58 protein-coding genes, 1 tRNA gene and 3 pseudogenes (1 of these 62 running past the window's edge) are annotated in these 55,753 nt (G+C 62.9%); 16 read left to right on the top strand and 46 right to left on the bottom strand.

Annotated elements, in window-relative coordinates:
- The first annotated feature begins 75 nt into the window (after positions 1-75).
- Positions 76-160 (top strand) — tRNA-Leu (locus H2037_RS02695).
- A gap of 245 nt (positions 161-405) precedes the next feature.
- On the opposite strand, the pseudogene H2037_RS17390 reads toward H2037_RS02695, so the two are convergent.
- The 4 genes and pseudogenes from H2037_RS17390 to H2037_RS02680 all read right to left on the bottom strand — a co-directional run.
- A pseudogene (locus H2037_RS17390) lies at positions 406-588 on the bottom strand (transposase); the annotation flags it as partial.
- A 220-nt stretch (positions 589-808) separates the two neighbouring features.
- Positions 809-1,039 (bottom strand): annotated as a pseudogene (locus H2037_RS02690) (DDE-type integrase/transposase/recombinase); the annotation flags it as partial.
- A 179-nt stretch (positions 1,040-1,218) separates the two neighbouring features.
- Entirely contained in the window at positions 1,219-1,713 is a 495-nt protein-coding gene (locus H2037_RS02685) for a MarR family transcriptional regulator (protein ID WP_292117403.1), read from the bottom strand.
- An 83-nt stretch (positions 1,714-1,796) separates the two neighbouring features.
- Positions 1,797-3,016 (bottom strand): IS3 family transposase gene (locus H2037_RS02680; protein ID WP_292117399.1). Its coding sequence is split into 2 segments (ribosomal slippage): positions 1,797-2,677 and positions 2,677-3,016, totalling 1,221 coding nucleotides; the frame shifts between segments, so codons are not numbered across the junction.
- Between the two features lie 101 nt (positions 3,017-3,117).
- On the opposite strand from H2037_RS02680, the gene H2037_RS02675 reads away from it, so the two are divergent.
- From H2037_RS02675 to H2037_RS02625, 11 genes are all read left to right on the top strand, one after another.
- Entirely contained in the window at positions 3,118-3,567 is a 450-nt protein-coding gene (locus tag H2037_RS02675) for an SgcJ/EcaC family oxidoreductase (protein ID WP_292117397.1), read from the top strand.
- A gap of 277 nt (positions 3,568-3,844) precedes the next feature.
- Positions 3,845-4,360 carry a hypothetical protein gene (locus H2037_RS02670; protein ID WP_292117395.1) on the top strand — a complete coding sequence of 172 codons (516 nt, stop codon included), beginning with the start codon at positions 3,845-3,847 and terminating at the stop codon, positions 4,358-4,360.
- A gap of 265 nt (positions 4,361-4,625) precedes the next feature.
- Entirely contained in the window at positions 4,626-4,757 is a 132-nt protein-coding gene (locus H2037_RS02665; RefSeq protein ID WP_292117393.1) for a transposase, read from the top strand.
- A gap of 158 nt (positions 4,758-4,915) precedes the next feature.
- Entirely contained in the window at positions 4,916-5,287 is a 372-nt protein-coding gene (locus H2037_RS02660) for a hypothetical protein (protein WP_292117392.1), read from the top strand.
- A 29-nt stretch (positions 5,288-5,316) separates the two neighbouring features.
- Positions 5,317-5,883, top strand: a complete 567-nt coding sequence (locus tag H2037_RS02655) for a TetR/AcrR family transcriptional regulator (RefSeq protein ID WP_292117391.1) — start codon at positions 5,317-5,319, stop codon at positions 5,881-5,883.
- Positions 5,880-6,734: a hypothetical protein gene (locus H2037_RS02650; protein WP_292117390.1), complete on the top strand. Its 855-nt coding sequence runs from the start codon at positions 5,880-5,882 to the stop codon at positions 6,732-6,734. The genes H2037_RS02655 and H2037_RS02650 overlap by 4 nt, the downstream gene beginning before the upstream one ends.
- Before the next feature lie 52 nt (positions 6,735-6,786).
- Positions 6,787-7,290, top strand: coding sequence for a DUF2867 domain-containing protein (locus H2037_RS02645; RefSeq protein ID WP_292117387.1), 504 nt, complete (start codon positions 6,787-6,789; stop codon positions 7,288-7,290).
- Positions 7,291-7,863, top strand: a complete 573-nt coding sequence (locus tag H2037_RS02640) for a DUF2867 domain-containing protein (protein WP_292117384.1) — start codon at positions 7,291-7,293, stop codon at positions 7,861-7,863.
- Between the two features lie 61 nt (positions 7,864-7,924).
- On the top strand, positions 7,925-8,428 hold the full coding sequence (locus H2037_RS02635) for a hypothetical protein (protein ID WP_292117381.1): 504 nt from the start codon (positions 7,925-7,927) through the stop codon (positions 8,426-8,428).
- A 9-nt stretch (positions 8,429-8,437) separates the two neighbouring features.
- Entirely contained in the window at positions 8,438-8,914 is a 477-nt protein-coding gene (locus tag H2037_RS02630; protein WP_292117378.1) for a carboxymuconolactone decarboxylase family protein, read from the top strand.
- 11 nt (positions 8,915-8,925) lie between these two features.
- Positions 8,926-9,855, top strand: a complete 930-nt coding sequence (locus H2037_RS02625; protein ID WP_292117374.1) for a LysR family transcriptional regulator — start codon at positions 8,926-8,928, stop codon at positions 9,853-9,855.
- Here H2037_RS02625 and H2037_RS02620 read toward each other — a convergent pair.
- The 11 genes from H2037_RS02620 to trbB are packed head-to-tail and all read right to left on the bottom strand — an operon-like array spanning position 9,849 to position 19,566.
- Positions 9,849-10,076 carry a DUF2274 domain-containing protein gene (locus H2037_RS02620; RefSeq protein ID WP_292117372.1) on the bottom strand — a complete coding sequence of 76 codons (228 nt, stop codon included), beginning with the start codon at positions 10,074-10,076 and terminating at the stop codon, positions 9,849-9,851. The two genes, H2037_RS02625 and H2037_RS02620, sit on opposite strands and share 7 nt — an antisense overlap.
- A gap of 1 nt (position 10,077) precedes the next feature.
- The gene (locus tag H2037_RS02615; protein ID WP_292117369.1) at positions 10,078-11,301 is read right to left on the bottom strand and encodes a TrbI/VirB10 family protein; all 1,224 of its coding nucleotides are present in this window, start codon (positions 11,299-11,301) and stop codon (positions 10,078-10,080) included.
- Positions 11,298-12,323, bottom strand: a complete 1,026-nt coding sequence (trbG, locus tag H2037_RS02610) for a P-type conjugative transfer protein TrbG (protein ID WP_292117366.1) — start codon at positions 12,321-12,323, stop codon at positions 11,298-11,300. Before trbG ends, H2037_RS02615 begins: the two co-directional genes overlap by 4 nt.
- Entirely contained in the window at positions 12,320-13,009 is a 690-nt protein-coding gene (gene trbF, locus H2037_RS02605) for a conjugal transfer protein TrbF (RefSeq protein WP_292117363.1), read from the bottom strand. Before trbF ends, trbG begins: the two co-directional genes overlap by 4 nt.
- A gap of 2 nt (positions 13,010-13,011) precedes the next feature.
- On the bottom strand, positions 13,012-14,361 hold the full coding sequence (trbL, locus tag H2037_RS02600; RefSeq protein WP_292117361.1) for a P-type conjugative transfer protein TrbL: 1,350 nt from the start codon (positions 14,359-14,361) through the stop codon (positions 13,012-13,014).
- 1 nt (position 14,362) lies between these two features.
- The gene (trbK-alt, locus tag H2037_RS02595; RefSeq protein ID WP_292117359.1) at positions 14,363-14,752 is read right to left on the bottom strand and encodes a putative entry exclusion protein TrbK-alt; all 390 of its coding nucleotides are present in this window, start codon (positions 14,750-14,752) and stop codon (positions 14,363-14,365) included.
- A 15-nt stretch (positions 14,753-14,767) separates the two neighbouring features.
- Positions 14,768-15,526 (bottom strand): P-type conjugative transfer protein TrbJ, encoded by a 759-nt coding sequence (gene trbJ, locus H2037_RS02590; RefSeq protein ID WP_292117356.1) that lies wholly within the window; start codon positions 15,524-15,526, stop codon positions 14,768-14,770.
- Positions 15,523-17,961 (bottom strand): conjugal transfer protein TrbE, encoded by a 2,439-nt coding sequence (gene trbE, locus H2037_RS02585; protein WP_292117353.1) that lies wholly within the window; start codon positions 17,959-17,961, stop codon positions 15,523-15,525. Before trbE ends, trbJ begins: the two co-directional genes overlap by 4 nt.
- 14 nt (positions 17,962-17,975) lie before the next feature.
- Positions 17,976-18,251: a VirB3 family type IV secretion system protein gene (locus tag H2037_RS02580; RefSeq protein ID WP_110781228.1), complete on the bottom strand. Its 276-nt coding sequence runs from the start codon at positions 18,249-18,251 to the stop codon at positions 17,976-17,978.
- Positions 18,251-18,583 carry a TrbC/VirB2 family protein gene (locus H2037_RS02575; protein WP_223727212.1) on the bottom strand — a complete coding sequence of 111 codons (333 nt, stop codon included), beginning with the start codon at positions 18,581-18,583 and terminating at the stop codon, positions 18,251-18,253. Before H2037_RS02575 ends, H2037_RS02580 begins: the two co-directional genes overlap by 1 nt.
- Positions 18,580-19,566, bottom strand: a complete 987-nt coding sequence (trbB, locus tag H2037_RS02570) for a P-type conjugative transfer ATPase TrbB (RefSeq protein ID WP_292117345.1) — start codon at positions 19,564-19,566, stop codon at positions 18,580-18,582. The genes H2037_RS02575 and trbB overlap by 4 nt, the downstream gene beginning before the upstream one ends.
- A gap of 201 nt (positions 19,567-19,767) precedes the next feature.
- Between trbB and H2037_RS02565 the strand changes: the two genes are divergently transcribed.
- Positions 19,768-21,045, top strand: coding sequence for a DUF6035 family protein (locus tag H2037_RS02565; protein WP_292117342.1), 1,278 nt, complete (start codon positions 19,768-19,770; stop codon positions 21,043-21,045).
- On the opposite strand, the gene H2037_RS02560 is transcribed toward H2037_RS02565, so the two are convergent.
- From H2037_RS02560 to H2037_RS02475, 19 genes and pseudogenes are all read right to left on the bottom strand, one after another.
- Positions 21,027-21,461 (bottom strand): ribbon-helix-helix protein, CopG family, encoded by a 435-nt coding sequence (locus H2037_RS02560; RefSeq protein WP_292117339.1) that lies wholly within the window; start codon positions 21,459-21,461, stop codon positions 21,027-21,029. The genes H2037_RS02565 and H2037_RS02560 overlap by 19 nt on opposite strands.
- 7 nt (positions 21,462-21,468) lie before the next feature.
- Positions 21,469-23,457, bottom strand: coding sequence for a conjugal transfer protein TraG (locus H2037_RS02555; protein ID WP_292117336.1), 1,989 nt, complete (start codon positions 23,455-23,457; stop codon positions 21,469-21,471).
- Positions 23,458-23,481: 24 nt separating this feature from the next.
- A complete protein-coding gene (locus tag H2037_RS02550; RefSeq protein ID WP_292117335.1) occupies positions 23,482-25,221 on the bottom strand; it encodes a VirD2 family relaxase/mobilization nuclease in 1,740 nt (579 codons plus the stop codon).
- Positions 25,222-25,465: 244 nt separating this feature from the next.
- Positions 25,466-26,173 carry a lytic transglycosylase domain-containing protein gene (locus tag H2037_RS02545; RefSeq protein ID WP_292117334.1) on the bottom strand — a complete coding sequence of 236 codons (708 nt, stop codon included), beginning with the start codon at positions 26,171-26,173 and terminating at the stop codon, positions 25,466-25,468.
- A 69-nt stretch (positions 26,174-26,242) separates the two neighbouring features.
- Positions 26,243-26,590 (bottom strand): DUF736 domain-containing protein, encoded by a 348-nt coding sequence (locus tag H2037_RS02540; protein WP_365832952.1) that lies wholly within the window; start codon positions 26,588-26,590, stop codon positions 26,243-26,245.
- 68 nt (positions 26,591-26,658) lie between these two features.
- Entirely contained in the window at positions 26,659-27,189 is a 531-nt protein-coding gene (locus tag H2037_RS02535) for a S26 family signal peptidase (protein ID WP_292117653.1), read from the bottom strand.
- An 11-nt stretch (positions 27,190-27,200) separates the two neighbouring features.
- On the bottom strand, positions 27,201-27,722 hold the full coding sequence (locus H2037_RS02530) for a DUF2840 domain-containing protein (RefSeq protein ID WP_292117328.1): 522 nt from the start codon (positions 27,720-27,722) through the stop codon (positions 27,201-27,203).
- Positions 27,719-27,949, bottom strand: a complete 231-nt coding sequence (locus H2037_RS02525) for a hypothetical protein (protein ID WP_292117325.1) — start codon at positions 27,947-27,949, stop codon at positions 27,719-27,721. The genes H2037_RS02530 and H2037_RS02525 overlap by 4 nt, the downstream gene beginning before the upstream one ends.
- Positions 27,946-28,584, bottom strand: a complete 639-nt coding sequence (gene parA / locus H2037_RS02520) for a ParA family partition ATPase (RefSeq protein ID WP_292117324.1) — start codon at positions 28,582-28,584, stop codon at positions 27,946-27,948. Before parA ends, H2037_RS02525 begins: the two co-directional genes overlap by 4 nt.
- Positions 28,585-28,946: 362 nt before the next feature.
- Positions 28,947-29,723: pseudogene (locus H2037_RS02515) on the bottom strand (replication initiator protein A); the annotation flags it as partial.
- 12 nt (positions 29,724-29,735) lie between these two features.
- Complete coding sequence (locus tag H2037_RS02510) at positions 29,736-30,017, bottom strand: helix-turn-helix domain-containing protein (RefSeq protein WP_292117322.1); 282 nt, start codon at positions 30,015-30,017, stop codon at positions 29,736-29,738.
- A gap of 140 nt (positions 30,018-30,157) precedes the next feature.
- Positions 30,158-30,631 carry a DUF2285 domain-containing protein gene (locus H2037_RS02505; protein ID WP_292117321.1) on the bottom strand — a complete coding sequence of 158 codons (474 nt, stop codon included), beginning with the start codon at positions 30,629-30,631 and terminating at the stop codon, positions 30,158-30,160.
- Entirely contained in the window at positions 30,576-30,920 is a 345-nt protein-coding gene (locus H2037_RS17385; protein ID WP_365832871.1) for a DUF6499 domain-containing protein, read from the bottom strand. Before H2037_RS17385 ends, H2037_RS02505 begins: the two co-directional genes overlap by 56 nt.
- Before the next feature lie 134 nt (positions 30,921-31,054).
- Positions 31,055-31,315 (bottom strand): DUF2285 domain-containing protein, encoded by a 261-nt coding sequence (locus H2037_RS02500; RefSeq protein ID WP_292117319.1) that lies wholly within the window; start codon positions 31,313-31,315, stop codon positions 31,055-31,057.
- Positions 31,316-31,441: 126 nt separating this feature from the next.
- Positions 31,442-31,690 (bottom strand): helix-turn-helix transcriptional regulator, encoded by a 249-nt coding sequence (locus H2037_RS02495; RefSeq protein ID WP_292117315.1) that lies wholly within the window; start codon positions 31,688-31,690, stop codon positions 31,442-31,444.
- A 421-nt stretch (positions 31,691-32,111) separates the two neighbouring features.
- Positions 32,112-32,459, bottom strand: coding sequence for a hypothetical protein (locus H2037_RS02490; RefSeq protein WP_292117312.1), 348 nt, complete (start codon positions 32,457-32,459; stop codon positions 32,112-32,114).
- Positions 32,460-32,593: 134 nt separating this feature from the next.
- The gene (locus tag H2037_RS02485; protein WP_292117309.1) at positions 32,594-32,920 is read right to left on the bottom strand and encodes a DUF736 domain-containing protein; all 327 of its coding nucleotides are present in this window, start codon (positions 32,918-32,920) and stop codon (positions 32,594-32,596) included.
- A gap of 579 nt (positions 32,921-33,499) precedes the next feature.
- Positions 33,500-33,940 carry a hypothetical protein gene (locus H2037_RS02480; protein ID WP_292117307.1) on the bottom strand — a complete coding sequence of 147 codons (441 nt, stop codon included), beginning with the start codon at positions 33,938-33,940 and terminating at the stop codon, positions 33,500-33,502.
- Between the two features lie 142 nt (positions 33,941-34,082).
- Positions 34,083-34,250: a hypothetical protein gene (locus tag H2037_RS02475; protein ID WP_292117304.1), complete on the bottom strand. Its 168-nt coding sequence runs from the start codon at positions 34,248-34,250 to the stop codon at positions 34,083-34,085.
- Between the two features lie 296 nt (positions 34,251-34,546).
- Here H2037_RS02475 and H2037_RS02470 point away from each other — a divergent pair, with 296 nt between their 5' ends.
- Positions 34,547-35,296 carry a hypothetical protein gene (locus H2037_RS02470; protein WP_292117301.1) on the top strand — a complete coding sequence of 250 codons (750 nt, stop codon included), beginning with the start codon at positions 34,547-34,549 and terminating at the stop codon, positions 35,294-35,296.
- Between the two features lie 8 nt (positions 35,297-35,304).
- Here H2037_RS02470 and H2037_RS02465 read toward each other — a convergent pair whose 3' ends face one another.
- From H2037_RS02465 to H2037_RS02435, 7 genes are all read right to left on the bottom strand, one after another.
- Positions 35,305-36,228, bottom strand: a complete 924-nt coding sequence (locus tag H2037_RS02465) for a DUF2493 domain-containing protein (protein ID WP_292117652.1) — start codon at positions 36,226-36,228, stop codon at positions 35,305-35,307.
- A gap of 349 nt (positions 36,229-36,577) precedes the next feature.
- Entirely contained in the window at positions 36,578-37,618 is a 1,041-nt protein-coding gene (locus H2037_RS02460) for a toprim domain-containing protein (RefSeq protein WP_292117298.1), read from the bottom strand.
- A complete protein-coding gene (locus tag H2037_RS02455; RefSeq protein ID WP_292117295.1) occupies positions 37,618-41,925 on the bottom strand; it encodes a strawberry notch family protein in 4,308 nt (1,435 codons plus the stop codon). Before H2037_RS02455 ends, H2037_RS02460 begins: the two co-directional genes overlap by 1 nt.
- A gap of 174 nt (positions 41,926-42,099) precedes the next feature.
- On the bottom strand, positions 42,100-42,357 hold the full coding sequence (locus H2037_RS02450) for a DUF6117 family protein (protein ID WP_292117292.1): 258 nt from the start codon (positions 42,355-42,357) through the stop codon (positions 42,100-42,102).
- The gene (locus tag H2037_RS02445) at positions 42,354-42,770 is read right to left on the bottom strand and encodes a hypothetical protein (protein ID WP_292117290.1); all 417 of its coding nucleotides are present in this window, start codon (positions 42,768-42,770) and stop codon (positions 42,354-42,356) included. Before H2037_RS02445 ends, H2037_RS02450 begins: the two co-directional genes overlap by 4 nt.
- 97 nt (positions 42,771-42,867) lie before the next feature.
- On the bottom strand, positions 42,868-45,018 hold the full coding sequence (locus tag H2037_RS02440) for a ParB/RepB/Spo0J family partition protein (RefSeq protein WP_292117288.1): 2,151 nt from the start codon (positions 45,016-45,018) through the stop codon (positions 42,868-42,870).
- 173 nt (positions 45,019-45,191) lie between these two features.
- Positions 45,192-46,397, bottom strand: coding sequence for a DUF932 domain-containing protein (locus H2037_RS02435; protein ID WP_292117286.1), 1,206 nt, complete (start codon positions 46,395-46,397; stop codon positions 45,192-45,194).
- Between the two features lie 262 nt (positions 46,398-46,659).
- Here H2037_RS02435 and H2037_RS02430 point away from each other — a divergent pair, with 262 nt between their 5' ends.
- Together H2037_RS02430 and H2037_RS02425 are read left to right on the top strand one after the other, a co-directional pair.
- On the top strand, positions 46,660-47,193 hold the full coding sequence (locus H2037_RS02430; RefSeq protein WP_292117284.1) for a hypothetical protein: 534 nt from the start codon (positions 46,660-46,662) through the stop codon (positions 47,191-47,193).
- Positions 47,194-47,197: 4 nt separating this feature from the next.
- Complete coding sequence (locus H2037_RS02425; protein ID WP_292117282.1) at positions 47,198-47,947, top strand: hypothetical protein; 750 nt, start codon at positions 47,198-47,200, stop codon at positions 47,945-47,947.
- 59 nt (positions 47,948-48,006) lie between these two features.
- Here H2037_RS02425 and drmC read toward each other — a convergent pair whose 3' ends face one another.
- The 5 genes in view from drmC to H2037_RS02400 are tightly spaced (at most 21 nt apart) and all read right to left on the bottom strand, a layout consistent with a single transcriptional unit that may run on beyond the window.
- Positions 48,007-48,768, bottom strand: a complete 762-nt coding sequence (gene drmC, locus H2037_RS02420) for a DISARM system phospholipase D-like protein DrmC (RefSeq protein ID WP_292117278.1) — start codon at positions 48,766-48,768, stop codon at positions 48,007-48,009.
- Positions 48,768-50,609, bottom strand: a complete 1,842-nt coding sequence (locus H2037_RS02415; protein WP_292117275.1) for a DUF1998 domain-containing protein — start codon at positions 50,607-50,609, stop codon at positions 48,768-48,770. The genes drmC and H2037_RS02415 overlap by 1 nt, the downstream gene beginning before the upstream one ends.
- The gene (drmA, locus tag H2037_RS02410) at positions 50,606-54,586 is read right to left on the bottom strand and encodes a DISARM system helicase DrmA (protein ID WP_292117272.1); all 3,981 of its coding nucleotides are present in this window, start codon (positions 54,584-54,586) and stop codon (positions 50,606-50,608) included. Before drmA ends, H2037_RS02415 begins: the two co-directional genes overlap by 4 nt.
- 21 nt (positions 54,587-54,607) lie before the next feature.
- A complete protein-coding gene (locus H2037_RS02405) occupies positions 54,608-55,603 on the bottom strand; it encodes an O-methyltransferase (protein ID WP_292117269.1) in 996 nt (331 codons plus the stop codon).
- A 3-nt stretch (positions 55,604-55,606) separates the two neighbouring features.
- A protein-coding gene (locus H2037_RS02400; protein WP_292117267.1) for an ATP-binding protein crosses the window boundary here: on the bottom strand, positions 55,607-55,753 show its 3' portion. 1,269 nt of this gene lie beyond the right edge of the window; the window shows 147 of its 1,416 coding nt (coding positions 1,270-1,416); its start codon lies off the right edge, out of view — the gene reads right to left on this strand; it ends in the stop codon at positions 55,607-55,609.

The following is a 55,753-nucleotide window of genomic DNA, read 5'->3' as shown; positions in this document are numbered from 1 at the left end:
AGTGTAGGAACTGCCGGAACGGTGTTCGGTGCAGCATAGGAGCTGAGAGCCTGGGCTAGAATCGGCGGCAAATATGCGGGTGTGGTGAAACTGGTAGACGTGCCGGATTCAAAATCCGGTTCCGAAAGGAGTGTCGGTTCGATTCCGACCACCCGCACCAACAGTTTGAATGCGTTGAATTTGACACCCCAAGCTATCTCAACTCTCCACGGCTTGGTTCCGGAAGTCGACCGGCCGCGTCGCCATCATCACGCGGACCGGACCGCTCAGACCGATCACGCCGTCGCCTTCAGGGCGCCGATCACCGCTGCGATCGTGGCGGGCGAGGCGCCGTTCTCGATCGTCAGCTTAACGCCGGCGACATCGACCTCAATCGCTGCTGTCCGACGTCGCTGAGGACGCCGCTTAGGACGCGGCGATCGCGAGGGTGCGTCGGGCTCCGCTGGCGTCGCCGCCAACCCGAGCTATCACCGCGGGCACAAAGGCCGGCGGCGCCCCAGCCGCCTTGCGCGCCTCGCGCCGCCAGGTGAACAACTGCTGCGGCGTCAAACCATGCCGGCGCGCAACCACCGACACGACCGCGCCAGAAGCGAGCGTCTCCTAGAGGATCAGCGCCCTTTCGTCCGCCGACCAGCGCCGGCGGCCCATCGCGCCGTTGATGACCTCGAAGCGCCGGACCTCGACCTCCGGTTCACGTCTATGGTCAAGCGTAGACACAAAACGATCCTCCATCGGATCGTCACTTTGAGCGCTCACGCCTCAGGGAAAAAGGTGCCGTCGGGACGACGCTTACGCACTACCCCAGGGCATTGCCGGACGAGCTCATTAAGCAGGTGATACCGTGGACGGCCAAGAGACGCTGGAACTGCTCGCTGGTGTATTGGCCGCCCTGATCCGAATGGTGAAGGAGTGCATCCGGCTTGCGTCTGCGCCAGATCGCCATGATCAGCGCATCCGCGACGAGCTGGGCCATCATGTTGGCATTCATCGATCAGCCAACGACACGGCGCGAGAACAGGTCGATGACGGCAGCCACATAGAAGGCCCTGTCGGAACACCGTGCTCGCTTAGCGAGCGGCTCGGCAAGCTGCTTCTGACGCAGCACGAAGCCGAACGACGCGGGTGCGTTCCGACTCAAGCGTCTTCAGGGCGCCCTCGACCTCTTTAAGCGCCTACAGAATAGGAGTCGTCCATCTTTCCGAACCATGCCGGACAAAGCTAAAATCGATCAGGCACACGGTTCGCCACTGCGGTGAGGGCTGTTCCGACGACGTCAATAAACTCGCTTATCCTTGCCAGTTCCGCATCACTGAACCGCGCCATGACGGTGATCATTGCCTTGACCAACTCACACTGATGGTCCTCGAGTGCCGCGATCACGCTGGCCTTGCGATTGAGCTGCAGAATGACACGGCGACGGTCTTCGGAGTCCCGCTGTCGATTCACTACTCCGGCAGCTTCGAGACGATTGATGATTAATGTCGTCGCCGGCGTTGACGTATTCGCCAGTTCGCCCAAGCGACCCGCAGTGATGGGGCCAGTCTCGGCAAGAATCGCGATGCATTTCAGGTCGACAAGATTGACTCCCATGCGATCGGCAAAAGCGAAGTTGGTGAGCATCAAAGCATCGCCAAGACGCTGCGCAATGCTGATGCAGAGTGCCTTTTCAATGAGGGGCCGGCCCGGCCGACTGGCTTGAGAGAGTTTGGGCAAGTTGACTATCCCTCATAAAATAGATAACAAAATTACCTAACACTATTTCCTTTTTGGAGTTGCCCCTTAAAAACCGGACATGATCAGGTTTCTGTTTGACGGTTTAAGAACTCACGCGGTGAGCGATACCCTAATGCCTTGTGCGGGTGAAGGGTATTGTAGTGTTCGAACCATGATGGCAGTTGCGCGATGACGGTTGCGGCGTCTGGTCGAGGGTTCACAGAGACGTAGTCGCGCTTGAATGTTTTGACGAAAGCCTCTGCCATCCCATTGGATTGGGGGCTGCGAATGGGCGTGGAGCACGGCTCCATGCCGATATCGACAAGCAGTGACCTGGTGTCCTTTGCGATGAAGCAGGAGCCGTTGTCAGTCAGCCATTCGATTGGCTTTGGAAGGGTGTTGATGAGACCGAAGCGGTTCTCCACAGCCGTAATGACCAGGTCCCGGACGTCCTCACTCTTGATGCCCTCTGTTGTCGCGACATGGGCAATGGCTTCGCGATCACAGCAATCGAGCGCGAACGCAACGCGGACCTTCTCCTTGTTGTCGCAGCCGATCTCGAAGCCGTCTGAACACCAGCGCAGATTGGATTGCTCGACAGCAACGCGGCCATCGTGGCGACGGGTGTCGAGAGCACCGGTGTGGCGCTGAAGAAGCATACCATGAACCTTCATCACCCGGTAGACGCGCTTGGCATTTGGCCACGGTCGGCTTTCGCTGCGGGCTTTACGGCAAAGGATCGCGTGCACCCGGCGATATCCGTAGGTGGGCATATCGTCGATGATGGTCTTGATCTCATCCACCAGCTCCCGATCAGCAAGCGGCGGACGCCCTCTGGCTTTGGAGGGACGTCGCTTCACAGATTCCGCGATGTTGGATCGGGCGACACCCAGGGTCTCACACACCGTCGTCATCGCGAAGCGTCCTTCGGCAACGAGAGCGAGCGCAACAGGTGTTTTTTTGACCCTGATGCGATCTCAAGCGCTTCCTTGAGGATTTCGCCTTCCATCGTCTTCTTGCCAAGGAGGCGCTGCAGCTCTTTCACCTGGTTCTGAAGCGCTCTGTATTCGGATGCAGGAACGACCTCTTCCTGCGATGCCGTGGCCGTCAGCGCACCCTGCGCCGCAAGTTTGCGCCAGGCGAATAGCTGGTTCGGTTGAATGCCGTGCCGTCGCGCAACGATGCTGACCGTGACATCAGGCTCGTAAGTCTCCTGGACTATCGCCAGCTTCTCCGCTGTCGACCAGCGACGGCGACGCTCACGGCCGGACAGCACTTCTATCTTGGGGATGTGACTGGTCATAATGGGCACATTACTCCTAACACTTAACAAGTGGGAGATCGTGTCCGGGGATTTAGGGGGCCATTACACTTTTAATGTCATTACCATAGAGGAGACCCCAGGTGAGCATCGCCGAAGATGATGGACCGGAGGCCATCCAAACGCTTTTAGCAAGGTCGATTGATGCTTGGAAGCACGGCGACGCTGATGAATACGCCTCGGTCTTCACCGAAGACTGCCGCTACATCGCGTTCTTCGGCGGCGTCTATCGCGGGCGGCGCGAGGTGGCCGAGTCACATCGGGTCCTGTTTACAGGCCCGCTGAAAAAGACTGAGCTTTTCGTCGAAAGGCTTGAACTCCGCTTCTTGAGAAAAGACGTAGCGCTGCTGATCACCCGGGGCGACGTGGGCCGGAAGCCGCCCCGCAAGTTCGGAAAGGTGCAAAGTTATGTAGCAGTGCGCGACAATGACCGTTGGCTCTTCTCTCATTTTCAGAACACGAAGCGCCTCGGCTTGGCGCGCTTCCTGGCGTATCGGGCGGGTGCCGGTACTGTGCCGTCACTGGACTGGTGAGGAGTCGGCGAGCACGCGGATGTCCACTTACTTTAATATAGAAGCCCTCACGGCGTGCTCGTCCAGAAATCGGCGATATTATTGATAAATTCGAGGGTTATATCAGCCCGTCACCGAATTGAAGGCCCGAACAATTTACCTTCGGACGCACCAGCGAATGGGTGCAGACCATTTAATTCAGACCGCTTCCAAGAAATCCCATGTTGACAAAAGTACCATACTGTATGGTATTGATATCTTACGAACGTCCGTTTCTGACGCGGTTGAGGGGAGCGAAATGCTGAGACAAATTATTGAGTGGCGAATTGATGTCTCGGCAAGAGAGCTTGGGGGGTCAATGGACTACATAAAGGATATACTGCGTTCGTCCTTCCCCGCCTTCCGTCGATTTATTCGGATCTTTTCGATTTCGAATTATCGTGGCAAGTTGCCCGCCGATGCCTACCACATTGCCCGAATTGTTGCGGCACGCGATGAAGATTGCGGTACTTGCGTTCAAGTCGAAGTTAATCTCGCGATTAAGGCGGGCGTTCGAAGCGAGGTGCTCCAAGCCGTAATTCGATCAAGTCCGCATTCTTTGCCGACGCCACTTGGCGCCCTCTACTGCTTTGTCGAGGCAGTGGTCCAATCCACAGGTGAGGACAGAGAATTGCGGCCATTAATCGTCGAGCACTATGGGCATGAAGGCCTCGTAGAAATTGCGCTCGCAGTCGGCGCAAGTCGATTCTTGCCGATTTGCAAACGAACGCTGGGTCATGCAACGAAGTGCTCGATAGTTAAAATAGAACTCTAGAATTCTGGGGAACCACTTTGTCGGACGTAAGGTGTAGGGTAGTACATCGACAACGCCTGCTGGCAAAATAGGTAACTTGTCTTCGGCAGTTCGGTGACCGGCGGCGCTTCACCATCCTGACTTTTTCAATCGACAGCGCATGGCGCACGCGGGAACTTTTTTGGCGGACCGCGCCTGGCAAGAACGCATCCGATGAGTGCCACCTTGTCGCGTTGATGGCTTCTGACGAAGCATATGGCTTTAAGGCTAGCCTTAAGGTCGGTTGATGCGGGTTGAGATTCTCAACGGCATCGAGCGTCGGCGGCGCTGGTCGCGCGACGAGAAGATGCAGATTATCGAGGAGACGCTGGCGCCTGGCGCGGTCGTGACGGAGATCGCGCGACGGCACGTCGTCTAAACCAAGCCCAGATGCCGCCTTCGCCAAAATCCGGCACACTACCTGCACCTGCTTAGTGAGCCGGTGCGCTATCGGTCCCAAAAATATCAACCCTGATGCTTGCTCGCTTTAGTACAATACGGTATGGTACTGTTACATGGATATCTGGAGAAGTGAATTTGAACGCATGGTTCCTTTCTGCTGCGGGTGTAGCGGCGCTTATTTGTGTAATCCACGTTGTCGCCGGAGGTCGTGAAGCAGTGCGGCCACTTCTGGCTTCGACGGAGATTAATCGAAGCGCAAAGTACACCCACTATTACTGCTGGCATCTCGTCACCATTACCATAGCGGCGCTGGCAGCCGCTTTCGCTTATGCCTCGCGATCTGGCGCAAGTTCGGATCTGGCGGTGCTGGCGACGGGCATGTCATTCCTGTTCGCGCTTCTCAACGTCATTCAGATCGCGATCTTTCGCCTGCCGATGAAGGAATTCGGCCAATGGATCCTGTTTCTCGGTCTGGGGCTTCTCGGCATTGCGGGCCTCCTGACATGAGCAAGGCAGGAAGACTTCGAATGTCTGTAATGGATTGGCTCGATTTCGGCCTTGAAACCTTGGCTGAGGGCGGCCCTGATTCCCTGACAATCGACGGACTTTGTCTACGCGCCGGAAAAACGAAGGGCTCCTTCTACGCGCATTTCCAAAGTCACGACGAGTTCATCACCGCATTAGCCGTGCATTGGCGCAAACGTTACACCGAAAACGTGATCGAACGCGTTGAAGCCGAAGCCGAGCCTCAGCAGCGAATGGAGCACCTTAATCGCATCGTCATCCATCTCGATCCTAGGATCGGCCATGGCATGCGACGACTTGCCGAGAAGAACCAGGAAGTCGAGCAGATGGTTGCCGAGATCGACCAGATCCGTATTTCCTATCTTGCCGACCTGCATCTTGCCAGCGGCAACTTCACCCCCGAAGACGCCAGAGATCTGGCCATCATCGAAAACGCCGCCTTTATTGGCCTCACCGCGACCGGACTCGGCAAAAACGCAGTGGAAATGGAGCGTCTATACAGCACTTTCATGCGGTTGCTGGCGCCGAGATCAACGCAAGAAACAACTCCACCTGATCTGGGCACGGAATTACAATGAACGACAAGGGCATCCTCTTTCGAGATCATCCGCTGGATGGCGAAGTAACCATTTCAGGCGAGGCGCTTTCAACCCCCTACCACGTCATGGATGGAACAATGCTTCTGGTAGGCGGGACCGTTGAAGCGAAGGTCGCATCCGAGCTCCTGGCCCCAGCCGACCTTGTGCCAGTTGTCGATTCGCAAGGGCGCGCGCTCGCGGCGATCTGGATCTGCGATTTCTCTAAAGCCAATCTTGGACCGCATCACGAGCTCCAGATCTCGCTCTTTGCCGCACCACGTCCCATCGAGCCAGTTCCCGCCAGCCCCTACGCCGTTCTTCGCACGCTCGTCACCGCCTCGCCCGCACGTATGGTGTGCCATGGATTGTGGAACAGCACAGAGCGTGTCGTGCGCTATAACCGCGAGCATCTGTGCTTGGACGCGAAGATATCTCACAGCGATATCACGATAGGCAAGAAGCGGATCAACTTCCAGTTTCCGTCAGAGGATGGTCACCTGATCGCAGATGGCGAGTTGAGCATTGGCCAGCGCCAGTCAATGCGCACCTTCTGGCAGATTATGCGGCATATCGGTTTCAGCAACATGTTCGCCTCCATGCGCAAGCCCTATCTGACGGTTCCCGTCATCGGAACCGGCGGCCCCTCGTCGGGTCCGGTTGTCATCTGCCAAACCCATTCCTTCAGCGAGAAGCAGTCCATACGGCGCTTCGGCGCGGAGGATCGTCTTACCATCCGCCATCCGGTCTACCAGCGCCTCGGCTTCCAACCGGAATTCGTTCAACATCTTCAAGGTATCGGCTTTGTCTTTGGCCGACCGGCGCCCTGGAGCGATCGAAATGATCCCAAATGAGCATCAAAGGCCTGGCTCCTCGACTACATCCGGACCTGCCCGATTGAGGAGGATGTCATCGGTCGCCGCTCGCGAACTACCGACCACTGCATTGTTGGCCGCCTATCAAAGAGAGGGCGTCTACACGGACTGCTTCGCCGTAACAGTTGCCGGACATGTTGATTTTACGAATTATGTCGAAGCCTTTTACACGACGCCGCTTTTCAAGATCGAGCGCTGGCTTCTCGGTCTGTTTGGCTATGCCACAAGCGACCAGGATGCACGCCGACTGGCGCTCGGAGAGGTGTCACGCTTTTCCGTCTGGCAGGTGGAGGCGCGCCAGCCAGATCAGATCATGTTGAACGACAAGTCGGGCAACACGAGATCCTGGTTTATGATCGAAACCAAGCGCGGGGACACCACGCTCTATTTCGGCTCCGCCGTCGTGCCGGCGGAGGGACGCAGCAGGATCGGCATTGGCTACCGGGCTCTGACTGGGTTTCATTGTTTGTACTCTCGGGCATTGCTGGACGCTGCGGCAAATCGACTGCCTTCTGCACGCGCAGGAGATGACTGAATGGATCGACCGAGCCTTAACGAAGCACTTTCGGCATCACGATGGACGAGTGTCGATTTCCCTTCGCACTCTGAGATCCATGCAGATTTCGTCAGCCGTGCCAGTCTCGTAGAATCTTACAGGTTCGAGCTGCCGGTGGCCGACATGACTGTCACCGATATCTTTCTCGGCATCTTCGGTGGGAAGCCAGGGTGGATGAAAGCCGCCATCATTCTGAGAAACATCGCGGTGAAGCCATTCGGTATTGAAACACCGCTTGTCGCCGACGTTCTTTCGAACGCACGCCGAACAACGTACAGGGTCGGCGAGACCATCTGGGCTTGGCCCATCTTCACGTTAACAGGTGACGAGCTCGTCGCAGGGCGCGACAACAAGCACTTGGATTTTCGGGTTTCCGTGCTGAAGAGCGTTGAGAACGGCGGGCAATTCGCAACCGTCTCTACTGTCTGCGTCACCCACAATCGCGCGGGCGAAATCTACCTCAAAACCATTCTCCCGATCCATAAACATGGCATTCGCTTTCTCATTTCCCGCGCACTCTCGGGCTATGTTCACCCGACAATCCCTAGATGAGAACGATCATGCCATCTACCTGCTCTAAAACGGTAAAATTACTACGCTGGGAGATCCGGCGATGATCGCATTTGTGGGAATAGGCGTCCTAATTGTCGCCGCGTCCTTCCTGGTAAGTCACCTGCTGCATCGACGGTTTCCGCATCTGATGACAGCCGCTCTGCTGATCATCGCGGTCGGGCTCGCTCACTCGATTATGGGCGAGCTTGCTCTCATAAGCCCATTAAAGTTTGTCAAAGACCTGCCGACGCCACGCGGCTCAGTTGAGCAAACATGGCTGGTAATCCGTGTCACTTGGCATGCCCCTACTCTTTTGTGGTTTGGCCTCGCCAGTGTTTTGATCTGGATGGAGATGCATCCAGTATCCGCCAGTCACCCGTTCCTGTGGATGGTGGTCGCGATGTTCTCCATAGCGTCCTTTGTATCCGTCTTAACCTCTCCTTTGGGTCATGTGGCATGGCTCTATTTTCTTGTGATCGCATTACTCTGCCTAGTGCGCATCACATTGCTCAGTCGGCAGCAAGCAAAGGTGGGAACAGGCGTTGTTTCTCACCCTGAAATATGAGGCGTTGTAATGACCATGACTTATGAAGAATTCGGTGTGCAAGCCGCCTCAATTCGTGATGCGCTTCTGGCAATCAGCAAAACTGTCGACAGTTCCGGCCTAGAAAAAACGTTGACGGAATTGATAAAGTTGCGCGCGTCACAATTGAACGGCTGTGATTTTTGTATTGAATTGCATCTGTCAATATCACGCAAGATAGGAATTTCAGAGGAAAAGATCGAGTTTCTCTCCGAGTGGAGGAAAACAGATCTCTTTAATCCGCGGGAGCGCGCTGCACTTGCACTGACGGAGAAGCTAACGTCGTTGAACGACGCAATCACCAACGTCGAGGCCTCACCTGAAACGGTCTTCACTTCCGCAGAGATTGTCTATCTCATTGCGACAATTGGAACGATAAACAGCTGGAATCGAATTGCAGTCGGACTGCAATTTCCATCTAGCCGCTCGGCAAATGGAAATCACATTAATATGCCAAATCCAGAGTGAGAAACTCCAAGATGGCGAGGCGTCGGAATTTCCCAGAGCTGCGCCATCTGAGATATTTCTTGGAATCTGCAAAGAATGGAAGTTTTCGTAAGGCCAGCAATTCTATTGGCATTCAGGAGTCTACAATCAGTCGCTGCATACGCGACCTTGAAGATCAACTTGGTGTATCACTGTTTCAACGCACCAACGGAGGAGTCCGGCTCACTGTTGCTGGAGAGAGGTTTAGGGGGAAAGCGCAAGCCATTCTTAAACAGGTTGACGACGGCCTAAGCGATGTTTCCCTAACTGGATGTGGTGTAGAGGGCCTTTTACGTATCGGGTTGGTGGCTCCGATTGCCAGCAGCTTTCTGAAGGATCTTCTTGGAGAATTCAGTACAAACCATGAAGGCGTACAGATCGAACTTGTCGAAGGCGATCCGACAACACATATCAAAGCCATCCGAGACTTTGATCTTGACATAGCCTTCATCACTGACACATTTCCTTGTTGCGAGTGCGACTCCATGCCGCTTTGGTCAGAGCGGATCTATACGATTTTGCCTCAAGATCACCCTTTATCTAATCGAGCGGAACTGTCTTGGCCGGATCTGACAAGAGAGATCTTCTTCATAGCCGAAACTGGCCTGCGCCAAGAATTACACGGTCTCCTGACGAAGCGCTTGGCCGAAGTCGGATACAGGCCAACCGTTCTGGCTCAAAATGTTGGCTGCGATAACCTATTGACCTTAGTGGCGATTGGCCGCGGTATACTCTTGGCTACCGAGTCCATGGCCGAGAGATGTAGCCTTGGGATTGTGCAGAGGCTGATTTCGGATGAAGTGATCCCGTTTGCGGCGGTTTGGTCACCCCGTAACGATAATCCTGCTTTCCGGCGCTTCTTGAGCATTGCGAAGGCGCGCCGGAGCCGCAAGACCGAGTTAAATGCCTCGCAGGATCAGTGAGCTGGATTTGATCGCCGCGCTTTCGCGAACCCACGATCAGTCGCCATGAAGCGTTCCAGCATCGGCACGATCAGGCGGATCGGGTCGGCTGCAGACCGCCCGGTCTCGCTGGCGAGGATGCTGGCATAGGCGGCGAGATCTCGATGCAAGTTAGCGGGCAGTTCAAGCGTTACTTTCACCGGCTTTTCGTCGGCGATCGGTCCCAATTTCAGCTTGGCCATCTCAGCCTCCGTACGGTTCGAGCACGAGATCGCGCGTGACGATGACGCGGACGGGGAAGCCCGGTCGGACCGTCAGTGTCGGCGCTATGTTGAGCTGGCGGTTGACGATCTGTTGCCCTGCCTGGCTGATGCTCTCGCCCGCGCCCTGGCGCAGAGCTCGAACGATATCGCTCTCATCACCCGATGATCCCGTCTGCGCGCCGATGCTCAGCAGCGTCGATAGAGCAGCCGCCTTGAACAGCTCGCCCCAGTGATAATCGACGCCATCCTCGAGGCCGGCATACCCTTCTGCGTCCGCGCCGGGCTGGCGCTCAAGCACGATCGAGCGGCCGTTCGGGAAGATCAGCCGGTTCCAGACAAGCAGGACGCGGCGCTGCCCGAAGCCGACGCCGTTGTCGTACTGGCCGATGATGCGCGTGCCCTGCGGAACGAGCAGAATCTTGCCGGTCGGGCTGTCGTAAATGTTCTCCGTCACCTGGGCGGTGATCTGGCCGGGAAGATCAGAGCGAATGCCGGTGATGAGGGCCGCCGCAATGAAGGCGCCGGCCTGCAGCACATTCGCCGACGCCGGCGCGGCCACACGGTCGGGCGAGACCGTGCGCTTGTCCGGCGCCTGGTTGAGAAATGCGTGCTGGCGGTCCTGTGCGGTCGGCGTCGCCGGTTGCGGCGCCAGGCCAAGGTTTGTGAGATCGGGCGTGGGTGCGATGGTCGGCGTTGCGGTCGCCGCGGGCTGCGTCGAGACGCTGCGCGTCTCGGTCGAAGCGAACAGTCGGGCCGTCCGGGCCGATTCCAGCTCCTGAAGCCGCCGTTGCTCCTCGGCGCTGATGCCGGGATTGGGCGTCGCGATCGATGGCGGCGGCACGGCATTCTGTGCGTTGAGGATCGGCCGACCCAGATCGCCGGGTAACGGCGGGCCGAGCACCGGCCCGGTATAGTCACGCGGCAGGCTGTTGAGGCCGTCCGGGGTCGCACGATTGTCGGTCGCATAAAGCTCTTCGTTGCCCTTGCGCCCGCCCTGAATTTGCAGGGCGTAGATCAGCGCACCGCCGATCCCGACGCTGGCGACCAGGCCGAGACCGGCCAGAACCTTGCGCGATAGCCGCGTCACGCGCGGCGGTTCCGGGCGCAGACGCATCGGCGCGGCCGGCCCGCCGGTAAGCGGCAGGGCGCCGTCTTCGCTGGACGGCTCCGGACCTTTCTCCTTTCCGGGTTCGATCTCGCTCATGACGCCGGCCTTCCGTCGGTGCGCGAGATCCGCACACGCTTTTGGTTGCGGTCGGCGCCGAAGCGCAGCTCGGCGGCGGCGAACAGCCGGTCGACGACCATGTAGTTGCCGCGCACGCGATAGTTCACGAGTTCGGATGTCGCGCCCTCGGGACCGACGACGAACAGCGGCGGCATCTCGCCTTGGCCGATGCCGCGCGGGAATTCGATGAACACCTGCCGGCCGTCGTCGAAGGCACGAAGCGGCCGCCACGGCGCGCGGTCGCCCGTCACCTCATAGCGGAAGTTGACGCGGGAGAGATCGACGCTGGTCGACACGGGCTGCGCGGCCTCCGCCTGCGCATTCTGGCGGCGCAAAGCGATGAGCTGATCCTGCGGGTATTGCCAGGAGACCGACGCCATATAGGTCGAGGACGTGGACCGCAGCTCCATATAATAGGTGCGCAGGTTGGTGTTGATGACGAGGTTCGTCATCAGATCAGGCCGCGTCGGCTTGACCAGGATGTGAACCTGTTTCGCCGCGCCGGTGCCGCTCTCGGTGTCGCCGATGATCCAGCGCACGGTGTCGCCGGCGGCGACGGGGCCGGCGCCAACGAGCTGCTCACCGGGCTGGAGCGCGATGTCCGTGATCTGCCCGACCGCCGTGTAGACCTGATAGAGCGCCCCTTGCGTGAAGGGATAGACCTGCATCGAGTTGATGAAGCCGTTGCGCACCGGCTGCACGCGCGCCTGTGCATTGGCCTGATTGACGCGAGCGGCGGGATCGGCGGCCTCGGCCGGCTGGCGCGCTCCGTCCACCGGCTTCATCTGGCCGGGAAGCGGCAAGGGCCTTGGCAGCTCGACGATGCGTACCGGCGACGGCGGGTCGACCGTCTGCATGGCGGGCGCGGCGTTATCATAGCTGATCTCGGGCGGCGGCGTGTTGGTCGCGCAGCCGGCGAGAGTCGAGGTGCAGGCCAGCAGAAGCGCAAGCGAGGATTTACTGAGAGCCGGCTTTCCGGCTGTGCGGAAGGCAGGCGTCATTGTCCAAGCTCCTTCGACCAGTTGATGGCGTTGACGTAGATTCCGAGCGGATTGGCTCGAAGCTTTTCGGCGTCGCGCGGCGTTTGCACGACAATGGTGAGGATGGCGGACCAGCGCTCGGTCGCGGCGAGCGATCCGTCCTGATAGCGGCGCTCGATCCAGGCCACACGGAATGAGTCAGGGGAGGCCCTGATGACGCTCGACACCTCAATGGCGACCTGTTGCTTGCCGACCTTGGTGAAGGGGTCGTTGGCGCGGGCATAGTCATTGAGGGCGAGCGCGCCGCCCTGTGTGGTGAACTCGTAGGCGCGCAGCCAATTCTGCCGCACGATGATCGCGTCGGCCGGGATCGAGCGAACCTGCTCGATGAAGCGGGCAAGATGGAACGCGATCTGCGGATCGGACGGCCGATAGTCGGCGATGGCGGGGGCGATCGCCTGCGCCTGGCCGAGCTTGTCGACCTGCACAACCCAGGGAACGATGGTGCCGCTGGCCGACTGCCAGACGAGGCCGCCCGACAGGCCGGCCGAAAGGGCCAGGCAGCCGAAGGCCATATAACGCCAGTTGCGAGCCTGCACGCGGGCGGAACCGATCCGGTCGTCCCAGACCTGTGCGGCGCGTTGATAGGGCGTTTCGGGTTGTGGTGCCTTCCCGTAGTGGGTCGATGGTCGTTTGAAGAAGTTCATAGTCAGTCGCTTTCGGAGAGGTTGACGGAAGAGCCGCCGCCATGGCTGTCGCCGGATTTGACGGCATGGGCGGCTGCCTGGACGCCGTGGGCGAGTTGCTGCGAGCGTTTCATGCGCTTGGCCCAGGCAGGCGGACCGTCGCGGGTGGCAGCCGCGGTTGCAGCGGGCGCGGCTTCCGTCGCGCCGCCGTCACTGGATGCGCCGCCGGAGATCTCGGTCGCGGCACGGGAGCCGGCGTCGAAGCTGGACTTGAGGCTGTCGGACGCACGGGACACGGCGCGCTTCAGCGGCGAGGCAGCGGCCTTCGCGCCGGTGCTCGCCACATTGCCGAGGCCGGATGCAATGCCCGACGCGCCCGACTGACCGGCTGCGCCGAGGCTGTAGGCGGTGGAAGCGCCACCAGCGACGGCAGCGCCGCCGCGCGCAGCGGCGGCCGCGCCACTGGCGAGGGCCGCGCCGCCAGAGGCGACGGTGCCGACTGACGCAGCGCCTGCCGCGACCATGCCGCCGGCTGCGACGCCAACACCAGCCGCGGCGCCAGCGCCGAGCTGCGGCCCGCCCGAGACGAGGCCGTTGGCGATGCCGGGTCCGAAGATGCCGAGACCGAGAAGCGAGAGCGCGGCGAGCACGATCGCCATAGCGTCGTCGATCGTCGGGGTCTGGCCGCCGAAGCCTTGCGTGAACTGCGAGAACAAGGTGGAGCCGATGCCGATGATGACGGCGAGCACCAGCACCTTGATGCCGGAGGAAATGACGTTGCCCAGCACGCGCTCGGCCATGAAGGCGGATTTGCCGAAGAGGCCGAACGGGATCAGCACGAAGCCGGCGAGCGTCGTCAGCTTGAACTCGATCAAGGTGACGAAGAGCTGGACCGCGAGGATGAAGAAGGCGAGCAGGATCAGCGCCCAGGCGAACAGCAGGCAGGCGATCTGGATGAAGTTCTCGAAGAAGGCGACCCAGCCCATCAGGTTCGAGATGGATTCGAGCAGCGGCCGACCGGCATCGAGGCCGGTCTGTGCGACCTTGCCGGGACGCAGGAGATCGGTGACGGAGAAGCCGGTCCCCGAAGCTTTCAGACCGAGACCGGCGAAGCTCTCGAAGACGATGCGGGCGAGATTGTTCCAGTTGGAGATCAGATAGGCGAAGACGCCGACGAACAGCGTCTTCTTCACGAGGCGGGCGACGATGTCGTCATCGGCGCCCCAGCTCCAGAACAGGGCGGCCAGCGTCACATCGATGACGATGAGCGTCGTGGCGATGAAGGCGACTTCCCCGCCGAGCAGGCCAAAGCCTGAATCGATGTAGCGGGTGAAGACGCCCAGGAAGTTGTCGATAACGCCGGTGCCGCCCATGTCAGTGCGTCCCCGGACGCGCGGGCTCCGGCTGAATGACCGGCGCGGTTTCCTTGAGTGCCGGGTCGGGCGCCGGCGCTGGCGCGATCGTCGCGGTCGGGGTCGGCGCATCCGGCGAGGCCGTCCGCTGCGCTTTCGGGTTCTGGCCCAGGAAGCGGTCGCGATTGGCGGCCCAGAGCTTGAGACAGGCCGGATCACGGATCGCGGCCTCGCCTATATCCCGGCATCCGCGAAGCTGACGCTGGAGGGCCTCGACATCGACGCTAGGTCGGAGGGCCAGCGAGCGGACCTCCGGCTCCTCCTCTTTCCGGGTCAGCTCGATGACGGTTGCGGTGATGGCGAGCCCGACGAAGACGACGGCGCCGAGCCGGGCGAACATTTTGCCGTCCATGGCGATCGCCCCCGCTCAGTTCCGGTTGTTGAACATCTGGGCATTGCCGGGCTGGTAGCCCGCGCCCGGTGTCAGGAAGCGGCGACGCTGTTCGCGGCCCTGTTCGGCAGCGGCCGCGCGCTCGGCTTCGGTCAGCATCTGCGCGCGCCCATTCGCCGCGACGACGGCGGTGAGATCGGCGAGCTGCTGAGCCTGAAGCGCGAGGAGCTGGTTGCCGGCCTGCGTCGCCTGCAGCGCGCCGGTCGCGCCCTGGCTCTGGCCGACCAGCGCCGACATCTGCGCGCGGTTGGTGTCGATGTTGCCTACGACACCAGCTTGCACGCGCATTGCGTCCTGCAAGCCGCCGACGGTGTTCTGCCAGCGCGAGCGCGCATCGGAGACGAGTTGCTGATCGCTCGCCGACATCGAGACGTTCCCGTATTTCTGCTGGAACATCTGGTCGATCTTCTGGACGTCGTAGGCGATGTTCTGCGCCTGGCTGAGGAGCGCTTGAGTCTTCTGGACCGACTGCTGTAACTGCTGGAGCGCGGAGAACGGCAGGCTGGTCAGATTGCGCGCCTGATTGATCAGCATCTGCGCCTCGTTCTGAAGCGACGTGATCTGGTTGGTGATCTGCTCCAGCGCGCGGGCCGCCTGAAGGACGTTCTGCGCATAGTTGGTCGGGTCGTAGACGATGATGGCGTGCGCGGGCGTCGCCATCATTGGCGCGAGCGCGATCGGAGCGGTCAGCAGCGCGGCGGCAAAGCGCGCTGCGCGGGAATGGCGCAGTTTCATATCAATTCTCCTTGGGTGTTGAGGGTGGGAACGAGATCCGCCGCCCAGCCGACATCGCGGTGGTGCAGCCAGGCGGTGAGGAAGCCGTCGCGGCCGTGCTCGGCGACGATGCGAGCGATGGCCGTCTGATCCGTCTTGGCGGACGCGGCGCAGAGCGCGAGCGCGACATCGGACAGGCCGAGTTCGAAGAGGCGATTGCCGCGCCGTGACTGGCAGTAGTAGTCGCGCTTCGGCATTGCACGCGCGATGATCTCGATCTGGCGATCGTTGAGACCGAAACGCCGGTAGATCGCGGTGATCTGCGGCTCTATCGCCCGCTCGTTCGGGAGCAGCAGACGGGTCTGGCAGCTTTCGATGATCGCGGGCGCGATCGCCGAGCCGTCAATGTCCGACAGTGATTGCGTGGCGAAGATGACGCTGGCGTTCTTTTTCCTGAGCGTCTTCAGCCACTCTCTGAGCTGGCCGGCGAATCCCTCGTCGTCGAGCGCAAGCCAGCCCTCGTCGATGATGATCAGCGTCGGCGAGCCATCGAGCCGATCATCGATGCGATGGAAGAGATACGCGAGGACGGCCGGCGCCGCGCCGGTGCCGATCAGCCCCTCGGTCTCGAACGCCTGGACCGATGCCGTGCCGAGATATTCGTGCTCGGCATCGAGCAGACGGCCATAGGGACCGCCAACGCAATACGGCCGGAGCGCCTGCTTCAGATCGTTCGACTGGAGCAGCACGACGAGGCCCGTCAGGGTCCGCTCTTCGACCGGCGCGCTGGCGAGAGAGGTCAGCGCCGTCCAGAGATGTTCCTTCACTTCCGGCGTGATGGTCACGCCTTCGCGAACGAGGATCGCTACCAGCCAGTCAGCGGCCCAGGCACGCTCCGGCACATCATGGATGCGCGAGAGCGGCTGAAGGCTGACGCTGTCGGAAGCGCCGTCGCTGAGATCGCCGCCGAGATCGTGCCAGTCGCCGCCCATCGCGAGGGCTGCGGCACGGATGGAGCCCCCGAAGTCGAAGGCTACGACCTGTGAGCGCGCATAGCGGCGGAACTGAAGCGCCATCAGCGCGAGCAGCACGGACTTGCCCGCGCCGGTCGGGCCGACGATCAGCGTGTGGCCGACATCGCCGACATGGATGCAAAGCCGGAACGGGGTCGAGCCTTCGGTCTTGCCGAAGAGCAGTGGGGGCGCTGCAAAATGCTCGTCCCGTTCCGGTCCCGCCCATACCGCCGAAAGCGGGATCATGTGTGCGAGATTGAGCGTGGAGATCGGCGGCTGCCGAACATTGGCGTAGACATGGCCCGGCAGCGAGCCGAGCCACGCATCGACCGCGTTGACGGTCTCGACCATGGCGGTGAAGTCGCGGCCCTGGATGACCTTCTCGACCAGTCGCAGCTTCTCGTCGGCCGCGCGCGGATCGGCGTCCCAGACCGTCACCGTCGCGGTGACATAGGCCATGCCGGCATAGTCGGCGCCGAGTTCCTGCAACGCCATATCGGCGTCGGCGGCCTTGTTCGCGGCGTCGGTGTCAACGAGGACGGACGCCTCGTTGGTCATCAACTCCTTGAGGATCGCCGCGATCGACTTGCGCTTGGCGAACCATTGCCGCCGGATCTTGGTCAGCAACTCGGTCGCGTCGGTCTTGTCGAGCAGGATGGCGCGGGTCGACCAGCGATAAGGAAAGGCGAGCCGGTTCAGCTCGTCGAGCAGACCGGGTGTCGTTGCCGTCGGAAACCCGGTGATCGTGAGGACGCGGACGTGATGATCGCCAAGCCGGGGTTCGAGCCCGCCCGCGAGCGGCTGATCGGCCAGCAGCGCATCGAGATAGATGGGCGTCTCGGGAACGCGGACGCGATGGCGCTTGGTCGAAACGCAACCGTGCAGATAGGTCAGGGTCTCCGCGTCGTCGAGCCAGCGGCACTCCGGCATGAAGGCTTCGACCAGGCGCAGGATGCGGTCGGTGCGATCGGCAAAGCCGGTCAGCGCCTCACGCGGGTCGATCCCCGACGTCTCACGGCCCTCGTAGAGCCAGGTTTCGGCACGCGCGGCGCCCTCGGCCGGCGGCAACCAGGCGAAGGTCATGAAGTAGCTGGATTCGAAATGCGCGCCGGCTTCCTCGAAATCCGCCTTGCGCTCGGCATCGACCAGCGCCGAGGCCGCATCGGCAAATCTGCTGTCGGGATAGCGATTGGAGGGGTGGCGCTGCGCCTCGACGAAGATCGCCCAGCCGGAGCCGAGACGACGAAAGGCGTTGTTTAGGCGCCCGGCGACGGCAACCAGCTCAGCGGGGACAGCCGAGTCCAGATCGGGGCCGCGGAATTGGGCGGTGCGCTGGAAGCTGCCGTCCTTGTTGAGGACGACGCCGGAGCCGACCAGCGCCACCCAGGGCAGGAAATCGGCGAGCCGGCTGTTGCGGTTGCGGTATTCGGCGAGGTTCATCATGGCGACGCCCTCCCTCAAACCGCGAGATGTGCCGGGATGCGCAGATGCCGGCGCACGACATCGACGAAGAGCGGGTCGCGCTTGGCGGCCCAGACGGCAGCGACGTGCCCGATCGCCCAGATCGCGATACCGACGAGCCAGAGGCGCAGGCCGAGCCCGACAGCGCCCGCGAGCGTCCCGTTCATGATGGCGATGGCGCGCGGGGCGCCGCCGAGCAGGATCGGCTCGGTCAGTGCGCGGTGGACCGTGACCGTGAAGCCCGGAACGTCCTGATCGGCGACGCCCACCATCAGACCAGCGCTCCGCCGCCGAAGCTGAAGAAGCTGAGGAAGAACGAGCTGGCCGCGAACGCGATCGACAGGCCGAACACGATCTGGATGAGCCGGCGGAAACCGCCAGACGTGTCGCCGAAGGCGAGCGTCAGGCCCGTGACGATGATGATGATCACCGCGATGATCTTCGCGACTGGACCTTCGATCGACTGGAGGATCTGCTGGAGCGGCTGTTCCCACGGCATGGACGAGCCGGAGGCGTGGGCGGCGGGCGCCATCGCGACGCTCATGACGATGGCCGATGCCGTCATCATCAGACGGCGAGGCAAGCTGCGGGCATGCGAGATCATGCGGATTTTCCTTCTTGGGGCTTCGGGGTGATGGGGCTGACGCGGTAGTCGCCGTCGGGACCGAGCCCTTCGACGCGGGCGAGTTCGGCGAGCCGGCGCTGCGAGCCGCGGCCGGACAAGACCGCGACGAGATCGATCGTCTCGGCGATCAGGGCGCGCGGGACGGTGACGACCGCTTCCTGAATGAGCTGTTCGAGGCGGCGCAGCGCGCCGATGCCGCTGCCGGCGTGGATCGTCCCGACGCCGCCGGGGTGGCCAGTGCCCCAGGCCTTGAGCAGGTCGAGCGCCTCCGCGCCGCGAACCTCGCCGACCGGAATACGGTCGGGGCGGAGACGCAGCGACGAGCGCACGAGGTCGGAGAGCGAGGCGACGCCATCCTTCGTGCGCAAGGCGACAAGGTTCGGCGCGCCGCATTGCAGCTCGCGCGTGTCCTCAATGATGACGACGCGGTCGGCGGTCTTGGCGACCTCGGCGAGCAGCGCGTTGGTGAGGGTCGTCTTGCCGGTCGACGTGCCGCCGGCGACGAGGATGTTGGCGCGCGAGGCGACTCCTTGCCGGAGTGCTTCCGCCTGCTCGGCCGACATGATGCCGGCCGCGACATAGTCATCGAGGGTGAAAACGGCGACGGCAGGTTTGCGGATCGCGAAGGCCGGCGCGGCGACGACGGGGGGCAGAAGCCCCTCGAACCGCTCTCCCGTTTCCGGCAGCTCGGCCGAGACACGAGGCGCGCCGGCATGGACCTCGGCGCCGACATGGTGGGCGACCAGGCGGACGATGCGCTCGCCATCCGCTGCCGACAGCCGCTCGCCCGTGTCCGACAGGCCCTCGGAAAGACGGTCGATCCAGAGCCGCCCGTCAGGGTTCAGCATCACCTCGACGATGCTGGCGTCGTCGAGATAGCGTGCGATGGCGGGACCGAGCGCGGTGCGCAGCATCCGCGCACCGCGTGCAAAACCTTCTGAATTTTGGTGAGACGCCGCCATACAACCCCGATTCCAACGGGGCTGAGACAGACCTTCCCCGGACGGGGATGATTAAAAGGGCCTGATTTTAGGCCGATTCAACAAGGATTCATCGGCGTAGTAGTGTAGCGTGCAAATACAGGAGATAGCGTAGATCGCGACATTGCTATGAATTGAACGCGCCCGAGGAGACATACTGATTCGAGGCTACTGGAGAGCTGAATGACGTCACGATTGCAACGAACATTGAAGCGTGCCGTTCGCCTCCAGGACATGACCGTGATTTCGAGCGATGATCTGCTTCGGATCGGTGCAGATGGCTACCAAGAGATCAGGCGTGCCGCCACACGGGCTCGAAACGAAGGGCAGCCAGCCTTCGTCTGCGACCACTGCGGCTTCGCAGTTTATGCTCCGAGGGAGCCCAAGACACGTTTGCCATTTTGGCGACATCATAAGGGCGCGCCTCGCAGTTGTCCGTGGTGGACAGGCGAGCCCGACTCAACTGATGAAGTAAGTGCCTCGCAGTTCCAGGGTGCGCAAGAAAGTCCGTTGCATCTGCGCGTCAAACATCTGGTTGCTGAGCTGCTAGTTGCAGATCCGCGTACAGAACCAGAATCTGTCGTGATCGACGAATATGTTGTGTGCGGGGAAAGTCGACGCCGCCCTGATGTGCGTGCGGTCTACGATGGAAAGCCGATCGCCTTCGAAATTCAACTCGCAACAACCCAGATACCAATCATCGTCGCGCGCGAGGATTTCTATCAGCGCGAAGGGCGGCATCTCATTTGGTTGACTTGGAACTTTGTACCCGTTGAGCGGGCGCATTTGCTCACAGCATTTGAGGATATCTTCTACTCTCACAACAAGAATCTGTTCTCGCTTGACGATGCGGTGGTCTCAGAAAGTCGGGAAAAAGGAACCTTCCTCGTTCGCGCCTTTTGGGAGCACGGCTCTGGTTGGAACTCGAAGATCACGGCACTTCCTGATCTTGAATGGCCTTCGTCTGGCTTGCCATATGCGGTCGCTCCACCTCCGCCTTGGCATCGCGACTTTCGGACACGATGGTTGGCAGCGACGAAACCGCAAGGGACACCGTGGCCAGCTCGAAGCACACTGCTTTCCGAACTGGCAGAGAAATTCGTCGACGACTCGATTGATGCTTCAACGCTGGAGGAGACCGACATCGGAGCACTTATCAATGCGATATTGTCGTTCGTTGAAGGCAAGCCGGTCGGATCGGCGCAAAAGAATCTGACCGAGGTGATCAACACCTTCCTGGCAAGTGAACGACGCTTCAGGTTTGCCCGCATCATGCGAAAAGTCATCGCAGTGACGGGAGCATCCGAAATTCTCGATAAACCGAGCGTCTTAGCGAAGTTCTCTCGGGCGACGGAAGATGACCAAGATGGGCCAGAAAGCCTCACCGGCAGAGTGGTTGTGCTGCTCTTTTCGGAATTGTTCGATAAACGACGACCAACTCGCTACCCTTCATCCCCTTGAGGGCTAACATCCTCGGAAATTTCCTGTCGGAGCTTCGGCCCCTTGGCGAGTCGCCGGCCAAGCGCCGTCACGAACTGGTCATAACGCTCTCCGGTCTTGGCGCGCGCGGCCTGCGCGGCTGGTTCGGGAAGCGCCGGCGTCGTGGATAGCCAGAAGCGGATGAACACCGCGAGCGTCTCAACCGAGATACCGACATCCCGCTCCAACCGCGTCATGCGACGATCGAGCTGGTCCAGACGTTTAGTGACGACGGCCTCCTGCCGTTCCGCTGAATCTGGTGACAGGAAGGACTCGATGGCCGCCTCGGCAATCAGGGACCGCGAATGATCGCGGCGCGCAGCATGTTCCGCCAGTCGTCCCATTACGGCAGGGTCGAGGTAGACTGAGAGGCGCTGCTTTCTCGGTGGTTTCGACATCTGCGGCTCACAGCTCCATGCCGTCGTTGGGATCGAGCGAAACCTGCCGCGCCACGCCCTGCATCATCCGCGTCATGCGCCGGTTGCGTGCGGCCGCGTCGTCGTCCTCATCATGCTCGACGTCGATCTCGAATTCGTTCTCGACAGGTGGCTTCTTCTCCGCCGGCTGCACCCGGTTTAGCTCGGGCTGATGCCGACGCTCCGACTCGGTCGGGTCTTCGTCGGATGCGTCGCCCGCAGAGTGGGAATCGAGCAGGTCCGGGCGCGTCGGACGCGGCAATGTCGTCCAATCGTCGGGCCGTCCTTTGGTCGGCACGACAAGCGACGGCGGAGACAGCAGGCGCTCCTTGAAGCGAGCATCCTCGTAGTAGCGCGCCTTTTTCGCACGGATCGGCGGGGTGCCGGCGACCATGACGATCTCGTCGACCGGTGGGAGCTGCATGATCTCGCCCGGCGTGAGCAGCGGCCGCGCGGTTTCCGAACGCGACACCATCAGATGTCCAAGCCAAGGCGACAGCCGGTGGCCGGCATAGTTCTTCATGGCCTTCATCTCGGTGGCGGTGCCGAGCGCGTCCGACACCCTCTTCGCCGTGCGCTCGTCGTTGGTGGCGAAGCTGACGCGCACATGACAATTGTCGAGGATCGAGTTGTTCGCGCCGTAGGCCTTTTCAATCTGGTTGAGCGACTGGGCGATGAGAAAGCTTTTCAGCCCATAGCCGGCCATGAACGCCAGCGCCGACTCGAAGAAGTCGAGGCGGCCAAGCGCCGGAAACTCATCAAGCATCAACAGAAGCCGGTGACGCCCGGCCTTCGCCTGCAGGTCCTCGGTCAAGCGACGGCCGACCTGATTGAGGATCAGGCGGATCAGCGGCTTGGTGCGGTTGATGTCGGAGGGCGGCACGACGAGGTATAGCGTCGTCGGCCGCCTATCGCCCACGATGTCGGTGATCCGCCAATCGCAACGCCGCGTCACCTCGGCGACGACGGGATCGCGATAGAGGCCAAGGAACGACATGGCGGTGGAGAGCACGCCCGAGCGCTCGTTGTCGGATTTGTTGAGCAGCTCGCGGGCGGCGCTGGCGATGACAGGGTGCGGGCCGGCCTCGCCGAGATGCGCGGTCTTCATCATCGCTGCCAGCGTCGACTCGATCGGGCGCTTCGGATCGGAGAGGAACGCCGCGACACCGGCGAGCGTCTTGTCATCCTCGGCATAGAGGACATGGAGGATCGCGCCGACGAGCAGCGCATGGCTGGTTTTTTCCCAGTGGTTCCGCTTCTCAAGCGAACCTTCGGGATCGACCAGGATGTCGGCGATGTTCTGGACGTCGCGGACCTCCCACTCGCCACGGCGCACCTCGAGCAGCGGATTGTACGCTGCGGATTTGGTGTTGGTCGGATCGAAAAGCAGGACGCGGCCGTGTTTGGCGCGGAAGCCGGCGGTGAGCTGCCAGTTCTCGCCCTTGATGTCGTGGACGATTGCCGAGCCCGGCCAGGTCAGGAGCGAGGGCACGACCAGGCCGACACCCTTACCGGATCGGGTCGGCGCGAAGCACAGGACATGCTCCGGCCCGTCATGGCGCAGATAGGCGTGATCGTAGCGCCCCAGCACAACGCCATCAGGTCCGAGAAGGCCGGCCGCCTCCACCTCCTTCTTCTCGGCCCAGCGCGCCGAGCCATAAGTCTCGACCTTCTTGGCCTCGCGTGCGCGCCAAACCGACATGCCGATGGCGACGGCAATCGAAATAAAGCCGCCGGATGCGGCGATGAAGGCGCCCTCGACGAAGATCGACGGCGCATAGGCGTCGTAGAAATACCACCACCAGTAAAAGGCGGTCGGATAGTAGAAGGGCCAGCTCAGCACCGAGAACCAGGCCGGGCCGAGCTGCGCCTGAAACCCGAGCTTCCAGGCGACATATTCGGTGGCGCCCCAGGTGGTGGCGAGCACGATTAGGAAGACCGTGAGGATCTGGCCCCAGAGGATTTTCGTTGCGGACATAACGGCGATCCTTTTGCAGAGAAGTTAGAGGCCGAGCCCCCGCTTGCGGCCGAAGCTCCAGTCGATCCCGCCGTCGTCGCGGGCGACGCCGGAGACGTGCTTGCCGAGCTGCTTTTCGAGGGAGGGCGACCAGGGCACGAGCTGGAAGCCAAGGCCGTCGTCCAACATGGCGAAGCGGCCGGAGGCGAGCGCGATACGCTGCCTATAGGTGCCGGCGACATTCTCGCCGCCGCCCGCCCGATTGAATGGCTGGCCGGTGTCGGCGGCGAGTTTTTCGCCGACGGCGTCCAACTCGCGACGACGCAACGTGTCGATCAGCCCGCGATTGAAGGTGACGCGCTGGCCCTGCCGCTCGCCGAGGCCCTGCGCGACCAGATGATCCGCGCGCCGATCCAGCGCCTGTCGAACCTCGGCGCCGAAGCCGCCCTCGGACAGGGCGGCCGGTTCACGGGCGATGTTCTGCCGGTCGAGCCAGGTTGCGCCGGTCGCCGTGACCTGACGATCGATGTCGATATCGGAGCGGACGGCGATGGCGACGCGACGCTGCCCCTGCGCGTCGTCGAACTTGCGCAGCTCGACGATCGAGCCTGGCGCGCTGTCGCCAGCGGCATCGAGGTCGGACAGCTTGATGTGATGAGTGCGGCCGTCGACACCATCGACCACGGCGTAGGCCGTGCCCTTGAGCTCGTCATCAAGACCGCGATCGACCAGCCGGCCGATGACGGGCGCATCAAGGCTCTCGGCGGCGAGCACATAGCCCGCCGAGCCCCGCTCGATGCCGCGATCCTTCAAAGCCCGGTGCACGCGCTTGATGATGTCGCCGCGCTCTCCGAGTTCACGCAGGGTCGCCTCGGCCTTCGGGTCGATGGCCCATTGACCTGGGCCAAGCTGTTCGGCGAGGCCGAGTGTTTCCAGCTTACGGAGCCTTCCGACCTTCAGCGCGTGAAAATCGTCGGGCCGGGCGGTCGGATCGATCGCCGTGTCGACGACGCCCGTGGCATGGCCATCGCGAATTAGCTGACGGTCAAGCTGCGTGAAGCGCTCGGCACCGACTTGGCGTTCCAGGCGGTGCTGGATGTCGAGATCGGTGCGCGGTCCCAACTCTTGCGTGATGAGGTCGCGCGCCCGATCGCGCATCCCTTCCTTGATGTAGTCGCGCGAGATGACGAGATCCTGCCCGTCGTCACGAACCCCGCGGACGATCAGATGGACATGGGGATGCTCGGTGTTCCAGTGGTCGACCGCGACCCAATCGAGGCGGGTGTCGAGATCCTTTTCCATCTGCGTGACGAGATCACGGGCGAAGGACCGGAGATCGACCATGTCGACGGCATCGTCGGGCGAGACGATGAATCGGAAATGGTGGCGGTCGTCCTGACACCGCTCCGCGAAGGCCTTCGGATCGGCGTCGTCACCGCCCGGTCCGAAGAGACGGGCTTTCTCTCCATCACGGGTCACGCCCTCGCGGCGCAGATAGTTGAGGTGGGTGGCAAGAGGCGCGGCGCAAGCCGAGTGACGCACGACGCGCGCCTTGATGACGGCGCCACGCGAGCGGGCCGTGAGCAGCCGGTTCGCCTGGATGCTTGCACGTTGTCCGCGGCCGAAGCGCGAGCGGTTTCCCGATGTGATCCGGCCAGAGCGCGAGACACCGGCTCCGGCCTTTTTCGCCGCGGCGAGAACCTGCGCGATGAAGGGACGGGCCTGCTGCGCACGAGATGAACGGATGCGGCCAGGTCGGATGCGGAAATTGCTGTCGCCGGTCATGGCCGATGCCCCGCACATCGCGCGAAGCGCAGGAAATCGCAGGAAAATCGGCGTAGCCGCGAGGTGCGGAGAAATCCCGCACCTCGCGAAATCGCCTCATAACCTATTGAAAAACCACAACCGACCGACGCCGCACCTCGCGGCCTTTTATCCTGCCATCGTCCGGTTGTGGTGCCTGTCTCCCACCTCCGCGCCACCTTGTATGCGCTTGGGTGCGAAATGCTGCGATTGCCGACGTCTGCAATCATCGCGGCTCCTCCGAAGAGGCCCGCGCGACGAACAGCCCGTTCGACTGCGGCACGATGGCCGAAACATCGCGCGCCGTGGTCGCAGCCGCATTGTCATCGGCAGGACGCGCGGCCGACACGGAAGCGGTGGCTGAAACGCGATTGGACTGCGCGATGAACAGCGGCGCGCGTGTCCACGCCGATCGGTCGATCGCGGCCATCGCCGTCGGATTCGTGGCGCCCGAACCGTCGATGATCGGCGCGAGCAAGGCGACGTAGGCGCGGGTTTCCGCCGGCAGCGGCCGGCCGGCGAGCGACGCTTCATAGCGCCCCGGTCCCGCATTGTAGGCCGCAAGAAATCCCGGCGAGCCGTAGCGATCGTGCAACTCGCGAAGGTAGGCCGCGCCCGCGAGTATGTTGTCGCGCGGGTCATAGGGATCGCGTCCGAGGCCGTGCCGCGCGCGCAACTCGGCCCAGGTCGCGGGCATGATCTGCATCAGGCCCATCGCACCGGCGGAGGAAACCGCGCGCGGTTCTCCGGCGCTTTCGGCGCGCATCACCGCCCTGATCCATGCAATCGGAACGCCAAAGCGCCGCGAGGCCTCGGCGATGTAATCGGCGTAGGCATCGCGCGGTGACGGTCGAACGACGGGCGTGTCCTGCGCCATCGCGACCGCCGGCATGACGCTCGCGAGCGTAAGGCCGGAAAGGAGAAGGAGAGCCATGCGCCGGGCAGCGCAGCGCGGCCCGGACGCAAGCGAACGGCTCGTCGGCTGACGAGAGCCACGCATCGTTCAATCCTTCTCAGAGCGATCGCGCGGACGCGACCAGTGCAGCGACCAGGCCTTTCCGGCATCGTCGTCACGGAACAGGTTGGCGCGGATCGGATGCGGGAATGCCGGATCGTCGATCAGCAGCGCGACGTATTCGCCAGCCTTCTCGCCGGTGCGTTTCCAGGCCGCGCCGATCTCCGGGCCTGGTTCGTTGCTCATGCCGTCGAAGAGGTGAACGCGATAATCTGGCACGTTCTCCGCGTCGGACGGCTCCGCTGCGACGATGATGATGTCCTGATTCAGCGAGAGCGTTGCGAGGTGCCCGATGAAACCGGCCTCATCGCGCGTAAATTCGCCAATCTGGGGCATGACAGTCTCCTTGGCGGTGAGGTTTAAGAAGCCGTCGGCGAGCACCGCTCCCGCCGATGGCGAAGCGGTCAGCGTGTCGGCGCACGCCATTCGAAGCGGCCGTTTCCGTCTTCGTCGGTCCACAGCGGGACGGCGCGGCCGATGATCTGGTCGGTCGCGATCAAACCGAAGTAGCGGCCGTCGAGGCTGTCGCGGACCTGCCAGTTCATGAGGAAGACTTCGCCAGTCTGGACGCGGCGACAGCCTTGCCAGCCGGGGAGATCGCGGCCGGCGCGATCACGCTCAAGCGCCGTTCCGACCTCGACGCCATCAACGGTGATGGTGAGGTTCGAGCGGCAGACAGTCTGCCCGGAGACGGCGAGGATGCGCTTCATCAGCGGCACGCCCTTGGGCAGATAGCCGCGCTCGGCGAGGAACGTGGCGAGCGGCTCCGGCGCATCGATCGCGACGAGATCGGTGACGTCGAATGGCCCGTGGAAGTCGATCGAATAGAAGCCGATCGGCGCGCTCGCCGATGCGTTCCACACCAGCTTGATCGGGATCGGCGTGAGGCCGGGATAGCCGACGCCGAGTGCGGCGAGCGCTGTCGCGAGCAACAGTCCGGCGCGGCTCACGGCTCGGCCCTACGGCGCAACAGGAACGCGCGATGATGTTCGAGCGTGTAGGCGCGCGGCTCATGGCCGGCAGCGAGCCGGTTGTGAACATGCCGCCAGTGATCGGACGAGACCGCTTCCGGATCGATGCCGATGCGCTCGATGGCGTCGATCGCCTGCAGCACGCGCTCGACCTTGGGCCAGCTCTCGATCTTGAGCAGGATGTCGCCGCCTGGCCGCACGAAGGGCAGCGTCTGGTGGGCCTCGCCGCGCGACACGGCGCGCACGATGTCGACGCGAGAAATGATCGTGCCGAAGTCGTTCGACGCCCAGCGCACGAAGGCGAAGATTGTGCCGGGGCGGAAGGAGAGGACTCGCCGTCGACGATCGAGGATCTGTTCGTGGGCGTGCGTCCCGAAGCGAATCCAGTTCTCGATCTTCTTCGCGACCCAGGTCAGCTCGACATGGGTAAGCGTGTCGTGGGGGAGCGCGGCCGGCGACGAGCCGCCGCGCATGCGGGAGGCCGCGATGCCGGTCATGGTGTGTCTCCTGATGTTGAAGGGAACTCGCGCGCGAGCAGCTCGCGCAGCATGTCGGCGACGGTGACGCCGCGCTTGAAGGCGATGATCTTGATACGACCACGCAGCTCCGGCGTGATGTCGATGGTCAGGCGGGCGGTGAAGCGCGCGGCATCGGCGGCTTTGATCCAAGCATCGGCATTGGTCGGGCGCGCTGCGAAGCCGCGCCGCTCGGATCGCTCGCTCATGGTGCGATCCTTTCGATCTCAGTGACGAGCGCCGCGACCTCGCGCGCGGCGGGGCCGCTATGGTCGATCTCGAATGCGAGGCGACCAGATTGCGCCGCGTCGGCGTAGATGACGCGCTGGCCGATCGTGTTGCGCAGCACGGGCGGATCGTGATCGGCTAAAGTTTCGGCGGTCTCGCGGGCGATGACGGTGCGCGCGCCGCAGCGATTGAGGACGAAGCGCGCGCGAAGGTCCGGCCTGTAGATGCGCGCCTCCGATAGGAGCGCCAGCATCTCGGCCGAGGCCCAGCCGTCGAGCGGTGATGGTTGTACCGGGATCAACACAAGGTCGGCGGCGAGCAGCGCGGAGCGCATCAGCCCGGCGACGCGCGGCGGTCCGTCGATGACGACGTGATCGACGTCGCGCGCCAGCTCCGGCGCCTCGCGATGCAGCGTGTCGCGCGCCAGGCCGACGACGCCGAACAGGCGAGGAAGGCCACTGCGGCTGCGCTGTTGCGACCAGTCGAGCGCGGAGCCCTGTGGGTCGGCGTCGAGCAGCGTGATGCGCTTACCGCGTCCGGCCCATTCGCCGGCGAGGTGCAGCGCCAGCGTCGTCTTGCCGACGCCGCCCTTCTGATTGAGGAGCGCAATGATCATCGCGCACCTCCCGGCTGAGGTCGAAGCGGAAGCTCGGGCGCGGAGGAATCTCGTGCCGACTCAGGGGCAGGTCCGCCGCTCTTTCTGGCGACCGTGCTGAGGCTTCGGGCGGTGTCGCGGATGAGCTTTTGCACATCGCGCGCGCGCTCTGCAAAGTTAGATTCTTGGTTAGACTCTAAGTTAAGGGCGCGATTTCGGCTTTGATTTCCGTGCGTTAAGCCCTGTTTCGGTTCCTGATAGCACGAGCCTCGGGTTCCCGATGGCACGATAGTTCGGGTTCCTGATAGCACGAGGCGATCCACAGCCTGTCCACAGGCCGGAGACGGCTCGAAAGCCAGTAGGACGCGGCCACCGATCTCCGTTTCGAGGAACAGGGTGTAGCCGGGCAACGGCTGTCGTTGGATGATGTCACGAAGCTCGAACGCGAAGCGTTTGAACGGCGACAAGCTGCCGGACTTCTGGTGCAGATGACGGAAGTCGAACCGCCAGCCGTCGCGCTGGCGACCGCCATGTTTGCGAACCAGCCGATAGAGCCAGCGGTCGAGCCCGCCAGTGAGATCGAAATAGGCGCGGTCGATCGTCAGCACGAGCGCGTCGTCGAGGACCGCGCGATAGAACCAGTCCGGCACGATCAGTTCGATCCCGGCCGGCTTACCGTTGCGATCCGTCCGCTCCTGCCATTCGTTGATCCAGGAGAAGCGATGGCGCCGGCCTTCGGCGGGCTGACGGATCGAAGTGGAGACGGTGGTGGATTGCAGACGGTCGAGCGCGGCCTTCAGGCGCTGATAGTCGCGCAGGCCGGTGCCGCGCCCGACGAACATGAGGATTTCGTAGGGCGTGGCCGCCATCAGCCGGGAGGTGCGAAGGCCGGCATCACGGGCCTCGACGATCTGGCTGGCGGCCCAGATGAGGATGTCGGCGTCCCAAATGGTCGCCATGCCGTGGTCGGGCACGGCCTCGACCCGGATCGAAACATTCCCCGCGGCGAAGTCGATTGGGGCGACGCGGTGGGACTTGGAGAGGGAGAAAAACGGGTAAGCCATGAGATCCTGCGCGTCTCGTGGCGCGAAGTCGCCGGGGAGCGCTCGAAACAGGTCGAGCTGTCCGCGCTCCGAAAGTTGCCGGGGTCGCGCCGCCATTCTGGAATCCGGTCAGCGTGCGTAGCGGCCGGCATGGGCCGGCGGCGCAGACGTCTGGCGCTTGGCCGGGAGGACGCTGCCGCGCGGATCGGAGGTGGAGGTAACGGCGCCGCGCTCGGCCCAAGCCTGAAGGTCGTCGACCGCATAGACGACACGGCCGCCGAGCTTTCGATAGGCCGGGCCGGTGCCGTAGGTGCGGTGCTTTTCGAGGGTTCGGGCGGAGAGGCTGAGAAATTCAGCCGCTTCCTTGGTGCGCAGAAAGCGCGGCGGCAAAACGGCGAGTTCGGGTCGCATGGATCGGGCCTCCGTGGGTTTTCGGCGACCGCTGGGGTTCAGCGGCGGATGGCGACCACGGTGGCGTAGGGACGGCTTCGCGAAGGATGGGGAAGAAAGGGGGGTGCTAAAATCCCACCCCACTATGCGGCTGGGCGCGACTAGGATCGCCGACGATGACGCAGAAGCTGGAGATACCCGCCACCAATCATGGTGATCGCGCTCTCGACCAGGCCGATAACTGTGTCGCGCAGAGGGGACGTCTTCCACGGGTCCGTAGCGACGCGCGCACTGCCGAATATGGCGTCGGCGATTTCACGATAGCTGGCGCCGTGCTCGCGGCCGTCCGCAGCCTGCAACATGAGCCGAATGCGTCGCCGCTGCTGTTTTGTGACGCGCGTGTCCTTGACGGCGGGCCGACCGTGCCAGGATCGCCAGAAGCGTGTGGCCGCCTCGATGTGTCCCAGCGCATCGTCACCCATCGGGATGAGTGCGGCGAGCGGGGATTGAGGCGTGCTGCCCGGAAGAAAGAGGAGTTCAACCCCGCTGGGGCGGTGGAGTGCGTAGACGCCTTCCGGGCTATGGCGTTGATCTCCAAGGCCGGCGGGCGGCGGATGCGTCAGCGGCGCGTACAAAATGTTCGGATGCGTGAGCGCGAGAACCGCGGAACTGGCACTCGTCGACCAGAGGACGTCTTGGGATAGGGCTGATAGGCTCGGTCTCGCGGCGAAATCGTAACCCCCAACGCCGCTCTGCATCGAGCGACAAAGGAGCGGTTTCAAGTCTTTCGATAACCAGGTTAGCGTAGTGCTGCTGATACGGGACGCATCTGCGCAAACACTCCCATGCAAGACCTTCGGTCTCCAATGCATCGAAATAGTCGTAACTCTTGCGATCACGCCATTGCGAAGTATCTGGCTTCATTCATCAGCTCCTCGCCGATAAAGCGAACTACGAGCGATCAACGATTCCGAGTTGCAATCTTTGGTGGAAGTCGTGGGGCGTGCATCGCGCGATGCACGCGATGCATCGCGACGGGAAAGGAGCGCTGATGGGCGTTAGTTTTTCGGTCCGCGTAGCAGGTGTCGAAATCCCGTGTGGGTCATCCATTGAGCCCGCGCGAGGTGACTATCGTGGACGTGCCTCGCCCGCTCCGGCTCGCGCACGGGGTCGATGTTGAAAAGCACTTGGACGGCTTCACGCCAATCCGCCCCATCCGCTGCCGCATCGAGCAGCCGCGCGTAAAGCTTCACATGCGCGCGATCATAAGCGGTCAACTCCGCACCGGACGGCGCGGCATCTTCGAATGGGTCAATCATCGCGAATCCCTGGCTCCCCAGCACAGGAGGACCTCGGCCACGTATTCTAGCGAAGGATTTTGCGAGATGGATGACGCCCGCGAAGCATCAGTCGATGCGGCTGGGGCATCGCGCGCGCGAATTCGGTCAGCGTTGTTTATCCTCACGGCCATTGACGAGCAGCACACCTTGTCCCCGATCGGTGGACAGGAGGACTACGCCGGCAGCTTCCAACGCCCGTCGAACTTGATCTCGCGTGGTTTCATACACCTCCAATCCGCTTTCGGATTCGAGGCGCTTCAGCGCGGTCAAAGATACTCGGGCGCGGTCAGCGAGCGTCTCCTGTGTCCAGCCAAGCAGCGCGCGTGCGGCCCGTGATTGTCGGGCGGTGATCATGCATGATCACCTCCCACTTCCACGACTACGCACGCCAGAACTACGACTATTATAGTCGTTCTGTGTTCTCGCTGCGAGCCAAAATGACCTTGGCGAGCGGCGGATTCTGAAAAACCCCCAACGGACCGATTCTGTCGTCGGCGGAACCTATTATTCGACGATTTGGCTCAAGGGGGGATCGGGCGCGGCCGTGATCGCAGCCTACGCTCCCGGCGGCAGCAACTCGCTCGCTACGATGCCCATCAATTCTGGGCATTTGAGGCGCGACGCCGTGGCGCCAGCTCAACGGCCGCGCCGTCCGGGTCCGTGAGATAGAGCGGCTTTGCTCCCGGCGGCGGTGCCAGCGGCTGGTCGACGACGAAGCACAGCATCCGCGGGTCGAGCGACCTCCGAGGATTTGATGAAGGCGCATGGACGAGCATCACACCGACATCGGATCGGCCCATCTTGAGCTTGGTAGCGCCGAGATGGGCATCGAACTGTCGTTCACCAGCCCTGCATTCGCTCGATACCAGCGCGCCGATTCTTCAAGATCAGAAACAAAGTGATGCACGCTAATCGTCGTCGGCGCCGCCAGTGTGCACAGGGAGCGATGTCGGCTGCGGCTGCCGTCGCAGCTAACACCGCCATAGTCATGGCCGACATCATTGTCGCCCAGGCGGGAATTCGACTTTGCGGGTGCGAATTCGAGCAGGACTGGACGAGTAGCGGCATCGCGCGGTGTTCCAATGTAGGAGAAAATAACTGGTGCGCGAGGCTGATCAGCCACTGGAGACGATGCACTCCGATTCTTCTCTTCAAACCCGCAATTCTGGATTTTCAGCGTTCGTTGCGGTTCGCACGCTACTCTGCCGCACGCAGGGCAAAGGCCCCGGCCGGTCCGGCCGGGGCCTTGATTGGGGCTCAGTCGCCCCGCCGACCGTTCGGGCGAGACCAGATGAGGGAGAAGGTGTCGCCTTCCTCGTCATCGAAGAGGTTCGCGTAGATCGGCGCGTTGAAGCTCGGATCGTCGAGCTTGAGGCCCAGATAGGCGCGGCCCTCGTTGGAGCGCTTGGACCAGGCGGCGCCGATCTCGGCGCGGCCGACCAGAACCCGGTGGCTGGGGGCATTTTCGCCGGTGGCGCGGGTGTCGGGGACGATGCGCACGCCCTTGGCCTGGACGCTGAGGGTGACGATTTCGCCGGTGAACTCGTTCGAGCCGGTCTTCTTGAAGGTGCCGATGGTCGCCATGGTATTTCTCCGTTTTCCGTTCCCGAGACCGCACCATGCGGCCTCGATGGCGATCGGTGGGCCGGAGGCGACCGACGACGCATCGCTTGCGACCGTAGCAGCGCGGAGGACGGTGCAGGATCGAGTTTCTTGTCTCGCGAGGAATGACGGCCTTGGCCGGCAGGGGAAGAAAGTCGAGACGCGCCGTTGCGGCATAGGCGGTCGAGGCGTTAGCCGTCCTTCGGCCAGATCAGCCCATTGGAGAGGCCGTTTGGAGCGCTCGCTGAACGGATGGCAGACGGAGAAGGTGGCGACCATTCTCGCCTGAAACCAGCCGCAACGATGTTCCAGCCGATCATCACTTTTGTCCTGGCGCAGGCGCCCGACTTCGTCCGTTACGCCTCCAAGGAGAACGCCAGCCCCCGACATTGTCTGCCCGCGCCGTGCCTAACGGCTTGCCGCTGCCACCAAGTGCCTGGGGTGGCCGCTGGATGGGCCTCGACCGCGAAACAGTGCATCATCGTACCGGGGGTCCGGGCCACCTATGACGGGACGATGCCGCTATCCCTGTCTGATCCGGCTACGTTGAGGGGCGCGATCTCAAGCCTGAACAAGATCCCGGCCGGATTGGCCGTCGCCTGCCATTCCAGCGATCCGAAGGAAGGCCGCGATGCCGACGGCAACCGCGCCGATGATGGAAAATGCAATTTGCCATCCCTCTGAAGGCATGAGGTGCTTCGCGATGCCGTGGGTGGCATGATAGCTCGCGACAACGGCCGGCGCGACGAAGACGAGCGCGATCGCCAGCTTAGCCCAGAGCGGGCGCACGGTTCCGAGCAAGAGCTGACCTGCTCCGAAGGTGAATCCAGCGGCCAGCGCTCCGAGAAGAATGGCACCAAGCCACCCCGCGCCGGAATTCATGGCCCACATGCCTGCGTTCACGCCGACAAAGAATGGAAGCGCGAAAACGGCGAGCGTGAAAAGCAACCAGCAAAGGAAGCCGATTGCGACCATGCAGACGAGAATGCCGAGAATGATCATGGTGGTGTCTCCGATAGGAAAGCTCAAGCGGCTGCGCCTTCCACCACCACCGCGGCACAACGCCGACCATAGCAAAAGATGTGCGCCGGCGGGAGCGAAAACCGCTCGGGTTTTCGCCGCGGCGGACATGACCTTCGCCTCGTCATGAGGCGAAGGGGTCGATTTCGCCGACGATCGCGGCGTCATCGCCATCGTATTCGGTGGCGGGCACGACCGAGAGCGTGCCGTCACCGGCGCGGAAGATCACGATGGCAACCATCAGGGTGGCGGCGAGGCTGAAGGCGAAGGCGTGTGCGTCGGGGAAGGACATCGAACCGGCTCCTGTTGGGCGGAGGACCATCCCCCGCTGACAGGCGCCCGATGTGTCCGGCCGGTGGCCGCAATCACCGCGCAGGCGAAGCCGGCGCGGCGGCACGCTATGCGTAGTCCGACCCTTTATGGGTTGATGGCGTCAGGCCATCGGCTGGACCAAGGATCAGCGCAGATAAGCGGGGGGTGTGTCGGCCGATCAAGAGTGGTAGTCGTTGACCTTCAACAGCTCAGCCGTCCGGACTTCACCCGAATGTCTCGCGTCGTCGAGGCAAGAATATTAGCGGGGGATGTCAGGTGAGCGGTTTTCATGTACCCGACGGAAACGAAGCGTTGCGGGCGGACCTGCCAGCAATTGTCGAACTGATCGAACGAACCGCGCGATGGGTTCATCCCGATACTTTCCGCGCGCTGCCGGTGTGGGCGCCGCAAACCGCGCGAGGTCGGCCGCTCTATGATGCAGCCTGGACGCGGCGTTATACGAATACCCGCAAGGCGACCGGGATCACTGCGGAAAAGTTCGAGGGCAACGTCGCAGCACTCAACGCCCTAGTGGCAACGTTAGGCGTGGCATCGCCAAAGCCGAAGAATTGGACCGTCTGCCACATCTGGGGTTACGACGATCCGTCGTTCGCCGAGCGCAGCAATGTCGTGCAAGATCCACGCTATTTTTCGTGTGTCGCGAACATGGTGTGGTTGCCGACGTCGCTGAAAGGATTCACCGACACGATTCCCGAGATTAAGGCGATGCTGCGTGTCTGTTCATTCCATCTCTACGGATGGGCGTGCGAACACGACGATGTGCGGGTTCAGGCGGAGCAAGTTCGATCGGGCTGGGTGCCGTCCGACTATCCCAAATCCTGGCCGTGTCCCGAGCGACCGGGAATCTTGCCTCCAGGCACGGCGCCATTCACGGATCGGATCAAGCGTGAGATTGCAAAGCGGAAAGCCAAATTTCGTGCTGATCTCGATAACGCCGACTATCTGCACTATCCAAAAACTGAAGTCGGCGATGTGTTGAAATTCTGGAAGATTGATCTGAGCTAAGGCGGCGCTCACGCGCCGCCGAACTTCCAGACCGGGATGCCGAGCTTCTTGGCTTTGTCGGCGAGGTTGTCATTGATGCCCGTGCCGGGGAAGTGCATCACGCCCTTCGGCACGATGTCGAGCATCTCGTCATTGCGTTTGAACGGCGCTGCGCGACCGTGCTTCGTCCAGTCGGGTGCGAAGCCGATCTGCGGGACGTTGCGGTTCTTGGCCCAGAGCGAGGCGATCTTTTCGGCGCCCTTCGGGGATTTGCCGTGGATCAGCACCATGTCGGAGTGCTTCTCGTGGACCTGATCGAGCTTGGCCCAGATCAGCCGGTGGTCGTTGAAGTCCAGTCCGCCGGTGACGACGATCTTCGGACCGGGAGGGAGAAGGACTTCCTGTTCGGCGCGTTTCTTGGCCATGAGGAAGTCGCGACTGTCGATCATCGCGGAGGTCAGATGGCGATGGTTGACCTTTGAGCCTGTGCGAGGGAGCCACGGCTTGCCGATCTGGCGTTCGTAGTGTTCGGCGGCCTGGTCGCGCATCAGCTCGAAGGCGTTCTGCCGTTCGATGAGCGTCTTGCCCTCGGCGATCTGGCGCTCGAGTTCGACCGACTTCACCTCGCTGCCGTCCTGTTGCCGCTGCGAGCGCCTCTGCGCCTGCTCGTTGTCGTCGAGTTCGCGAGCGATTCGTTCGGTGGCGCGGTGGAAGACGTTGACGGTCGACCAGAGGAGATCGTCGAGGTCGGGCTCGAGGCGGGTGTCCTCCAGGGTCGAGATCAGGGCGTCGAAGATGTCGGCGATCGCGCCCGCGACCTGATTGCCGTCTGGCAAGAGACGCTGGTCGGGCTCGTCGGCGAAGGGGCGGTAGCCGTGGAGCTGGAGTTCGGTGAGGACGTGATCGGTGGGTGATGATTCGTGGTGGGGTTCGTAGTCGTCGTGCTCGCGCATGGTTTGCTCCTTTGGCTGGACCGCGACCGTCGCGGCCTTCATGGCGACGGAGCCCACGGGCGGAGCGGACCTGCACCCGGCGCGCGCGCCGGGCCGGAGCAACGCGGAGGATGCCGGAGGCCGGCTATTTTGTTTCGCGATGGAAAGGCGGCTGATCCGGGGTCCCCACGCGACCTGTCGCGTGGGGTGGTCGGTCGCCGCCGGAAAATAGTCGGCCGCAGGCATTGCCTGTCCGTACCGCTCGTGGGCCGATCGCCCTCTCGAAGGCCGAGGCGCGGTCCTCTCCAAAGGATCGAGCATCCAGGCGAGCGTGATGGCGGCCGCACGCCGCCGCCGTTCGACCGCCGGCCTATGCCGCCATGAGTATGAAGCGGGCGACATCCTGCGGAGCGAGCTGCACCCGGATATGCGCCATCAGCGCGTCACGCCCAAATGCACGGAGATCCTCGTTGAAGTCCCCGAGCACGGGGGACAGGGCAATCGCCTCGATTCCGACCGCGTTCGCCCGTTCGATCAGCGTGTTCCGCGCGCCGTCCCCGGCGCGGTCATTGTCACGGACGACATAGAGCCGCCGTAGTGCATCGTGGAACTGGATGGCGGCGAGGTGAGCCGCCGAGAGTGCGGCCGCCGCCGACATGCCGGGCATGGCCTCGCGGGCGGAGAGCACGCTTTCGATGCCTTCGCCCGCCGCCAATACCTCGCCGGAGAGCCCGAAGCGGACCGCGTGCCCGAGAAGGTCGCCCATCGCTTTTCGCTGGATGTCGATCGGCGCCTTGCCGGAGCCGTCCGGGGCGAGCCAGGTCCGATGCGCGCCGGTGATCCTGTCGGAGAGATCGGTGACGACGCCGATCATTGCCGGCCATGTCTCGGTCGGGCTGTGCTCGTCGGGCCGATAATAGCAGCGGGGGTGGAAACGCAGGTTTCCGCATCCGTGCAAAGCCGTCATTCCGCGACCGCGCAAATACGCTTCTACGAGTGTCCCGCTGATCGGCTGACACATGGCAACGAGCCGGCGTGCTGCCTCGGCCGACCCGGATGGTGCTGGCGTGCGTGCGTGCTGTTTCGGCTGCGGCTCGGGATCAGGATGCGGCAGGCTGAGGAACTGACGCGCCTCTTCGGCGACGTCAGCGAAATCGATCAGCCCCAGCGATTCACGGATCACGTCGAGCAGATCACCATGTTCGCCCGTCGCGGCATCGGTCCATTTGCCGGCAGGGCCTTTGGCGCTGTCCTTCAGGCGGACGAACATTGATCGGCCGGGCGTGTTGCGCACGTCGCCAACTTGCCAATAATTGCCCTGTCGGCGGCCGGCGCCGAGGTAGTGTTTGCACACCGCCTCGGCCTGTTGGCTGAGACGAGATGCGAGATCGGAAGCGTCGCGGCGGGCCATCACGCAGCCTCCCGCTCGCCGATGCGGGCCACCGGATAGGTGTCGAGCAGCTTGCCGAGCACCGCCGGTCCCGTGCTGTCGATCGGCACGAAGAACCGTAGCGACCAGGAGATGATCTCGGTGAACAGGCCGTAGGCGCGAAGGCGGTCGCGCATGGCCTCGGTGAAGCCGGTCAGCTCGATCCGGTTCGCGCCCATGACGCGCACGCGGCGAAGCTGAAGTCCCTCGGCCAGGTCGAGGATCGTGCGCCCGTCGATCAGCGCGGCATAGGCATCGTCGGCGTCGAGACTGGCCGCGTCGGTCGATGCAGCGTTCGCCGCCCAGGCCGGCGAGACACGACGGCCGATGATGCGTTCGCCATCGTCGGTCTGGAGCCGATAGACGCGCGTCGACTCGTTCGGCAGCCGCTTCCACACCGGCAGCAGGAGACCAGCGACGATATGGATCGTGCTTTCGCTGAAGGCGGGCACGTCGCCGAGTTCGCGGGACCAGGCGGCCGCAAAGGTATTCCGGTCGGCCTCCTGCCAATGGCTTTCCGCCATCGCCCTCAACGAGGCATGGTGATGCTCCATCGGCCGGATCAACCGGACGCGGCGTTCGATCTCGCCATCGTCGAGCATGAGCGACGGCGCTGGAACCTGCACGGCGGCTCGCCCGGAGCGCTCGTTCACCAACAGCTTCGCGCCGCGATCATCGAGCCAGCCGAGGGCGTCGTCGAGCGACAGCGGTCGATTGCGCTCGCGCTGGGTGATGGTCAGCAGCCGGGTTTCCGCGCCCGAGGCCGGGTGAGTGTAGATCGTCGTGCGATCGGTGACGACGAAACTCTCCGCCGTCAGGGTTTCGAGGCCGACGTCATAGACGCCGCTGGCGATTGCGCCGGCCACCTTGGCATCAAGAAGCTGTTCGAAGGCGGTGAACAGGATGCCCTGCAGCTCGATGGTGAGCGCCAGCAGCCGATTGAGGAACGTCGCGATCGGCGGCAGCTCGTCCTTGATGCCGTTGTCGTCCATCAGCTTGAGGCCGGTGGCGGTCTCGAAGCGATGGAGCGAGCAGCCGTCGATCTTGCCACGCACGATCAGGAGATAGAGCTGTCGTAGCGCATCGCGGGCGTAGGAAGATTCCAGATTATCCTCGGGTCGGAACAGGCCCTGGCCGCCGGTCTGGCGCTGCCCGCGGGTGATTGCGCCGAGCGTATCGAGACGCCGGGCGATCGTACTGAGGAAGCGCTTCTCTGCCTTCACGTCGGTCGCGATCGGACGGAAGAGCGGCGGCTGCGCCTGGTTCGTCCGGTTGGTGCGGCCAAGCCCCTGGATCGCCGCGTCTGCCCGCCAGCCCGGCTCGAGCAGGTAATGCACGCGCAGCCGCTGGTTCTTCGCCGACAGCTCCGCATGGTAGCTGCGGCCGGTGCCGCCCGCATCGCTGAACACGAGCACGCGCTTCAAATCGTCCATGAAGGCGGCGGTCTCGGCGAGGTTGGCCGATGGCGCGCGGTTCTCGACAGCAAGGCGATCGCCTTTGCGGACGATCCGGCGCGAGCGGCCCGTCACCTCGGCCACCGTGTCGGTGCCGAAGCGCTGGACGATCTGGTCGAGAGCGCCGGGCACCGGCGGGAGCGACGCGAGGCGCTCGATCAGCTCATCGCGTCGAGCGACGGCCTCACGGCTCTCGACCGGCTGGCCATCGCGATAGACCGGGCGTGACGACAGATTGCCTTCGCCATCGGTGTAGGGTTCATAAAGCTGCACCGGGAAGGAATGGGCGAGATAGTCGAGGACGTATTCGCGCGGCGTAATGTCGACGCACACGTCGTTCCATTCCTCGGTCGGGATTTCGGCCAGGCGTCGTTCCATCAGCGCTTCGCCGGTGGACACGATCTGCACGACGGCGGCGTGTCCGGCCTCCAGATCGTGCTCAATCGAGCCGAGCAAGGTCGGCGTTTTCATCGACGTGAGGAGGTGCCCGAAGAAGCGCTGCTTCGCGGATTCGAATGCCGAGCGCGCGGCGGACTTGGCCTGGCGGTTCAACGTCCCGGTCGAACCGGTGATGTTGGCGGCCTCCATCGCAGCGTCGAGGTGATTGTGGATGATGGTGAAGGCGCCGGCATAGGCGTCGTAAATGCGGCGCTGTTCGTCGGTGAGTTGGTGTTCGACCAGCTCGTATTCCACGCCATCGTAGGAGAGCGAGCGGGCGGTATAGAGTCCGAGCGATCGCAGATCGCGGGCCAGCACCTCCATCGCCGCGACGCCGCCGTCCTCGATGGCCTCGACGAATTCCGCGCGCGTGGCGAAGGGGAAATCCTCGCCGCCCCAGAGGCCGAGGCGCTGCGCATAGGCGAGATTGTGGACGGTGGTCGCGCCGGTGGCGGAGACATAGACGACGCGGGCATTGGGAACGGCGTGCTGAAGCCGAAGGCCGGCGCGGCCTTGCTGCGAGGGGGCAACGTCGCCCCGTTCTCCCTTGCCGCCGCCGGCATTCTGCATCGCGTGGCTCTCGTCGAAAATGATCACTCCGTCAAAGTCGGAGCCCAACCATTCAACGATCTGCCGGACGCGCGAAACCTTCTCGCCACGGTCGTCGGAGCGCAGCGTGGCGTAGGTTGCAAATAGGACGCCTTCCGACAGCGCGATGGGCTTGCCCTGCGGGAACCGCGACAGCGGTGTGACCAGCAGGCGCTCCATGCCGAGCGCGGACCAGTCGCGCTGCGCGTCCTCGATCAGCTTGTCGGACTTGCTGATCCAGACCGCCTTGCGGCGCCCCTGGAGCCAGTTGTCGAGGATGATACCGGCCGATTGGCGGCCTTTCCCGGCGCCGGTGCCGTCGCCGAGCATGAAGCCGCGACGGAAGCGAACGGTGCCGGCCGCGTAGGCGGGCGCAGCTTTTACGAGGTCGAACGTCTCGTCGACCGTCCACGCGCCGGCGAGATAATCGCTGTGCGCCTCACCGGCATAGATCACCGTTTCGAGCTGGGCGTCCGACAGCAGGCTACGGATGTTCGTCGGCAAGGTCGGCCGGTAGCTCGGCTTCGGCGGCGCGACGCTCGCCATGGCGGCGGATTGCACGAGCTTGGTCGGGTGCGCCTGCGCGCCGGGAATGCGGATCGACTGCAATCCATATTCCTCATAGATCGCCTCGGTCAGGTGCGCGCCCTCGGCCGGCGACCAGTCCACGGTCTCATAGGCGAGTAGGATGCCTTCCGGATCGTTGTCGAGCGGGGCCGCCGGACGAGCGGACGCCGCGCGGGCGAGATAGCCGCGCACGGATTTCGGGGGCGTGACCGCGACGGGCGTGGAGATCGCCGGCAGGGTGACGGGCGCACGGGCAGGCATGTCGCGCTCGATCCATCCGAGCAGCGTGACCACATCGGGCGCCGTGCCGGGCGACGTTGGAAAGGCTATGGGGTCGTCGGCCGGCAGCTTGTCGATGACGGTCAGCCTGGTGGGGAACGTCGTGCCATGCTTGGCATAGACAGAGCCAGCGATCGCGGCCGAGAAGACGACGGTGCCGCGTTCCTGCAGGCGCACGAACGCATCGCGCCAGTCGGGCATATCGGGACCGACATTGGCGCCGGTGATTGCGACGAGGCGGCCACCGGGCGCGAGCCGGTTCAACGCCGATGCGATGTGGCGAAACCCGGCATCGGCAACCCGGCCGGAGACGTTGGCCATGGCCGAGAACGGCGGGTTCATCAGCACGACGGAGGGAACGGCCGCCCGATCGAGATGGTCGTCGATCTGCGCGGCGTCGAAGCGTGTGACCGAAATGGCCGGGAACAGGGAGGCGAGGAGATCGGCGCGACGATCAGCCAGCTCGTTGAGGATCAGCGAACCGCCGGCCGTCGATGCGAGAACAGCGAGCAGGCCGGTGCCGGCTGAGGGTTCCAGGACAATATCGGTTGGTGCGATACTCGCGGCCGTCGTCACCGCGAGGCCAAGAGGGATCGGTGCCGAGAATTGCTGAAGAGCCTGGCTCTCCTCCGAGCGGCAGGTATGGGTCGGCAGGAGCGCGGCGATCTTTGATAAGGTGGAAAGCCGTTCAACCGGAGACGCGGATTTACGGAAAAGCGCGCGTCCGTATTTCCGTAGAAACAGGACGGTTGCCACCTCGCAGGCTTCGTAGGAAGCCTTCCAGTCCCATGCACCGCCCGAATCGGAAACGAGGAATGCGGTTTCCATGGCGCCGCGCAGCATCGGGGTTTCGATGCGTTCGCCGCGTTCGAGATGCGCGAGCAGGCCCTGGGCGGCCGACAGGATAGAGGGGGCATAGGCGACGGGCGCGGCCGGAGCGGCCTCGGGCGACAAAACAGTCATCGGGAGATCCTCGGGAGAGCTGGAACGGACGAGCCCGGCCGGCGCTCTCTCTTGAACCGCCCAGACTCATCCCGTCCCGGCGGACCTCTCCCTCTCATCGGCTGGCATAAAAAAGCGCCCGGCCGTGAGGCGAGGCGCTGTGGTGATCGATGTGACGGCCAGCAGCGATGCCGGCTATGATTGCACCTCGGGACGCAGGAAACCGTTCGGGTCGTCAGGGTCCGGCGGCAGATAGGACTCGTAGGGATTGCCATCCGCGAGATGGCCGAACGGTGTGAAGACGACATCTCCGCCATCGCGCCCGACGGCGCAGATGACATAGCGCTGGGCGCCGGTCTCTGCGTCGAGACATTCCATGAGCGCGAGGTTTCCGTCCGCGGCAGCACGCAGCAGCGTTTGGAAATTGCTCCGGGCGTGGTCGGGGATGCTCATGACCGGGCTCCCTCGTCGGCGAGGGTTTCGGCGAGCCAGCCATCGGTATATGTCCAGCCGACTGTCTCGCCGGTGGCGAGGTCGAGGACATGAGCGCCCCCGCCAAAGCCATCGAGACGGGGACGCGAGCAGGTTTTTGCGTATTGGAATCCCCAGCGCCCCTTCAGGCCGAAGGCCTCAGCGCAGCGCTTCACGAACTGGATCAGCCGTTCGGGATGGCCGGTGACTTCATCGCGCATCCAGAGATTCGTGCCGCCGTGCTCGGGCTGGATGAAGAGCTGGAAGCCCTTAGAGGGCGGCTCTTCGGACGCGCCTTCTGCGGACAGCGCGTTGTAGAGGTCGAGCGCTCGCGCGGCATTTTCTGGGGTGCCCACATCGAGCAGGCACGAGAAATGGGTGAAATAGTCGGCCATGACAGGCTCCTGAAACAAAAAATGCCCCAGCGTGAGGCCGGGCGGAGGGGTGGATGGAAGATGATGCGAGGCGGCGGAACCGCCCCGCATCGGCGCGTTATTCGGCGGCGATCAGTGCGACGTGCTCTTCGTCTTCGGGCTCGGACAGCTCGTCATCCTCGCCGTCGTCGGCCAGGAACGCCGGGAGGTCGGCGTCGGCGTCGTCTTGCGAGACAGGCTGCGCATCTTCGCCGGCCGCGCCGTTGGACATGCGCAACGGCTCCGGCAACCAGCCGGTATCGGCCAGCAGGCGCTCGGCCTCCTTGGCCATGTCGCCCTTCTTCAGGTGGCCGATAAGCTGCGCGGCCCGCTCACCGGCGCCCTCGCGCACGGCTTCGAGAATGCGGCCCTTCGTCACCCGTCCGAGGTAGTTGCCGACAGTCGGCTTCCAGCCTGCAGCGACCATGTCGAGCCCGGTGGCAACGGCCAGTCGGTCGGCCTGCGCCAAACGCACATCCAGGCCGTGGCGGCTGATGCCGGATGCGGCGTGCGGATTCGGGCGCTCGAAGAGGGCATTGATCCCGAAGCTCACGCAATGGGCCAGCAGGTCGAGGCGGGTGCCGTCATCGAGCTGTTCCAGCCAATCCCAGAGGGCCTGGTCGTCGGCGGGAACATGATCGCCCCAGCGCTCATGCCGCTCATTCTCCGACTGAGCCGAGGGGCTGGCCTTCATCTCCTCGGACTGGCCGGAGAGATAGAGGTGCCGCACGCTTGCTTCGAGGCAGCCGGTCGGAGCCGTGTGCCGGAACGTGTCGCTGGCGAGCTTGTGCAGCAGCATGGTCAGCGCGACCCGCGGATTGGTCGCCACCGCGTCGCGCAGCGCGAGCGTGCGATGGGCCGTCAGCTCGATGATCAGGCGTTCGGGCAGCGGCTTCACGCCGTCATCCTCGTCCTCCTCCTCGGTCTGTACGGGCTGGCCGCCGGTGGTGATGACCGCGCGCTGGATGGCGGGCGTGCGGATCTCGCCGGTTTCGGGATCGACTTCCTCGTCCGTCGGCATGTCGCCAACGGTCTCCACCGGACGCTCGTCCTCGGGGCGGACATAGCCGCGATCGACGCAGAGCGAGCCGTCGGCGTCGATGCTGACGAAGACGCCGGCGATGGCGATCTCGTCCGGGTCATAGCGGACGGGACGCTGGTCGAGTGCATCCAGGGCGACCTCGATCTCGCCGAGACGCTGATCGATCTCGTCGGGCAGCTCGTCGGCGTCCTCGTATTCGGCTATCAGCCGGTCGAGTTCCTCCTGCAGAGCGTCGCGCGTGGCCTGTTCTTCCTCGGTGATGTCGAGCGGAACGCCCTTGATCGCGCGAAGACCATGGGTGACGCCGTAGGGAATGCTGACCGCGGCCTCGACCCATTTCCAGCCATGGGTCGCAATCTCGTCGGCGATCGTGGTCAGCTTTTCGGACACGAGGCGGTCGAGAAGGGCCACATCCTGAAGCCAGCCGCCGTCGTCGGACTCGAAGAGATCGCGCATGACGATGCCACCGGCGGCCTCGTAGGCGTCGACGCCGACGAATACGGCGCGCTTGTCGGAGGCGCGCACCGTCGTCTCGGTCAGCATGCGGCGGATGTGATAAGGCTCCTTCTGCCAGCTATTGCGGATCGCTTCCCAGACCTGCTCCTGCCGGGCGTGGTCGTGCGACACGGTGAAGGCCATGAGATGCTTCAGCTCCATGCCGTCCTCGGCATAAATGTCGAGCAGTGCGGGCGAGACCGATGCGAGGCGCAGCCGCTGTTTCACGATGTTGACGTCGACGAAGAAGGCGGCGGCGATGTCCTCTTCGGTCATGCCCTTTTCGCGCATCGCCTGGAAGGCGCGATATTGGTCGAGAGGATGGGCCGGCACACGCTCGTCATTCTCCGCCAGCGAGATTTCCTCCATCAGGATGCCGCTGTCGTTCGCGCCGACGACGCAGGGAACCGCCGCGGTCTTGTTCAGGCGCTTCTGCTTAACCAGCATCTCCAGCGCTCGATAACGGCGGCCGCCGGCGGGCACCTCGAACATGCCGGTTTCCTGGCCCTCACCATCGAGAACAGGGCGGACATGGAGGCTCTGGATCAGGCCGCGACGGGCGATCGACGCGGCCAGGTCCTCGATCGAGACACCGGCCTTCACCCGCCGGATGTTGGACTGGCTGAGCACCAGCTTGTTGAAGGGAATGTCGCGCGAGGACGACAGGGTGATCTTCTGAACGGCAGTTGCCATGTTCCTTACTCCGCGACGAGCGCCGAGAGCCTCTCTCTCGAACCCGAACTCGTCACGAAGCGAAGCGCCGCCCTCTCACTCTTGGAGGGCAGCGCCACGGATAAGGAGAAGCGGAAGGGCACGAACGCGCAAAGCCGGAGACACGGAAAACCGTGCTTCCGGCTCCACGGGGATCAGGCTGCGCGGTCGAGCAGCTTCTTGGCCTTGCCCTCCAGTTCGAGCCGAGCATCCTGGTTGGTCTTTTCGCGGGCGACCGCGGTGATGCCCGCCACAAAGTCGAAAATGGACTCGGGCGGCCGACCTTCCTCCGCCAGGACGGTCTCGATGATCTTGCCGGTCTCGGCCTTCGAGAAACCACGCTTGCGCAGGAATTCCGTGCGATCCTCGTCCGTCCTGGCGACGATGCGCTCCCGCGCGGCCCTTATGCCGTTGATGAAGGGCATCGGCGACGAATTGGCGAAATTCAGCAGCGCCGGGGCGGCTTCGTGGGCGAACCGGGACGCGGCGTATTTGCTGTGGCGGATAGTGATTTCTTCGAAATCTTCCACGCCCCACAAATTCCGATTCTGGCAGACCGCGCGCAGATAGAAGCTCGCCATGCCGAGCGTCTTCGCGCCGACTTCGGAGTTCCAGCAATAAAAGCCGCGGAAATAGAGATCGGGCGAGCCGTCCGGGAGCCGGCCGGCCTCGATGGGGTTGAGATCGTCGACCAAGAAGAGGAACACGTCGCGGTCGGACGCATAGAGCGTGGTCGTGTCCTTGGTGATGTCGACGCGCGGATTGTAGACGCCGGCCGACCAGTCCAGCACGCCGGGCACTTTCCAGCGCGTATCGCCCGTGCCATTGCCGGCGATCCGCTGCACCGCCTCGACCAGTTCGTGATCGTAGATGCGCCCGTAGTCCGGGCCGGTCACGGCGCGCAGATCGACACGGCCCCCCGATCGAGCATCATCGGTTTCCAGGGTCTTGATCTGCTCGGCCCGGTGCGAGGTCAGGCCGTATTGCAAGTTGATGCCCGCCAACGCGGCGGGAAGCTGGCGCAGATAGGCGGCTGGCGCGCCGACCTGGCTGGCGAGCTGGCCGAAGCTCCAATGCGTAGGCGCGACCGGCGTGTCCGATCCCGGCAGGATCAGCGACAAGCGCTCAGGATCAGCGCGGCTCGCCTCGACATGGATCAGCGCGGTCTCGACCACGCGGGTCCGGCTGCGCTCCGTCCGGGCGCGAACAGAATGGGCCAGCTCGGAGAGGGACAGGTAACGCTCGTCGGCCGGGCGAGAAAACCATTCGGACGACACGCGCCCGACACGCTCGCCGCGGCTGACATCGACCTTGTAGCCGCCACTCATGTCGCGGCGGGCATCGAGAACCTGCATGTTCATGGGATCAAACTCCATGACGGGCGCCGAGAGCCTCTCTCTCGACACTCAACCCGTCACGGATCTCCGATCCCCACTCTCACTCTAAGGGGGCGTTGCGGGGTCTCCCCGCAGAAGGGGGAGGCCGAGACTTTGGCTCGGTCGTAGGGGAAGACTTTCCCCGCCTACGCTTTCAGATGAGGAGTTCGCATGCTTCCAATCAGCGGATCGTTGACTTTCAATTGGCCGATACGGATGCTTCCGATGGTCCGAGCTTAGGAAAATCATGACACGAACGGCGCGCCAAGTACTTGCCGACTGTGAAATCGCTTTGGAAATGCTCGAAGCGGAGCAAGACTTGGTGCGGTGGCGTGTGCACTGGGCCGGGGCGCTCGCGTTGCTTCGTGCCGTCGGTCACGTGCTGCACAAGGTGGATGGCGCGGATCCCAAGGTACGTCGCCAGGTCGATGTCGCCTATGATCGATGGAAGTCGCAGAAGACGGAGAATGCGGTCTTCTGGGAATTCATAGAGCAGGAACGAAACAATATTCTGAAGGAGTATCGATTCAATCTGCATCCGCTCGATCATGTCGACGTCGCCGTGATGATGACGGCCCAGCATCCCGACACGGGCGAAATCTTGAAGATTCCGCAGATCGTTCCGATTGGAGAAAACATCTATCGGCCAATCCTCGACGGATATAGCGAAGGAGACGACGCGCGAGATGTCTATCGTGAGGCCCTGAATTGGTGGAGCACAGAACTCACCGCGATCGAATACGAACTTTCAAAATCATCTGATTCAAATACGAGAGCTTGATCGTATGAATTTCCGCTTCCACAGCCTTCTTCTCGTAAAGGAAAAACTTCTGGAGGCCGAATACTTCATGCGGCGGTTGTCGCGTAATCGCGGGCATGCGCTCGGTTTTGAACTGAATGCCTTCCTGTCCGCCGCCCGCTCGGTGACTTTCCTGATTCAGAAAGAGATGTCGAAAGTACCTAGCTTCGCTGATTGGTGGGACACCCGTCGAGCGGAGATGCGCGAGGATCGGGCTATGAGGTTTTTCCTCGACCTGCGCAACTTCTCTCAAAAGGAGGGGCGTGTCGCGATTCTCGGTCAAGGATCGACGGCTCGGCGCTGGACGCATTGGTTCGCCAGCGGCACCATCATCGTCCCGGAATGCTTACGCGAAGTAGAGGTCAGCGATGCGTGTCGGATGCACCTAGCAAAGTTGGCTGGCCTGACGCTTCAAGTCGCGGATGCTTTTCCTGCCTGGTCCTGTCCACACCGCGCGCTGACTCCCGAGGGCGTCAGAACGCTATCGCTTGATCTGGATGAGCTCGATTGTGCGCTGGGATACCCACGCGGCTTTTCGAACATCGAGGGGTACGCGCCAGAAAACAGATTGCGAAAGCTCCGGCGGCACTTCGACGGCGTTGATTTCGATGAAATTCGACGTCTCGCGAGATTGCGTCCGCGGCGCCGCTCGAATGGAGAGCCCGACGGCTTCTTCCGAGCTTTTCACGACAATCTTCGGGCAAGAATGCATCCGCCTGGCAGCGATGATGTTTGACTTCCAGCAGACGCAGTCGAAAGGCAAGAGGGCCTTCGGATACACTGATCGTGTTCACATCAGACCTGACGAATGACCTTTGTCTCGATGAGCGCACGGAGATGCGCCTGCAAGCGGGACGGGATATGGCCGCCAGTGACCAAGATTCCGGCCTCCATGTTCTTTTCGAGGGCGTGGCCGGTGAGGTTTGCGCTCGTCAGAAATGCAGTGCGGTCATCAGCTACCGCCACTTTGGCGTGAACACGACCATCGGTGAATGGAAGCGGCCGGTCCGTCCAAGCATATAGAAGAGCAGAAGGAACGCAGCTTCTCATCGTCGCCACCGGATCGACGAGCAAGCTGCCGCCGTGGGCCGATGACGCCTCGACGAGAATTCGAGTTTCGACACCACGGTCGATCGCTGCATTGATCGCCGTAATGACCGATGGCACATCATAAGCGACGAAACTGACGATGAAGAGTTCGGACTTCGCGTGCTGGATCAAATCCAGGAGCACCTGTTCGGTGCGCCGCGTGGCCACAAAAGGCGTCGTAGGTCCGGTCCAAACCAGTTCGACGTTACTATCGCGTTGTGCTTGCAAGCGGGTGTGAGTAGCGCCGACCAAGATACCCGCAACTACATCGCCTGGCAGTTCGGATTGCTCCCAAGCCGTGATGAACGAATCCAACGCGGCGCGGGCAGTCGGCGTGCCAACTATCAGATGAAGGCTCCTATCTCGTTCTTTCGGCCCAGTTCCCCGGAGACGAGCGGCGATTGCTTCGACCTTCGAAGGCGACAACAGCGTCACGAGTTCCGAAACCGCACTCAATAGCGGCCCCATCAGGAACTCCGAAAAAACGCTGCGAGGGGATTCTCTAATGTCGGAATCACCAACGCACGGTCCAAATGCCGATTTCCCCGTTCGCAAGATGTTTCCGACACGAAGGAGCAAGCGTGGCAAGCCGCTCCATGCAGCGATTGATCCTTACTGGGGTCATGTTCGGAGCATAGGGGATCGGAGGCGCAGACGTGTGCTCGATCCAGCGCTTGGCGAAGCAGGCGCCCAAGATTCTCGGGTTTGCCCAATTCGACAAGCCCACCGAGCGTTCCATCGGAATCGGCGGCGGCTGTATAGATAAGGAAGCCAGCCTGATCCTTCGCTCCGTCGACTTCCGCATATATCCGTTCCCGGATACTGGCAGCGTTGTACCCACATTCGAGGGCCAACTCTCTGATCAGCAAATGCGCTAGGGTATGGAGCATGACATAGCGCGCTCCGGGATAGCCGTCCCGCGGGTCGAGATTCCGCTTTTGACGCCATCCGCGATGACCCACACGCAAGCGCGCATCGACCTCTTTGACCGCATCCTTGTCGGCCCACGCTTTCAGAGCGTCGGCATCGAACCGGATGAAGATACCTTCACCGTGGACCTGTGTTGCCGGCACCCAATCGGGAGCCGACCTGCCCAATGGAGCGCGAGGCGCCGCGTCGTCACCTGATCCTTCGTCCGGGGATTCGACGCGGGTGAAGCCGAGCAAGGCATTTACCTCGCGCAGCCGCTCCAGGAGGAGAACGCGCGTAATCGCCGCTTCGAAACCTTTGGGAATCCCGACCTTTTTACTCATGAAATGCGGGTAGTCGGTTGGCGGATCATCGGCCGTCAGAACTTGCCATTCCGGTTCCTTGAGGTCGCTCTGGCCGATGTCCGCGCCTCCGTTCCGGTGGGCTTCGATGGCGGCCCAAATCTGCTCGCTGGTGAACTGCTCGATGCCTGGAAGCTGCGCCGCTTTCTTCAGCGTCTTAACCACGAACCCGACCTCGTCGGCCGAGGAAACGTCCTCGAAGAAGGTCCAGCCATCGCCGATGAGTTGCGCCAAAGGACTGCCCGTTTGAGGAATGGCGAGGACCGACAATGTGACCGGGAACCAGCCATTGGTCGCGCCAAGCAGAATCGCCCGCGGATCTTCGGGGCAGTCATCATCGAAACGATCGATGTGGGGATGCCTTCCGCGACATGCGGGCAGGTTATCTCTGCCGGCCTGGCCGAAGGCTTGGGCCATGTTCTTCGACGCACCGCACGCATCGCATTTGACCCAGAGATTCTCGGTTTGCAGCGATGCGCCGCTTTCGAAGAACCGCAGCGTTCCGCGGCAATCGGATGGGCCACCGTGAACGAACCAATGCCACGAGAAATCGTCTAGGTGTCCTGCACGGCAGGCCATCAGAAAACGAGCCGGCACGGCATCGGCGTCTCGGGCTTTTTGATCGTTGCTCGATCCGCGACATCCCTCATGGACGAAGCGCGTCAATTCCGGCCGGTAGCGGTTTTCTTTCAGCTTGAACAAGCCGGCGTCGAACGGTGACAGCAGGCCGCATTTCACACAGCGCAGCCATCGGGGGAATGGCTTCACCGGAACCCCGATCAGCGCCGCGGGCGAGAACGGATCGACGACATCGCGGTCGCCGAGTGGCGGCATACGCAGCGATTCCACTTGGGGGCCGAGAACGCTTCGGACGTTCGCCAGCAGCCGGGCCTCCTGAATGGGCTGGCATCGGTCCCTTTCCCAACGGTCGATCCCCATGGTGACGACCGAGAGATTGGGCAGGTCGATCAGAGCGCCGGGGCCGTAAGTCCACAAAAGTTGACTCGGACGGATTTCACCTACGGGCGTCTTGCTCATGCGTCACCCCCATCGGCTGGAGCGACACGGGCTCGCCAAGTCGGATCATTCGTCGAGCGCATGTCTTCCATCACCAGCCTCACGCCGGGTTCGACCTCTCGCATCGACATCGGAACGGTCCAATCCGTCCAGGACTTCACGCCCGGAGTTTCCAGCAGGGGATAGGCCGTCGGGCCTGCCCCATATTTCTGATAGACGAGCGTGCGGCCACCGACGCCAGCCTCTTTGGCCCAATCATCGGCGCGATGCTTCAGTTCTTGTTCGGTTAGCGCCTTCTTCGCCGAATCCTCCGTGACCTCCCACGTTCGCTCGGACACGACGCCGATCGTCGTCGTCATTTCCGGCCGGCTCGGGCTGTTCATCGCGCCGGCGCCCGTATTCGGCGCGAAGGGATCGTAGCCATTCCGCATGATCGACAGCATCGTGCCCGTGAGACCGCGATCCAACGCCCGTGGAGAGAATGGCGTCACGGATTGAGCTTCGACGTGCTGATAGAAGGTCGCGTGGTAGTGCTCGAACGTCTCGTAATGGGAGAGGTCGCGCGGGCGTGCCCAGGTGAGCACAGTGGCGACCAGACCCGGCGGTGAGCGCCCGACGCGGCTGGTCGCCTGGATATACTCCGCCGTTCCTTTCGGCTGGCCATTGACGACCATCACGCCGAGGCGGTTCACGTCCACGCCGACCGATAGCATGTTGGTGGCCAGAACGACGTCGATCGGACGTGGGTCGCCCGGAGCCCGGTTCTCGACCCATTCACCCGTCTTGGGATCGAGCGTCCCATTGAACGGTATTTCGAGCTGATCGAGATAGCGCGGGATGTCGTGGCTGGAGACGCGGGAGGTGAGTTCCCGGACGTCATCGACGCGACGTTGCGACAAGCCCGGACGATCGACCAAGCTCATATTCACACGGAAGGAGCGCGTCTGCACGTCGTCCTCGGCGAGACGCTTCATCCCGCCCAACTCGCGCAGCGAATTAAAATAGCCGACGAGCGTCATGTAGGGATCGGCAACCGGGCCGAAGCGATCGAAGAGGGCTTGTGCGGCGGTGAGGAAGGCCGTGTAGGTTCGGATCAGAACGGCGGGCCTAGAACTGCCAGGCGCGCAGATGCCCATGTAGCGGCGTCCGGGCTTCTCACCGATGGGGCGCTGAACAGAAAAGAAATTGTCCTCGACGTCGAGGCCGGTGGGCGGAAAGACCGAGATGCGCCGCATGAATACATTGCGGACCTGATCTTCGGCACGCCGAACGGTAGCAGTCGAAGCCACGACCTTCGGCCGGACCTTCGTGCCGCCGAGAAGCCAGGAACTCAGCTCGTCGACGGCGCTCTCATAGAGGCCGACCATGGTGCCGAGCGGCCCGCTGATGAGGTGAAACTCGTCCTGGATGATGAGATCGGGAGGTCGGACGGCGGCGCGCACCGGCTTCACCCTCGCGGCGGGATGAGCACCGCGCGCGCGATGCCCGGTGCCGCAGTCGTGCCCCGGCCAGAGCAAGCCGTGACGCTCGCATTCTTCATCGACCCGGCCGAAAAGGGTTCGCACCTCCGGCCGCCAGGCCATCATGGCGAACTTGTCGACTGTGGCGATCATCATCGTCGGCGGGCGATGATAGATTTCCTGATCGACCACCTTCACGGGTAAGCCGGGATGCGAGCGGCCGCTGGAACCAGCGCGCGAAAATTCGCAAGTGCCGAGTTTGTCACCGCAATGGATGAGGGTTCGGCCAGCTATACGGTCGACCTCGATGTCGCGGCCCGCCGAGATTTCGGAGCCGCACCAGGGGCAGCTCGTCAATTGGGCCGGTGAAGCGATGCCGGACCTGTTTCGGTCGCCATTCCGCAATGCCTCGATCGCTTGGTGGGCATCTTCGGTTCGGCCCGGAGTCACTCGATTGCCGACCCACAGCCCCAGTGAGAAGGGCTCCTTGCCCCAGAGCTTCTCGTCCACGTGACGGATTACTTCCATCGCACACAGGAGGGCTGCAGCGCGCTGGAACTGTTGCAGAGTCAGCAGGCGCAGCGTGTATCGCATGATCACGGCCAGGCCGCGAGAAGCATCGAGGCCGCCGAGATCGTCCTTCAATCGGCGCATCGCCATGGCGAAGGCCGCCACACCCAGATAGGCTTCGGTCTTGCCGCCGCCCGTCGGGAACCAGAGGAGATCGGCGAAGGCTTCCGCAGGCTTCGTCCGATCGGGATGCGCTGGATCGGTGAGGGACGGCACCGACAGCAGGAGGAAGGCCAACTGGAATGGGCGCCAGGACCGATTTCTCGGGATGTCGAGCTGCGCGACGTCGGCCGTCTCGCCGCGCCTGCGTTTGAGGGCATAGAGGCTTCGTACACGCTGGAGCGCCATCGATTTGTTGGCGAAGCGGAACGCCGATAGCGCCGAACCGTCGGAAAAAAGCGTGTTCATGCCCTCACGCAGGCGGCGCAAGGTCTCTTCGCAGCGGGCGATCACGTCCTGTCCCGGATCGTCGAAGCCGGTGATCTCGGCTTTCAGCCGCGTCCTCTGTTCCCCGATCCAGACGGCATAGTCATCGACCAGGCACGACAGCGCCTCACGCAATCGTTGCGGTTCCATCTCCGCGAGGCGGCCCATGTCGAGCCATCCTTCATCGACCATCCGGCGCATGGCCGGGCGGTCCTCAGGGTCGAGGCCCGGCGTTTCGGTGACGGCGACCTCGTAGCGCGGGATGATTTCCGTGCGGAGGTGCGAAGCCTTCGCGGAGTCGCCCGGCGTCGTGTCGGCATGGACGGAGACACCATGGCCCACGGCGAACTCCAGCCGATTCCGATAGATCAGGGCCAGGCGATCGCGTTCCGGGTCATCGACGATGACTTCGTTGGAAGGACGCCGTCTGAAGATCGACGGATCTGGGGCGCCTTCCGGCGCGGCCACCGAGATTTCCGGCTGGAACAACCAGGCGCGATCCTTGTTGTCGTCGGGCTCCAGTTGGCCGTTCACGAGGAACAGGGTGACGAGGCGCTCCCCATGGGCGTTCGTTCGGATCGTCCCTTGAAGCCGGACCTCGGGCTGGTCACGATCCGGCGTCGCCGGCCGTATCGGCCCGTCTTTCAGAGGCAGGGGAACCACTCCACCGCACGGGATTCGCCGCCACACCTTGACCTTGGTTTCCTCCTCCCGGCCCGTCCCGCGGTTCTTGCGGGTCTTGACCACATCGTGCTCGTCGCTCGGGACGCGCTCGTAGCGTCCCCACCGAACCTCGGCTGCCAATGACTCCACGCCCGACGCGACGCAGAACGTGAGCCCCATGCTCGACGGCACGAGCGACTGATTGTTCGTGGTGTCGATTTCGTCGAGGGCGTCGTCCTCTGGCTCGACGCGACCGGAGACGCTCGCGAACTCGGCGCCGGGTTCGTGGATGGGCGCTGCCCGCTCGTCCTCGATGTCGCGGATTTCATCTGCGCCGGCCGCCGGCTCGACGACTACGGCATCGGTGTCGCTTGGCCGTCGCGGCGCGAGCTTGCCGACCAGGTAGCGGTCGCGGACGCTCATGTCCTTGATATGCTCGTGCGGCCCGCCAGCGGGGCCGAGAAGGTCGTCGCGGACGGCTATTTCGAGCAGATCGCGGACATAGGCGACGTTCTGGATGAGCGGAATATCGGCTATCGAAATGCCGTCCAGAGCGAAAATGCTTGTCAGGTCTTCCGGCCGGAGCCGCGCGATTGGAGCGGCCGGCAACGTCAACCCAAGGTCAGACGTCGTGCCTGACGTGCGGAACGTATAAACACGGTCGAAATAGATCGTGGTGGTATCGAGATCGCCGCGGATGCGCAAAATCCGACCGGCCCGCTTGAGCGTGCCATCGGCTTCAGTCGCGACCATCCAGTGCCCTTCATCGACTGCCGAAAAGGCCGAACGCTCGCCGTTCAATCGAGCTATGCTCGGGCCGAGCCAGATCGGCTCCTTGGCAAGCCAGCTTTGCAAGTCTGGATCAGCAATCAAAGTCATGCGTCGCCCTCGAAAGAATCTCTACAGCTCGACGCGAGAGAAGTGTGGATAGATGCGGTAGAATTTTTTGAAGATTGCGATGGGGTCTTCGCCCATGTCGGATTTGGGTAGGTCGAAAGCCATCTTCGCTCGAACATCGTCGTTCGACTCCATCGTCAATCGCTCCAGCGTCGAAAGCGCGGGCAGGTCGAGACGGTGCGGTGCATCCGGTGTCGAATAGAATTCCCACCCCTTCACGAGCGGTTCGAGGGCCGCGTCACTGGCGGCGCACACCACGAGCGCCGCCGTCACCATGGCCTGTCCATCGGCGTAATGTGTGCCCAGCGCCCAAACGACACGCCGATCGCGAAAGCTCAGCGCTTCCTTTTCGACCGCCAGCTTCAGCGCACGGAGAAGACTCGGACCGTAGGTCTTGAAGCTCATCCCCTCGGCGGTCATCCCGCTCGGGAAAAGCGCACCAAGGCGTTCCTTGAAGCGGGCGAGCCTCCATTCCTGGATCGTCGGCTTTGCTGCCCGATCGCCGGACGCCTCACCGTCGATTTCGACTGAAAGCTCGCTGGGATCGGGTTTGCCGAGTGAGGCCGGATTCGCGTTGAGCGTCACCCGAAGCACGCTCCCGAGAGGAACCGTGCCGATCGTCCGCGCGAAGCGTTCGATCTGCGTGGTGATGCCTTTCGGCTCCGTGTAGTCGAACCACACGATCGCGGGCACCTCGAAGTCGTGCCCGTCCAGGTAATCTTCGAGCGTCTTGTGGACGCATTCGATCGATCCGACCGGGCGATTGAAGAGTTGGCGCTTGTGGACCTCCCCTTCGGTCTCGACGCACGTCATCCGTTCGAGGCCGAGCCGAGCATGCACCAATCTGAAATCTTCGAGAAAGGGGCCGCCGAGACCGACATAGTGGTATTTATCCAGCGACAATGCCGGAGCCAGCCGCATCAGCAGCGAGAGGAACAATTCCCGGTCGACGGCCTTGTTGGGCCTCAGCCGGTAGGGAAGCGAAGATCCGGCGCTCATGTCTCAGCCGTCCTGCTTCTTGGCCTTGGCGAGCGTTAGCTCGAAGCATTTCTCGCCCACGATTCCCGGCTTTTCGTCATCGACGTCGAACAGCATCTTGGAGACGAGCCGCAGTTCTTCCACCGGCCGCGAGAACACGACTTTCCTCGA

Origin of the sequence: Brevundimonas sp., from assembly GCF_013912065.1 — a bacterium.
Lineage (GTDB): Bacteria > Pseudomonadota > Alphaproteobacteria > Caulobacterales > Caulobacteraceae > Brevundimonas.
This window is presented reverse-complemented; position numbering and strand designations above follow the sequence as displayed.

Coding starts and splice junctions, on each gene's coding strand:
- H2037_RS02450 (WP_292117292.1), bottom strand. CDS start 42,357: ATGAGCATCCCCGACCACGCCCGGAGCAATTTCCAAACGCTGCTGCGT.
- trbL (WP_292117361.1), bottom strand. CDS start 14,361: ATGGGCGGCACCGGCGTTATCGACAACTTCCTGGGCGTCTTCACCCGC.
- H2037_RS02475 (WP_292117304.1), bottom strand. CDS start 34,250: ATGTCCTTCCCCGACGCACACGCCTTCGCCTTCAGCCTCGCCGCCACC.
- H2037_RS02620 (WP_292117372.1), bottom strand. CDS start 10,076: ATGGCCAAGCTGAAATTGGGACCGATCGCCGACGAAAAGCCGGTGAAA.
- H2037_RS02580 (WP_110781228.1), bottom strand. CDS start 18,251: ATGGTGGGCGTCGCCGATCAGGACGTTCCGGGCTTCACGGTCACGGTC.
- H2037_RS02435 (WP_292117286.1), bottom strand. CDS start 46,397: ATGAACATGCAGGTTCTCGATGCCCGCCGCGACATGAGTGGCGGCTAC.
- trbB (WP_292117345.1), bottom strand. CDS start 19,566: ATGGCGGCGTCTCACCAAAATTCAGAAGGTTTTGCACGCGGTGCGCGG.
- H2037_RS02530 (WP_292117328.1), bottom strand. CDS start 27,722: ATGACCGGCATCGCGGCCTCCCGCATGCGCGGCGGCTCGTCGCCGGCC.
- parA (WP_292117324.1), bottom strand. CDS start 28,584: ATGATCATTGCGCTCCTCAATCAGAAGGGCGGCGTCGGCAAGACGACG.
- H2037_RS02670 (WP_292117395.1), top strand. CDS start 3,845: ATGCTGAGACAAATTATTGAGTGGCGAATTGATGTCTCGGCAAGAGAG.
- H2037_RS02440 (WP_292117288.1), bottom strand. CDS start 45,018: ATGGCAACTGCCGTTCAGAAGATCACCCTGTCGTCCTCGCGCGACATT.
- H2037_RS02500 (WP_292117319.1), bottom strand. CDS start 31,315: ATGATTGACCCATTCGAAGATGCCGCGCCGTCCGGTGCGGAGTTGACC.
- H2037_RS02630 (WP_292117378.1), top strand. CDS start 8,438: ATGACCATGACTTATGAAGAATTCGGTGTGCAAGCCGCCTCAATTCGT.
- trbE (WP_292117353.1), bottom strand. CDS start 17,961: ATGATGAACCTCGCCGAATACCGCAACCGCAACAGCCGGCTCGCCGAT.
- H2037_RS02455 (WP_292117295.1), bottom strand. CDS start 41,925: ATGACTGTTTTGTCGCCCGAGGCCGCTCCGGCCGCGCCCGTCGCCTAT.
- H2037_RS02540 (WP_365832952.1), bottom strand. CDS start 26,590: ATGCCCCAGATTGGCGAATTTACGCGCGATGAGGCCGGTTTCATCGGG.
- trbF (WP_292117363.1), bottom strand. CDS start 13,009: ATGAACTTCTTCAAACGACCATCGACCCACTACGGGAAGGCACCACAA.
- H2037_RS02550 (WP_292117335.1), bottom strand. CDS start 25,221: ATGACCGGCGACAGCAATTTCCGCATCCGACCTGGCCGCATCCGTTCA.
- H2037_RS02485 (WP_292117309.1), bottom strand. CDS start 32,920: ATGGCGACCATCGGCACCTTCAAGAAGACCGGCTCGAACGAGTTCACC.
- H2037_RS02555 (WP_292117336.1), bottom strand. CDS start 23,457: ATGTCCGCAACGAAAATCCTCTGGGGCCAGATCCTCACGGTCTTCCTA.
- H2037_RS02460 (WP_292117298.1), bottom strand. CDS start 37,618: ATGGCCCGCCGCGACGCTTCCGATCTCGCATCTCGTCTCAGCCAACAG.
- H2037_RS02465 (WP_292117652.1), bottom strand. CDS start 36,228: ATGCGCGAGCACGACGACTACGAACCCCACCACGAATCATCACCCACC.
- H2037_RS02430 (WP_292117284.1), top strand. CDS start 46,660: ATGACACGAACGGCGCGCCAAGTACTTGCCGACTGTGAAATCGCTTTG.
- H2037_RS02510 (WP_292117322.1), bottom strand. CDS start 30,017: ATGCGACCCGAACTCGCCGTTTTGCCGCCGCGCTTTCTGCGCACCAAG.
- H2037_RS02525 (WP_292117325.1), bottom strand. CDS start 27,949: ATGAGCGAGCGATCCGAGCGGCGCGGCTTCGCAGCGCGCCCGACCAAT.
- H2037_RS02625 (WP_292117374.1), top strand. CDS start 8,926: ATGGCGAGGCGTCGGAATTTCCCAGAGCTGCGCCATCTGAGATATTTC.
- H2037_RS02575 (WP_223727212.1), bottom strand. CDS start 18,583: ATGATCTCGCATGCCCGCAGCTTGCCTCGCCGTCTGATGATGACGGCA.
- H2037_RS02495 (WP_292117315.1), bottom strand. CDS start 31,690: ATGATCACCGCCCGACAATCACGGGCCGCACGCGCGCTGCTTGGCTGG.
- H2037_RS02405 (WP_292117269.1), bottom strand. CDS start 55,603: ATGAGCGCCGGATCTTCGCTTCCCTACCGGCTGAGGCCCAACAAGGCC.
- H2037_RS02655 (WP_292117391.1), top strand. CDS start 5,317: ATGGATTGGCTCGATTTCGGCCTTGAAACCTTGGCTGAGGGCGGCCCT.
- H2037_RS02640 (WP_292117384.1), top strand. CDS start 7,291: ATGGATCGACCGAGCCTTAACGAAGCACTTTCGGCATCACGATGGACG.
- H2037_RS02480 (WP_292117307.1), bottom strand. CDS start 33,940: ATGATCATTCTCGGCATTCTCGTCTGCATGGTCGCAATCGGCTTCCTT.
- H2037_RS02645 (WP_292117387.1), top strand. CDS start 6,787: ATGTCATCGGTCGCCGCTCGCGAACTACCGACCACTGCATTGTTGGCC.
- H2037_RS02560 (WP_292117339.1), bottom strand. CDS start 21,461: ATGTCGAAACCACCGAGAAAGCAGCGCCTCTCAGTCTACCTCGACCCT.
- H2037_RS02650 (WP_292117390.1), top strand. CDS start 5,880: ATGAACGACAAGGGCATCCTCTTTCGAGATCATCCGCTGGATGGCGAA.
- trbJ (WP_292117356.1), bottom strand. CDS start 15,526: ATGAAACTGCGCCATTCCCGCGCAGCGCGCTTTGCCGCCGCGCTGCTG.
- trbK-alt (WP_292117359.1), bottom strand. CDS start 14,752: ATGGACGGCAAAATGTTCGCCCGGCTCGGCGCCGTCGTCTTCGTCGGG.
- drmC (WP_292117278.1), bottom strand. CDS start 48,768: ATGGGGCCGCTATTGAGTGCGGTTTCGGAACTCGTGACGCTGTTGTCG.
- H2037_RS17385 (WP_365832871.1), bottom strand. CDS start 30,920: ATGAAGCCAGATACTTCGCAATGGCGTGATCGCAAGAGTTACGACTAT.
- H2037_RS02445 (WP_292117290.1), bottom strand. CDS start 42,770: ATGGCCGACTATTTCACCCATTTCTCGTGCCTGCTCGATGTGGGCACC.
- H2037_RS02615 (WP_292117369.1), bottom strand. CDS start 11,301: ATGAGCGAGATCGAACCCGGAAAGGAGAAAGGTCCGGAGCCGTCCAGC.
- H2037_RS02665 (WP_292117393.1), top strand. CDS start 4,626: ATGCGGGTTGAGATTCTCAACGGCATCGAGCGTCGGCGGCGCTGGTCG.
- H2037_RS02415 (WP_292117275.1), bottom strand. CDS start 50,609: ATGAGCAAGACGCCCGTAGGTGAAATCCGTCCGAGTCAACTTTTGTGG.
- H2037_RS02635 (WP_292117381.1), top strand. CDS start 7,925: ATGATCGCATTTGTGGGAATAGGCGTCCTAATTGTCGCCGCGTCCTTC.
- trbG (WP_292117366.1), bottom strand. CDS start 12,323: ATGACGCCTGCCTTCCGCACAGCCGGAAAGCCGGCTCTCAGTAAATCC.
- H2037_RS02545 (WP_292117334.1), bottom strand. CDS start 26,173: ATGGCTCTCCTTCTCCTTTCCGGCCTTACGCTCGCGAGCGTCATGCCG.
- H2037_RS02565 (WP_292117342.1), top strand. CDS start 19,768: ATGACGTCACGATTGCAACGAACATTGAAGCGTGCCGTTCGCCTCCAG.
- drmA (WP_292117272.1), bottom strand. CDS start 54,586: ATGACTTTGATTGCTGATCCAGACTTGCAAAGCTGGCTTGCCAAGGAG.
- H2037_RS02425 (WP_292117282.1), top strand. CDS start 47,198: ATGAATTTCCGCTTCCACAGCCTTCTTCTCGTAAAGGAAAAACTTCTG.